Below are 57,671 nucleotides of genomic sequence, written 5' to 3'. Positions count from 1 at the left end.
CGGAAATACGGTCCCATTCAAATTCAACTTCGGCGCGCCAAGTTGTGTTCCTGCAACAACATTCGAAACCGCAGGTGCTACGCTTGATGCCGGTGAAGTAGAGCAGCTTTTACAACGGGATGATATCCGCTACCTGAGCGAAATGATGAACTTCCCTGGTGTTCTTTTTAAGGATGAAGAAGTGATGAAAAAGATCGAAGCAGCTCACCGGCTCGGTAAACCGGTTGACGGTCATGCACCGGGCCTGCGCGGAAAAGAAGCAAGGCAATATATAGACGCCGGGATCTCTACCGACCATGAATGCTTCACTGCTGAAGAAGCGTTGGATAAACTCCGGTACGGCATGAAGATCCTGATCCGTGAAGGCAGTGCAGCAAGAAACTTCGAAGCATTGATCGGCCTGCTGAACGATCATCCCGATCAGATCATGTTCTGCAGTGATGATAAGCATCCCGATAGTCTTGTACTGGGCCATATCAATCAGCTCTGCGAAAGGGCTGTGACAAAAGGCATTGACCTGTTCAAAGTACTGACAGCCGCTTGTGTAAATCCCGTAAAACATTACAAGCTCGATTGTGGACTTTTACAACCCGGCGATCATGCAGATTTCATAGTGACCAGCGATCTGCAAAAGTTTAACGTTTTGCAGACCTATATCAATGGACAACTGGTAGCTGAAAATGGCCGTTCTCTTATAGAGAGGCAGAACGCAGGAACGATCAATAATTTTTCCTGCGATCTGCTGAAACCCGAAGATTTTGCGATCCCCGTTGCTGATCACAGCGCACAAACGATACCTGTGATCGAAGCACTTGACGGCCAGTTGATCACCAACCGACTGGAATTAAAGGGAAAACAGCAGGACGGCTATTGGGTGAGTGATACAGTAAATGACATTCTGAAGATCGTAGTGGTGAACCGATATACAAATGCGCCGGTAGCCAAATCTTTCATTAAGAACATAGGATTAAAAACCGGTGCACTGGCTTCTTCCGTAGCGCATGACAGTCATAATATTGTTGCTGTTGGCACGGATGATGAAAGCCTTTGCAGGGCAGTGAATCTGGTTATTAAAGAGCAGGGAGGCGTAAGCGCTGCCGGTAATGGAAAAGAAATGATCCTCGCCCTGCCCGTTGCCGGATTAATGAGCACCAATGATGGATACGAGGTAGCCACCGCCTATACGGCCATAGATAAGCTGTCAAAAGAATTCGGCAGCACGCTAGGGTCTCCGTTCATGACGCTCTCATTTATGGCATTATTAGTGATACCTCATTTAAAACTCAGCGATAAAGGCTTATTTGATGGAGATAAATTCGCTTTCGTTGAAGCATAAATGAATGGTATGAAAAAGATCCTGCTCTATATTACTACGGCTTGCTTTCTTATCGCCTGTAACCAGGAGGGTAAAAACCAAAGCGATACAGACTCCGCTGGATTGAACCCACCTGTTATAATCGATACATCGGCAAAAGCAGGCCATGACTCAATTGCTGTTACTTCCGACACAGCCTTGCTGGATCTCTCCCGTATTATACTGACAGCATTGAAGCAACAGGATACCACCAGGCTTAACCAATATGTTAGTCCTGAATTCAGATTAAGATTCTCCCCTTATGCATTCATAGACACCAGCAGTAAAGCTTTTACACCCTACGAACTGATGGCAGCTTTCAGTAAGTCAACCATCTTTGAATGGGGTTCTTATGACGGCTCCGGCGAGCCGATAAAAATGAATATCCGCCAGTACTTCAACAAGTTCGTTTATAACAAAGATTATCTGTCTGCACCTAAAAGGAGTGTCAACACTTTTCTGGGCTCCGGTAATTCGCTGAATAATTTGAAGGAAGTATACCCCACTGATCACTTCACCGAATTCTATTTCCCAGGCTTCGATGCAAAATATGACGGTATGGACTGGCAAACCATTCGTCTTGTTTTCCGCCAGGCAAACGAAAAAACATATCTCATTGCGATAGTCCACGATCAATGGACTATCTAGGGCAACGAGTTGAAAGCAATGTCGTTTAGTTAAGGATTTTCCCGAAAGTTTATTCAATGACCGATGGCCGCTGGCCGAAAATACATATACCTACTTGTGTCGATACCCTATACCAATTGGCAGCAATAGCTTCCATCCAAATGCGGCACTCGGCCATCGGCCATCAGTCATCGCCCATCGAGCTACTGTAGGATGATCTCTTAACTAAACGACATTGATTTTAAATCAGTGGCGGCCACAACTACAACCCTCGGTTTCTGTCTCTGTTCCATCATGCCAGGGAAAGCTTTCGGAATTCTTATTGCTTTCCCAGAAGAATTTAGTACGGGGCCTGTTGGTGTTGCCTATTTCATTCATGGTTTCCGCATCATATAATCTTCCGTTGACCATTGTGTAACGGATGCTTTCTGTGTTGCGGATATTATCAAGCGGATTTTTGTCCAGTATAATAAGATCAGCAAGTTTGCCCGCTTCAAGTGAGCCAATGTGTTTATCGAGGCCGAGGCTTATTGCCGGGTTGATCGTGGCTGTTTGCAAAGCCTGGTGATTGGTCATGCCGCCTTGTTGCATCATCCAGATCTCCCAGTGTGCGCCGATCCCCTGGATTTGTCCGTGTGCGCCCATATTGACTTTTACGCCCCGGTCCATCAGGTCTTTTGCGCTGCGCGAAGTGGCTATGTGCCCGTTCTGATATTCTTCTTCCGGCAGCATGGTGCGATGACGGCTGCGCGTGTCGATCTGTGCCCGGGGAAAGAAACGAAGCAGCCGTTCATTCTCCCATACATTCGTGTGCTGGTACCAGTAATACTCACCGCTCATGCCCGCAAAGTTCACGATCAATGTTGGTGTGTAACCTGTTTGCGCATTCTTCCATAGCTCAAGCACATCTTTGAATAACGGGTTTACCGGAAGGTTATGTTCAATGGTTGTATGTCCATCGAGTATCATACTAAGATTATGGAAAAAGAATGACCCGCCTTCAGGCACTACTTCCATATTCAATTCCCTGGCAGCCTGAATGATCATCTGGCGCTGTTCACGCCTTGGCTGATTATAACTTTTCACAGAGAAAGCACCGAACGCTTTCGTTCTGCGCAAAGCACTTCTTGCGTCTTCTATCGAATTGATCACTGCTTTGGTATTGCTTTCAGCTCCATACAGCACAGTGCCTGTTGAAAACACACGCGGACCAGCCATCACACCAGCTTTGATCATTTCGCTTTGCGAAAACACGAGTTCGCTATTTGCAGAAGGATCATGCATGGTAGTTACGCCGAAGGAAAGATTTGTATAGTACGGCCAGTGTTTCTGGGGAGTGATCCCATTGCGGAAATGGCTTCCGTGTGCATGCGCGTCAATAAAGCCCGGCAATATTGTTTTGCCGTTGCAATCGATCGTTTTCGCACCGGCAGGTACCACCACGTCTCCAGTTCTGCCAATAGCTTTGATCTGGTTGCCATCTACGATGATCGTTCCATTCTCAATGATCTCGTTTGCCTTCATGGTAATGATACGCGCATTCGTAAAAGCGATCAGGCCTTTAGGCTTATCTGTTAACACTTCCAGTCCAACCTTTGATCCTTTTTCAGGGATCTTAAATAATGAATCAGGCTTGTTGGCAATAAAAGCGAAACGCTCGTCGAGGTTGATCGTAAAATATTCATCGCCTAAGGTATAATGAAGCTGCCGGCTATCGCTGCTGAAATGCAGATTGAACCCGGCATCCTTTGACACAAGCCTGACCGGGAAATCTGAGGTTCCGCTGCCTACATCAATCGTCTTGCCTGTTTTTGGCAAGGCTGCTATATAGGCTTTGTGCAGATCAATGAATGCAACCCAGTTCTCATCAGGCGAAATGGTGAATTGGTTTCCGTATCCACTTTTCAAGACAAGCTTTTCATCAGTTCCATCAGTATTGCAGCTGCCGAGCCCGCCAAATGATTGATAATACAGTCGGTTGCCGGTCTTGTTAAATTTCGGCTGATCACCCCGGCCTGTTACAAATTTTTCCTGTGATCCATCAGCGGCCATGATATAAACACCGGGTTGAGCGGTATAAGCTTCACCCAGCGCATCGCTTCCTCCTTCCTTGCGGAACACGATCCATTTTCCGTCAGGCGAGAAAGAAGGCTGGCGAAAAATTCCTTTTGTCTTGTTCAGCTTCACTGGTTTTGCATTTCCGGTAAGCGACAGTTTCCAGATGCCGCCTGAAGCGGTATCATTCCACGTAGTGTACACCAGGGTTTTTCCATCGGAGGAAAAAGCAGGTTCAAACTCGTAGCCTGTTTCGATCGGCGTACCAGTTACGCGTACTGGCTTTCCTGACGGCAGTTCTTTCTTCCATAAACTACCAACCGCGCTAAAGAACAACCATTTTCCATCAGGGGATGTAGTTGCCTGACGGATCACATGTGCTTCAAACTTATCAGGATTGATATCCTGTTGAAAACGGACAGCATCGTAAATACGTTGTGTTACTTTTACCGTAAAGGGGATCTGTGTTGCTTTATTCACCCCATTTACATCTACTTTCCAGATCTTGCCATTGCTCCAGATGATGATATGCTGATCATCGGGCGTCCAGGAATAGTGGGTATAAAGACCAAAGACTGTCCAGCCTTCCTGTTGATCCTTCGTCAGCTGATCATACACCGGCCATTCTTCACCGGTTTCAAGATTGCGGAGATAGAGAACCGACTTCGTTCTTACTCTTTTTATGAATGAAAGCAGTTTACCGTTATGCGAGATCGCCGGACGAACAGCACCTCCCGGTCCGCCGGTCACTGTTTCGTTTGTTCCTTTTTCCCTGTCGAATCGTTTGATGACAAAGATCTGGTTATTGGGATCCTTGTTATACTGGAACTGTCCGCCGGGGTACATATCCTCGCAGTAATAAACATAGCGGCCATCAGGGGAAAAGGCCGGTTCGTTCACATCCTGCTGATCGTTCTTTCGTTGAGTCAACTGTAAACCGCTTCCTCCGGTCGTATGATACATCCACATTTCACCGGCTCCTAATGACCGGCCCGAGGTAAAGTGTTTCCGGGCAACAATGTATTGTCCGTCTGGCGCCCAGGTAGCATTATTGAGTAATCTGAAATTTTCGCGGGTGACCTGTACCGGATTGCTGCCATCGCGATTCATCATCCAGATATTATCGCCGCCGCCAGCGTCAGAGGTGAACATTAACTTCTTCCCATCCGGGCTATAGGTTGGCTGAAGGTCCATCGAATGTCCACCCTTCAGTAATTTTGCTTCGCCGCCGTTTACCGGGATAGTATAAAGGTCTCCCAGCAGGTCAAAGACGATCTCTTTGCCATCTGGCGAAAGGTCGAGATTCATCCAGGTACCCTCATCAGTGGTAAAGGAAACGGTCTTATACGGCCCTTCAGGATTGGTGACATCCCATTTTTTTGTATCCCTGCGCTCCTGCGCGGAGAGGGAGAGTGCTACCGGCAGCAACAGCGCTGCTGCGATCAGTTTTTTACAAGACATGTGTTTGGTTTGTGTAGGCGCGGAAGGTAGGGAATTTGGGGATTCGTTGTTCGTTGACGGTGACCGTTGTCCGTTGTCCGTTGACCGTTGACCGTTGACCGTTGTCCGTTGACCGTTGTCCGTTGACCGTTGTCCGTTGACCGGAAGGGTTTGCGGCCGCCCGGCAAGGCAGCCTTGATTCCGGGCCCTTCCGGGCAACGGAGAACGGACAACCCTTCCGCTCACCGCCCTATTCCCGCTTTTCACCGATAAACCCTGTCAAGCGGCCCAATCCTACTTGCTATTTGGACGCCGGGGCCATAGTTTTACTTAAAATTTATAACGATGAACGGTAACAGAGATTTCAGAGAGGAAGCCCGTAACAGATGGGAAGCGAGGAGAGATCGCGGTGGGCATGGGCAGATCTGGACCGGCCTTTTCCTGCTGCTGATCGGTGGAATTGCATTGATAAAAAGCTTCGGAGTGCCGGTTCCGGCATGGCTGTTCAGCTGGCAAATGCTCCTGATCGCAATAGGCGTCTTCATTGGTTTGCGGAAAGGGTTCCGTGATGGCGGTTGGTTCGTACCGATCCTGATCGGCGGTATTTTTCTTGCAAATGAATACCTGATGAACGGGGAATTGCGTAAGCATATGTGGCCGCTGATCCTGATCGTGATCGGTCTCGTATTTGTACTGAGACCGAAAGGCAAGAAAAGCTGGGGCGATTGTCAAAAAAAAAACCTGGATATGAATGCTAATGCTGAACCCGTCAGAGCCTATAGCACGGAATCCTATTCACAGGATGACGTCATTGACACCACCTGTATTTTCAGCGGGTCAAAGAAAGTGATCCTGTCGAAGAACTTCAAAGGTGGGGACATCGTAAATATTTTCGGTGGATCGGAGGTCGACTTCATGCAGGCTGATATCAATGGTACTGCGGTACTGGAGATCACGGCCATCTTTGGCGGGGCTACGCTGATCGTTCCTTCCAACTGGGCGATCAAATCAGAAGCAGTGACCATCTTCGGCGGCATCGGCGATAAAAGAAAGTTCGCCGCGCTTGCAGAGCCCGCCACAAAGACACTCGTTCTCAAAGGGACGATGATCTTTGGCGGAATTGAGATCAAAAGCTATTGAGCACATCAAGTTTAAAGGTTCAAAGGTTTATTAGTTCAAAAGTTGCGTGCATAACCGGTAAACTGTAAAACAGTTAACCTTTTAAACTTCAAACGCTGTTCGCTAACCACATAACCTAACTACTATGAACTGGTATCTTGCAAAAATGGTATTCCGTATTGTTTGCGGCGAAGGTGACCACACTCCGCAGTTCGACGAACAACTGAGATTGGTTGCGGCTGACTCAAAAGAAGAGGCGTTCTCCAAAGCTCAGGCACTGGGAGATACTGAACAGGATACGTTTTATAATAGTAAACAGCAACTGGTACAGTGGAAGTTCATCAATGTCAGTGAACTCTACCGCTTAAGCGATCTCATTGATGGGGCAGAACTATATTCAAGAATTGAAGAGCGAGACAATGCAGAATCCTACATCTATACAGTTAACCAAAAAGCCGAAAACATTTTTTTCACCCATACACACCAGTTGCTTAAACTGGCCTGATAGCATGTCTGTATCACTCTTCACTGTCAGAAGGTTTCTTATCTCTTTCAGTATCGCCTGGGTGATACTGATGACAGATCATGCTATCCTGTTATGGTCGCTCGAATGGCCGATTGAACTCGCCATCATCGACAGCCTGATCAGCAACACACTCCTGCTCATGGCATGTTTGCTGGTGATGAATACGATCCGGTACTATACTCCCGAACTGAACCAGTACCTGAACGTGCTATGCATGTGTATCGTGCTGACCATTCTCTGGATGGTATTGAGCAAATGGCTGCTGGGGCTCGCATTGAACTCCTACGAAGGTTATCCGCTGTTTCTCCGCAGATCCATTATGGTAAGATCGAGCATAGGGTTTCTGATCATGGGGATTGTAACAATGATCGGGATCATCTGGTACAACTGGCAGGATCAGCAACGGAGTGAAGAGCGAAAATCTGATGCAGAAAAACTTACCCGCGATGCGGAACTGTTTAAACTACGTCAGCAACTACAGCCCCATTTTCTGTTCAACAGCCTCAATTCAATTAATGCATTAATAGGTGCAAGACCCGCAGAAGCGCGCAAAATGGTGCAACAGTTGTCTGACTTTCTCCGGGGCACCATAAAAAAAGAAGAAACACAATGGGTGTCTCTCCAGGAAGAAATGCAATACCTGCAACTATATCTTGATATCGAGAAAGTGAGATTTGGAAATCGCCTTACCACGATCGTTGAAACCGACGCCCAATCATTAACACTAAAACTTCCGGCATTATTACTGCAGCCAATTGTAGAGAATGCTATCAAGTTTGGGCTTTATGATACAATAGGCGAAACAGTGATCAGCATCAAAACATCAACAGGCATCAACAATGAATTACAGGTGATCGTGACAAACCCTTTTGATCCGGAAACATCATCGCCGAAACAGGGAACCGGCTTCGGATTAAAATCCGTTCAGCGGAGATTATACCTGCTTTTTGACAGAAATGACCTGGTAGTAACAGAAGCAAAAGAGGATCAGTTCACCACCCGTGTGAGAATACCACAGCTTCCAGACATGACCACCTAGGCAAAAAATGCAGAAACAGCCTGAGAACGATCGCTTTTTAAATTTTTACGTTTAACTTTTGATTCTAAAATAAAATGGCTAAAGTAATCATCATAGACGACGAACCACTTGCAAGAAGTATCGTCAAAGAATATCTGGCGAAGCATCCCCAACTGGAACTGCTCGCGGAATGCGGCGACGGATTTGAAGGTGTAAAGTCAATTCAGCAACATCAGCCAGACCTGATCTTCCTCGATATACAAATGCCGAAGATCAACGGATTTGAAATGCTGGAGCTGATAGAGCAACCACCGAACGTGATCTTTACAACCGCGTTTGACGAATATGCGATCAAAGCATTTGAAGCTCATGCGATCGACTACCTGCTCAAACCTTTTAACCAGGAACGGTTTGATAAAGCGGTAACGAAATGGCAGGAACAACAGCAGTCGCATGTTCCCGCAAAAACAGAAGAACTGCTTGAAACAGCAGCACAGTCACCCGCCCAGAATCAACGGGTTGTTGTGAAAAATGGCAGTAAGATCAAGATCATTCCTGTTCATGATATCTACTTCATGGAAGCCGCCGATGATTATGTGAAGATCCATACGCATGAAGGATATTTTCTGAAGAATAAAACGATGAGCCATTTTGAACAGGCCCTGGATGAACAGCAGTTCGTTCGATCACATCGCTCTTACATCGTAAATGTTCAGCAGATCACCAGGATTGATCCTTATGAAAAAGATAATCATATCGCGATCCTGAAATCCGGCATGAGAGTGCCCGTCAGCAGAGGAGGGTATGGTAAGTTAAAAGCAGTGCTGGGGTTGTAAATTCAAAAGTAAGAAGTAAAAATATCTTCCTGAAAATGGCAATATCTGCCGACACACGGGAAAATATTTTTACTTCTTACTTTTGAATTTTGAATTTAAAACTCCTGCCCCATCCACATTGCACCACCTACACTATCGCGGCGTGAGCCTGTTACGGAAGAGAGGACGTTGTTCTCTTCTCTCCAGCGCAACACACCGATCAGTGCCATGATCAATGCTTCTTTATACTGTATCAATTCTTTTCCAGGAACGACCACTTCAATGCCCAGGCCGGAAACCTGTTCTGTTATTCTTTCGACCAGGTAACCATTCAATGCACCGCCGCCTGTTACCAGCAACTTTGATTCTGCTGATGGATGATTGGGCAATGAAGTGATCGCATCACGGACCTGTGTAGCGATATGCTCGACGTATGTATGTAACGCATCAGGAACACTTAACCCTGCGGAAGTGATCAACGGATAAACCGTGTCGGTTCCAAAATCATTTGCTAGTGACTTAGGATAGGATTGCTGATAATAGGGAAGACCGTTCAGCTTGTCAAGCAGGGATTGATCGAGGTTTCCGGATGCAGCCAATGCCCCGTTCTCATCATACTCTTTTCCAACCTGTGCGGCCAGCATATTCAATACGCGGTTAGCTGCACAGATATCAAATGCAGTATAGTCGGCCGCGTTCATGGACACATTGGCAATGCCGCCAAGATTCAGAAAATAGTCATAACCCGGAAGCAGTAACTTTTCACCGATCGGAACGATCGGAGCGCCCTGTCCGCCGAAGGCGATATCCATAGAACGCAGATCGGTCACGACCGGTAATTGCGTTATTGCAGCGATCGCCGCTCCGTCTCCCAGTTGGGCTGTCATTTTTTGGGCTGGTATATGAAAAGTGGTATGACCGTGTGAAGCCACAACCGCCACTTTGAAGTGTAACCCGTGTTCTTCAATAAACTTCAATACCTGTTGACCTATATACTCACCATAACTGGTGTGTAGCAAGAGATAGTCTTTTGCTGTAAGAGAAGTTGCACCGGCCAGCCGTTTGGTCCAATCTTCGCTGTAAGGATAGCAATCGGCAGCAAGGATCTCATATGTCCATTTGCCTCCGTTTTCATGTAATTCCGTAAAAACAATATCCAGTCCATCCAACGAACTGCCACTCATTAGCCCGATTGCCCTGTAGATCATGAATTAGATTGTAAATTTTTAGATATTTGCCAGAAACGAAGGCAAAAGTAAAAAGTAAAAAGTAAAAAGTAGAGGTTAATAGTCAGTGAGGATGTATCCTGCCAGTAAATGAGTTTTGAATTTCTAGTTTTGAATTTTTAATTTGTTCCTGTTAAACAGTATAAAATGGTTGTCAACTTAAGCGAACAGCACAGTCTTGTCAGTAATTGGGTCAGTGAGCTCCGGGATATCGAGCTGCAGACGGACCGTATGCGTTTTAGACGGAACCTGGAAAGGATCGGTGAGGCAGCAGCTTACGAGATCAGTAAAGTGTTGCCCTTTGTGAACCGTGAAGTGCAAACACCCCTGGGTGTTGCCGCCGCTAAAGTTCTGGAACATCAGCCTGTTCTGGCAACAATTCTCCGCGCAGGATTACCACTGCATCAGGGTCTGCTTAATTACTTTGACAAGGCAGACAACGCATTTATCTCTGCCTACCGCAAGCATAACAAAGATGGCAGCTTTGATATCAGCCTTGACTATATCTCCTGCCCTGAACTGGAAGACCGCGTGCTGATCATCTCCGATCCAATGCTTGCAACGGGGGCTTCGCTGGTGAAAACGATCCAGTTCCTGAAAGAAGAGGGTCATCCCAAAGAGATCCATGTGGTGACCGCTGTAGCCTGTACCGTTGGAATAGAATATGTAAAAAGAGAAGATCCCACGGTAACTATCTGGTGTGGAGACATCGATGATGAGTTGACGGCCAAAGGCTATATCGTTCCGGGCCTTGGTGATGCAGGTGACCTGGCATTCGGCGTAAAGATTCAGATGTAAGTCGATCTGTTTTTATAACTAATTGAATTTCATATTTATAAAAAAATTCCCCGTAATCTTTTAGCAGTTCATCCTTACAATTTTTATAGGTCTCGGGATTGTTGTATTTTCCCATCCGCGTGAATACTTTTCAAGGCAATTTACCGGCAGCTTATGCGTTTATGGCTATGCTGGTAGCGTTGATCCGTATGAACCTGACCAGTGAAAAAACTTAATTGCTGAGATGAAAAAACTTCTTTCGACCCTGATCGGCTGCGTTGCGCTCGTTAGCGTTTCAACTGCACAGGATCCTAACTTTTCGCAATTTTTTGCCTCACCCATGACATTGAACCCAGCCCTTACCGGTAAGTTCGATGGTGTATACCGGTTTGCGGCAAACTATCGCAATCAGTGGCCGACTATCAGCAATGCCTATACGACGATGACCGCCTCATTTGATATGGCTATTCTGAAAGACCGTATCCCTGAAAATGACCAGTTTGGTATCGGGTTTATGGGCTACAGCGATAAAGCGGGTGATGGCGCACTGAACAGCACTTATTTCGGAGCTTCTCTGTCCTATCACAAAAGTCTTGACGAAAATGGCTTCCATTCGATCGGTGCGGGTTTTCAGGGAACTTACATGAACAAACGCCTGAACACTTCCAAACTGACTTTTGGAGATCAGCTGACTCCATTCGGATTTACTGGTGTTACTCAGGAAAGCTTTGCTTCCAGCCAGGTCAATCTTAATTACTTTGACGTGAACGCCGGTCTGATCTATACCGGTACGACCAATGGTTATAACAATTTCTACCTCGGCGCATCAATGTATCACCTGAACAGGCCGAAAGAAAGTTTCAATAAAGGCGACTATGTATTGAACATGCGCACGACCATCCAGGGAGGAGCCAAGATCCCTGTGGGAAGTTATAACTCATTCCACTTTGCCGCTAACCATAGCATGCAGGCAAAGGCAAAGAATACAATGGTAGGTGGTGCATTCTGCCTGAACGTAAATAATGACGAAGAAAACCCAACCAACTTCTATCTCGGAAGCTGGTATCGTTTCCAGGACGCATTGATCCCTTATATGGGTCTTGAATTTGGAGAATGGCATTTCGGTGCTTCTTATGATGTGAATACTTCTTCACTGAAAGCTGCGTCAAATTCGAGAGGCGGAGTAGAGATCTCCCTGATCTACATTAAGAAGCCGGTAGACCCTGGTGCTAAGAAATTGAACTGTCCTAAATTCTAGGCTAACAGGAAGGAGGATAAAAGAGATGGAGAGACTGCTGAAAGGCAGTCTCTTTTTTTGCCATGATGATAAGGAGGAAAAAGAGGAGGTTGCTGTTTTTCGACATACATTTAGGGCTTATGGGAAAGCTATTCAGGAATCTTACATTTTGGGTATTGGTGGCCATCACTGGCGGGATCCTGCTGGGACATTACCGGCCCGATCTCGCACAGATGCAGGTATTGGATCAACCTTTTCAGTTGAAAGTGATGGGGCAGGAACTTAGTGTGGGTAAAACGCTGAGTGAGTTTCTGAGTGGTATTTTTATCAGTCTGGTCAAACTGTTTATTAATCCGATCATATTTCTGACCATCACCCTCGGGATCGTGAGTATGGGTGATCTGAAAAAAGTAGGGCGGGTTGGAGCAAAATCATTACTGTACTTCGAAATCGTGACGACATTTGCCTTGGTGATAGGCATTCTAGCAGCGATGCTGATACAGCCGGGAAGCGGTGTAGATACTTCTGCGGTCAAAGGTGGTGATATTTCAAAGTACACAAAAGGAAGTGAAGAGTTCAGCTGGCTTAAATTCCTCAAAGATAACTTTACACTGCAGGTCCTGATCGTTGCCATTATAACTGGTGTCTCCCTGACATTCTATAAAGGCAAGGATAAAGTGGTCCAGTTTCTTCAGCCCTTATCAAAGTATATATTCAAAGGTTTGCATTGGGTAATGCTCCTGGCACCAGTTGGCGCGTTTGGTGGAATGGCTTTTACCATCAGCAAATATGGCATCAGCACTCTTTTGCCATTGGCAAAATTGATGGGGACCGTCTACATCACGATGGCCTTGTTCATATTCATTGTACTTTATTTTATTCTGCGAATGTATCGCGTAAGCATTTTCCGTTTTCTGAAGTATATCAGGGAAGAATTGCTGGTTGTTCTGGGCACATCCTCCTCAGAGGCGGCCCTTCCCACACTGATGGAAAAGCTGGAGAGAATGGGCTGTTCAAAGTCGGTAGTGGGCCTGGTCGTGCCTACCGGCTATTCCTTTAATCTTGATGGAACTACGATCTACCTTTCCATGTGCATGATCTTTCTTGCACAGGTGTTCAATGTGGATCTGAGCTTCGCACAGGTGTTAAGTATAATCGGCATCCTGATGCTGACATCAAAAGGTGCCGCAGGCGTTACAGGAAGCGGGTTTGTGGTGCTGGCATCAACGCTCACGGCGATCAAAGTAATTCCTGTCGAAGGACTTGCTTTGTTACTGGGTGTAGACCGGTTCATGTCAGAAGCAAGGGCTATTACCAATTTCATTGGGAATGGTGTGGCAACGATCTGGATCGCGAATAATGAAAAGGAATTTGACCGGAATAAGATGGAGCTGGCCTTCAACCGGGTTCATGAAACAGAGGATGTGGTGAAGGATAATATAGAAGGGGAGACGATTAATCACTAATCGCGTTCTTAACCTCTTATGAGTTTAACTGGCGTGGAAGTATCGCCATGAACGCAAAGAACCGCAACGGCCGCAAAGAGATCTTCTGTAGCAGGAAATTCATTGCGCTCTTTGCGGTTCTTTGCGTTCATGGCGATACTCCCACCTCTTTCAAAGCTTTAGTTACCGAACATGTTAAGACAAGCTCCGCCACTCAGCCGGTCAAACTTTACCACTTACATACGGATTCCCCTTTACATAAAACCTGTAAGGCAGCAATGCATCTTCACCGGCATAATCAACACCGATACGCGGAGACGCAATGATCTCACTTTTCTTATACCGGAAACCATCATCCGCCAGAAACATTTGCTTCCCGTTCAGTAATATCCCTGTTTGATCTTTAACAATCCCAAGTGCTTTTGCCATATTCCCCGGCCCCCGGGTAAGCGTATGATCGAGCTTCTTCTTACCCGTCCGAACCAACATCTCCGGGATTCCCGCCAGCGGTTCCAGGGAACGCAGCAGGATCGCATGCGGAGTATTTCTTCGATGTGTTACCACGTTGAACAAATGATGGATCCCATAACACAGGTACACGTACGAATATCCACCGTCAGCATACATGATCTCCGTACGACCGGTGCGCCTTCCTCCATATGAATGTGAAGCTTTATCCGTTACGCCGGCATACGCTTCCGTTTCAACGATACGGCCAGAGGTGGTCATACCATCCCATCTTGTGACCAGTATCATTCCGATCAGCTCACGGGCGATCTGCACCACGTCATCACGACGATAAAATGAAAGTGGTAATTTTTTTAAGGGCATTTTAATCAGGTTAGTGGGTATTACCTGCACGGGATGTCGTGCAGATACCATTCTGTTTCATATATTTACCACTCAAATTTACGTTTTGCTCAAAGAAATAGTCATATCCATCCAATCGTGGGGGGAAGCCCATCGCTTCATCATCCAGCATAAGCTGTGGAAGTGGGTATTGATCCCGGGATTGATCTATGCGGCGTTGTTTGTGACAGGTATGTACTTTTTTGGCAAGTCGGCCACAGTAGTGATCGAATACATCACACACTTTCTTCATTTGGGTGACTGGTCGCAAAAACTTCATAGCAATATTCTTAGTTTCCTTTTCACTACCTCCGGGGTTATCCTGTGGCTTACCCTGTTGCTGTTTTACTTTTCATTTTTCAAATACATCTGCCTCATTATCGGCTCTCCGATCTTTGCATACATCAGCCGTAAAACAGAATCGATCATTCATAGTAACGAAGTTGCGCCGGGCTGGTCAGATATCAAAAAAGAAGCAGGTCGCAGTATAACAATTGCCTTGCGTAATTGTGGATGGCAGACTGTGTATCTCGTTACGCTGATCCTGTTGTCGCTGATCCCCCTGATCGGCTGGATCACACCGTTGATCGCCTTGCTGATGGAGGCCTACTATTATGGCTTTTCCATGCTGGACTACAGTCTTGCCCGGAATAACAACAGCAAGTCGCAAAGCATTCACTTTATTGGCAGACACAAAGGGCTTGCCCTTGCAAACGGCATCCTGTTTTATATGATGCATCTGCTGATCGTCTTTGCTCCTGCATATGCGATCATTTCAGCGACACTTACCATAAATAAAGTAAAAGTCAAAACACCGGCTTAAATATGGAAAAAGGATCTGTATACCTGGTCCCTTCCCTGCTTGATGAAAATGGCATCAATGCCATACCTGTGTACGTAGCAGACGCGATTCAGAAATGCCAGGTGATGTTTGTAGAGAATGAACGTACGGCCCGTCGTTTCCTGAAACAATTCTGGCGCGAACGCCTTCCGGAAGGGAGCGAGATCATCATTGACAATTATGAATGGTTTACCATCCATAAGGCAGAAGAAACTGTGCGGAATAGTTTCCGGCAGAAATTGACCGAAGGAAAGAATATCGCGATCCTCAGTGAAGCCGGATGCCCCGGTGTGGCCGATCCCGGTCAACTGCTGGTAGCCGTAGCCCAGGAAATGAACGCAACCGTGGTCCCGCTGGTTGGCCCAAGCTCTATTCTGCTGGCATTGATGGCAAGCGGTATGAACGGGCAGCAATTCCGGTTCACAGGGTACCTGCCAATAGATAGTGCCCAACGCATCAAAGCAATAAAAGACCTGGAAGCAGATTCGATCAGGAATAATTGTACGCAGATCTTTATTGAAACACCGTATAGAAATAATCAGATGATCGAGGTGATATTGAAACAGGCCTCGCCATCATCCAGGCTTTGTATTGCCGTGGATCTTACGGGAGAGAAAGAATGGGTGAAAACGAAGACGGTTGCGGAGTGGAGGAAAGAAACAGTGGATATACATAAGCGACCGGCGATCTTTCTGCTGATGGCATAAGAGGAACGCGGCGGCCGCGGCGATACGCAGCGAAAACAGCCATCGAAAAGTATTGTATTGCGCGGCGCTCGCCGCGTATCGCTGCCGCCGCGTTCCCGATTGCGCTGGTCAAACCCACAGCTACCGTCCTCTAAGGCAACGGCCCCGCCCCCGGCTCATTCTTCCGCAGGGCGATCACACTGTCTACGATAAACTCACTCATGCCCCTCCACGGCACTGACCCCAGGTATTCCTTGTAATGAAGCTCAAAATACGCCCCGCTATTGGACATTAATATATTCGCCACTTTCTCATCCGTAACAGAGAACTGGAACTCATTCGATTGAATCCCGCCAGGCTGATTGCTTCGATACCCGGCAAGGATCATTCTGCCCTCCCAGGTTTTCCAGACATAGCCTTTTTTCACAATGAAGTTCAGTGTACCCGCTTTAGCTCCTCTTCCCAATACAAAGTAATAGCGTCCGGCAAAAAGGCCTACCAGGACCAGCACGGCTACAATAACGATCGTTAGGAGGATCTTCCGGAAACCGGACATCTTTTTCTTTTCAGGTGTTAGCGAATTCATATCGGTTTTATAACAAAAAATTTGTGGTGATAACCCGATTAATATTATACATTTGTAATCCAATTTACAATTTGTTTGCAAACGTGAGCAATATTTTGACACATACTAAACAATTCGCCTTCCATGCACCCATCACAAGTGGTGTGTATGCAGTAGGTTATGATGTGTTTACGTTTTCACGCCCCCGACGCCACCCTGAGTGCTGACAGGACGAACCCCTTACCCTGGTCCCTGTCAGTGAATACTTCCCGGAAAATAGTTCAGGACTGGTAATCCGCACAATATTCAACTCTTTCAAAATTGGACAATCAACATATAATTGTCAGGGTCGCGACCCAGGACGATAAGAAATTTTCCTCCATCATCGTGGATGAAATGGAATCTTCGGCAAAAGCCAGGGGTACAGGCATTGCTAAAAGAAGTCCCGATTATATCTCCCTTAAAATTGATGAAGGAAAAGCGGTAATTGCTGTTACCGACAAAGGTGAATGGGTAGGTTTTTGCTATATCGAAACATGGAGCCATGGTGAATATGTTGCAAATAGCGGCCTGATCGTCTCTCCTCAGTTCCGCAAAAGCGGTGTTGCAAAGACCATCAAACACAAGATCTTCAACCTCTCCCGGGAAAAATATCCGGAAGCAAAAATATTCGGGCTTACGACCGGTCTCGCTGTCATGAAAATTAACAGTGACCTCGGCTATGAACCCGTAACTTACTCTGAACTCACGCAGGACGAAGCTTTCTGGGCCGGCTGCAAAAGCTGTGTCAATTACGAGATCCTCATGAGTAAAGAAAGAAAGAACTGCATGTGCACTGCGATGCTCTACGATCCTAAAGATCACTATGAGCCTGAAGAAACCAAAGAATTCTTCGCAGATAATGCACCGATTTTTGAACGATTGCTGCGCTTTAAACAATGGAAACTGCTGAAACCTTTCCTTAAGAAAGATAAAGACAAGGATAAGGCTAAAAGCGGGGGTGTAAGACCCAAGTCCCTTTTGCATTATTTATTTCATCTATAAAACCAACAACGGTTTATCATGTCAAAGAAAGTTGTTTTGGGCTTCAGCGGTGGATTAGACACTACGTTCTGTGTAAAATACCTCAGCGAAGACCAGGGCTATGAAGTACATAGCATTATCGTAGACACTGGTGGTTTTTCTGCCGAAGAACTTGCAAGAATCGAAGCTCACGCCTACTCCCTCGGAGTAAAATCCCACAAGACCGTTAATGCTGTAAAAAGTTACTATGACAGCATCCTCAAATACCTCATCTACGGTAATGTTCTGAAAAATAATACCTATCCTCTCTCTGTTTCTGCAGAACGCCTCAGCCAGGCTCTTCACATTGCCGACCATGTACAGGAACTTAATGCTGACGCTGTAGCACATGGCAGCACCGGCGCTGGTAATGATCAGGTTCGCTTTGACATGATCTTTCATATCATGATCCCCGGCGTTGAGATCATCACACCCATTCGTGATCTGAAACTCAGCCGCGAAGCAGAGATCGAATACCTCAAAGGAAAAGGTGTGGACATGAACTTCGCAAAAGCCGCCTATTCAATAAATAAAGGCCTCTGGGGAACAAGCGTTGGCGGAAAGGAAACCCTGTCTTCTAAAGGTATCCTTCCTGAAGAAGCATGGCCAACTCAAATGACCAAAACTGGCAGCGAAGAAGTGAAACTCAGCTTCGAAAAAGGTGAACTGAGAAAAGTGAATGATCACGCTTTCTCTCACCCCTCTGAAGCTATTCAGTATTTACAAACACTTGCAGGTCCTTACGGGATCGGCCGCGATATACATGTTGGAGATACCATTATCGGGATCAAAGGCCGCGTAGGCTTCGAAGCCGCCGCTCCAATGGTGATCCTGAAAGCACACCACGCACTGGAAAAACATGTGCTCACGAAATGGCAACTGAACTGGAAAGATCAACTGGCACAGTTCTATGGCAACTGGCTGCATGAGGGTCAGATCCTTGATCCGGTAATGCGCGATATCGAATCCTACCTCGAAACCAGCCAGCGCAACGTAACTGGCGACGTTTTTGTACAGCTTCAACCTTATCGCTTCCAGATCATCGGCATCGAAAGCCAGTTTGACCTGATGAACAGCAAGTTTGGTAAATATGGCGAAATGAATACCGGCTTTACCGGCGAAGATGTTCGCGGCTTCAGCAGGATATTCGGTAACCAGACGATGATGTATCATCTCGTCAAAACTGATAATGAAACCAAATAAATTAAAAATTCACCCCGCTTACAATAAGTAAGTTGTTGCAAATTGTAGGCGGGGTTACTTTTTACTTCTTATGGCTAATCTGATTAATGCAGGCATCATCGGCGGAGCAGGATACACGGGTGGCGAATTAATTCGTTTATTGATACACCATCCGGGTGTTAATGTTTCTTTTATTCATAGCCGGAGCAACGCCGGCCAACCTGTGCACAAAGTGCACCAGGACCTGTTGGGTGACACGGATCTGTTGTTTTCCGGGGAACTGGATACAAGTGTAGACGTCCTGTTCCTTTGTCTCGGTCATGGCGAATCGAAGAAATTTCTCACCGAAAATGCTATTCCCGACAAGGTGAAGGTCATCGATCTGGCCAATGACTTCCGCCTGAAAGCAGGCTCTTCTATCGGCAACCGCAAGTTCGTATATGGATTGCCGGAACTCAACAAAAAAGAAATTCAATCGGCATCTGCGATCGCCAACCCCGGTTGCTTCGCCACCAGCATACAGCTTGGCCTGTTACCACTTGCCAAAGCAGGTTTGCTGAAAGATATCTATACAACCGGTATAACAGGCTCAACGGGTGCGGGTCAATCATTGAATGCTACTTCACACTTCAGCTGGAGAGCAAACAATATACAGGCTTATAAAACGCTCACACATCAGCATCTAGGCGAGATCGGTGAATCACTGATACACCTGCAGCCAGTGAATGATGTTGACCTTAGCTTTGTACCCTGGAGAGGCGATTTCACCAGAGGGATCTTTGTTAGCTCAACCCTCTCCTGTGATCTCAGCCTTGAAGAACTCTATACACTGTTCACCGATTATTATAAAGATCATCCATTCACACACGTAAGCAAAGACCCGATCTTTCTGAAACAGGTCGTGAATACGAACAAAGCGATGATACAACTCGAAAAAGCAGGCAGCAAAGTGGTGGTTCATTCTGCCATCGATAACCTGCTTAAAGGCGCCAGCGGCCAGGCCGTTCAGAATATGAACCTCGTCTTCGGACTGGAAGAAACAACAGGACTCAGGTTAAAGGCAAATTACTTTTAGCGCAAAGTGAAAGTTTAAAAGTTCTACAGTTTAATCGTTTAAAAGTTAAATCAACACTCAAAACACTTAAACTATTAAACATTTAAACTTTAAAACTTTCGGCAGACATTAACAACTATAGAAAAAACATTCATGTTATGAATTTATTCGACGTTTACCCGATCAACGATATCACCATCGTGAAAGCAAAGGGTTCTTATGTATGGGATGAAAAAGGTGATCAGTATCTTGATCTTTATGGTGGACATGCTGTGATCAGCATTGGTCATACGCATCCTCATTGGGTAAGCCGTATCGAAGAGCAATTGGAAAAAATAGCGTTCTATTCCAATTCTATCAGAATTCCTCTGCAGCAACAGCTCGCAGAAAAACTGGGCAAAGTATCCGGCAAGCCTGACTATCAGTTATTCCTTTGCAACAGCGGAGCTGAAGCGAACGAGAACGCATTGAAGCTCGCCTCCTTTCATAACGGCCGTAAAAAAGTAGTTGCGTTCAGCAAATCTTTCCATGGTCGTACTTCACTGGCAGTAGCTGTTACTGACAATAAAAACTACGTAGCTCCGGTAAATGAAACCGAAAACGTGATCTTTCTTCCATTTAATGACACCGCAGCGCTGACCACTTGTTTCAAACAACAGGGCGGTGAAATTTCTGCCGTTATCGTTGAAGGTATCCAGGGTGTTGGCGGTATCAATGTTGCAGACGAAAGCTTCCTGAAAAAGATCCGTTCGCTGTGTGATGACTACGGCGCTGTTTATATCGCTGACAGTGTGCAGTGCGGATATGGCAGAACCGGTAAATTCTTTAGTCATGACTTTGCAGGAGTAAGCGCAGATATTTACACTATGGCAAAAGGCATGGGCAATGGTTTCCCTGTGGCGGGCATCATTGTAGCTCCACATATTAAACCAAAGCATTTCCAGCTGGGGACTACCTTTGGCGGTAACCATCTGGCATGTGCTGCCGCATTGGCTGTGTTGGAAACAATTGAGGAGGAAAAGCTGATGGGTAATGCTGTAATGATCGGTAAGTATCTGAAAGACGAGCTGAATAATATTCCTGAGATCGAGAACGTAAGAGGTCGTGGTTTGATGATCGGCTTTGATGTCCCTGAAGAATTGAAAGACCTTAAGAAAAATCTTCTGTGGAATCAGCAGATCTTTACCGGCGAAGCAAAACCAAACGTGATCCGTCTGCTGCCTTCACTGGCGCTTAAGAAAAAAGATGCTGAACAATTTATCGATGCATTAAAAGAAGAGATAGAAAAACTCGTCCCCACTTCAACACCCGCAAATCAAGAATGAGAAATTTCATTTCCGCCGCTGACGCCCAGGATATAGACGGGCTCGTGCAAAAAGCACTCTCTTATAAAGCAGATCCGTTCAAAGACAGGTCTTTGGGAGCTGGTAAACGTATCGGCTGCTTATTTTTAAATCCAAGTATGCGTACGCGTTTAAGCACGCAGATCGCGGCACAGAATCTGGGAATGGAAGCCATCGTTTTCAATGTTGGTAGTGAAGGCTGGGCGCTGGAGTTTGAAGAAGAAGCTATCATGAGCGGAAATACTGTTGAGCATGTAAAGGATGCCGCGCCGATCTTCGGCAAATATTTCGATATACTTGCGATCAGAACATTTCCTTCATTGAAGAACAAGGAAGATGATTATAGCGAGCTTTATATAAAACAGTTCATCAAATACGCAGGTATCCCGGTGGTAAGCCTGGAAAGTGCAACACTTCATCCGCTCCAATCCCTTACTGACATCATTACGATCAGTGAGAATGAGCAAAAGAAAGCGGGCACAAAAAAACCAAAGATCGTTCTTACCTGGGCCCCGCACGTAAAGGCATTGCCACAGTGTGTCGCAAACAGCTTCTCTCAATGGGTCAACCAATGGGGTAAAGCAGATTTCGTGATCACCCATCCCGAAGACTACGAATTAAGCGAAGAGTTCACTGCAGGGGCTACCATTACGCATAACCAGGATGAAGCATTGAAAGACGCCGACTATGTATATGTAAAAAACTGGAGCACCTTCAAAGACTATGGTAAAGTATATGAAAGCGATCCGAAATGGATGCTTACAAATGATAAGCTGAAGCTTACCAACAACGCCAAAGTAATGCATTGCCTGCCAGTTCGCCGGAATGTTGAGCTGAGCGATGAGATCCTTGATGGCCCAAACAGCCTCGTTACCCAGGAAGCCAGCAACAGGGTGTGGGCGGCGCAAACGGTGCTGAGCGAGATATTGAGCGGTAAATGAGTTTAAAAGTTTTAAAGTTTAATGGTTTAAAAGTTATTAATTACCATCAAACTTTAGCAGAAGTCGGCTAAACTTTTAAACCATTAAACATTTAAACTTTTAAACTTACTTCTCCCTAATGACGCGTTTACTAGTTGTAAAGATCAGCGGAAATATTATTGACGACGAAGTCAAACTGTTTTCTTTCCTGAAAGAGTTCGCAGGAATTGATGCGCCAAAGATCCTCGTTCATGGTGGCGGTAAGCTTGCGACAAAGCTGGCTGAAACCATGGGCGTAAAGCAACAGCTTGTTGATGGCAGAAGAATTACGGATGCGGAGACACTGAAGATCGTTACAATGGTCTACGCTGGCTATATCAATAAAAATATTGTTGCCCGCCTGCAATCTCACCATTGTAATGCGCTCGGACTTTGCGGCGCCGATGGCGATTCGATCCTTGCACACAAACGAAAACATCCGGTCGTAGATTACGGATACGTAGGAGACGTTGACGCGATCAATACCACTCTTTTAAAGTCCTTACTCGACCAGAATATTACGATCGTCTTCGCCCCCATCACACACGACCAGCAGGGTCAATTGCTCAACACCAATGCAGATACCATTGCACAGGAAGTTGCGAAAGGACTGAGTCATCAATTTGATGTAAGCCTGGTCTACTCGTTTGAAAAATCCGGTGTCCTGCTTGACGCAGAAGATGACTCAACCGTGATTGCTGAACTAACACCTTCTTATTATAAACAGCTCAAGGAAAAAGAAAAGATCTTTGCAGGAATGATCCCAAAGCTTGACAATGCATTCACCGCCCTGAACAATGGCGTGAAGAAAGTTATCATCGGTAAAGCGGAAAATCTCAGGCAATTGATCGATGGAAGTTCAGGTACAACTATTATCAATGAATAATGCCAGCATACATACGATCCAGCAGGATGCTATTGATCTTTTAAAAGAGCTTATCGCTACTCCTTCCCTGAGTAAGGAAGAAGATCAGACAGCCGGAATACTCAGCCGTTTCTTTGACAAGCGTAATATAGCACACACAAGAGTTGGAAACAATGTGATCGCGCGGAATAGTCAGTTCGACGGTAAAAAGCCTACCATCCTGTTAAATTCACATCATGATACGGTAAAACCCAACCCTCAATACACCAAAGATCCCTTTGCACCTATAGAGGAAGACGGGAAATTGTTCGGCCTGGGAAGTAATGATGCGGGAGGATGTCTTGTATCATTGATAGCTGTATTTACTCATTTCTATGATCAGAAAGATCTCAGTCATAATATCGTTATCGCAGCAACCGCGGAAGAAGAGATCTCAGGAGTCGGCGGTATCGAACTTACTATCCCGCATCTGCCCGCGATCAGCTTTGCCATCGTAGGCGAACCCACTCAAATGCAAATGGCTGTCGCAGAAAGAGGCCTGATGGTGCTGGATTGCATCAGTCATGGTAAAGCCGGCCACGCCGCACGTAATGAGGGCGAAAACGCTATCTATAAAGCATTAAAAGATATTGAATGGTTCAGCACATTTCAACTGGAAAAGGTTTCCGACCTGCTCGGCCCGTCCAAAATGAGTGTGACTGTTATCGAAACCGAAAACAAGGCGCATAATGTTGTGCCCGCCATTTGCCGCTTTGTTGTGGATACAAGAATAAACGAACTCTATTCGTTCGAAGAAGTGGTTGATATCATTAAGGCCAACGTCGCATCCGAAGTAAAACCGCGAAGCACACGCCTGCGTTCTACCTCTATCGCTTTAGACCATCCGGTCGTGCAGGCTGGCATCGCCCTTAACAGAACTTACTACGGATCTCCCACCACATCTGACAAGGCTCTCATGCCGTTCCCCGCCCTTAAAATGGGGCCCGGCGATTCAGCGCGAAGCCACACCGCTGACGAATATATCTATCTCTCCGAGATCCGCGAAGGGATAGACCTCTATATTCAACTCCTGAACCACGTTTTGTATCATAAAGAATAACCTGATTAAATAAAGCCTTGTCCATTCCCTGTCCGCCGAAGCTTTGCGCAGGCGATCACCTTCAAACTCTTAGCTCATGAAACTCTGGCAAAAAAACATCGCCTCCCTGGCAGAAGTAGAAACCTTCACCGTTGGCAAAGACCGTGAAATGGATCTCTACCTCGCTCCTTTTGATGTGCTTGGTTCGCTGGCGCATATACAGATGCTGGAGTCTGTTGGTTTACTGACAAAAACCGAATTGACTTCTCTGCAGGAAGAACTGAAACGGATCTACGCTGTTATAGAAAAAGGTGAATTCAAACTACAGGATGATGTCGAAGACATCCATTCACAGGTTGAGTTGCTATTGACGCAGGCATTGGGAGATACCGGCAAAAAGATCCACAGCGCCCGCAGCCGGAATGACCAGGTTTTAGTGGATGTGAAACTCTTTCTCCGCGGCGAACTTGAATCACTTGTCGCCAGTGTTCATTCGTTATTTGAACTCTTGCAAACACAAAGCGAAAAATACAAAGACCATCTTTTCCCCGGCTATACGCATCTTCAACTTGCCATGCCATCCTCATTTGGCCTTTGGTTTGGAGCGTATGCAGAAAGTCTGGTGGATGACCTGAACACGGTAAAAGCAGCTTACGAGGTTGTAAATAAAAACCCGCTCGGCTCCGCCGCAGGTTATGGCTCTTCATTCCCGATCAACCGGACACTGACAACGCAGCTGCTGGGTTTCCGTGACCTGAATTATAATGTTGTTTATGCGCAGATGGGACGTGGCAAAGCCGAACGTATCGTGGCGCAAAGCATGGCAAACATTGCCGATACGCTTGCTAAATTGAGTATGGACGCATGCCTGTACCTCAATCAGAATTTTGATTTCATCAGCTTTCCCGCAGAACTGACCACCGGCAGCAGCATCATGCCACATAAGAAAAACCCTGATGTGTTTGAACTCATCCGTTCTCATTGCAACAGGATCAAAGCGCTGCCAAATGAGATCACTATGATGACCACAAATCTTCCATCAGGTTATCATCGCGATCTTCAATTGCTGAAAGAACATCTTTTCCCTGCTTTCAAAACACTGAAAGATTGTATTGAGATGGCCGGGCTGATGCTATCCAACATTGAAGTGAAGAAAGACATTGTAAAAGATGAAAAATATAAATTCATCTTTAGTGTAGAGGAAGTGAACAAACTGGTGCTGCAGGGCGTTCCATTCAGGGATGCTTATAAACAGATCGGGTTAGACATAGAAGCAGGTAAGTTCACGTACGATACAAATATCCAACACACACATGAAGGAAGTATCGGTAACCTTGGAACGGAACAGGTGAGACGTCAGATCAATGAAGTGATCAGTTCTTTTGACTTCGAAAAAGTACACACCGCAATTGCTGCGTTAACCCGTTTGTAATTTATACTGGCGTACGAGTATCGCAGAGAGGACAAAGTCTTCGCGTTCTCTGCGTTCCTTCGCGCTCTCTGCGATACTTCTACGCCCGGATAAACTAATACGTCGCGCGATCCTGTCGCTGCATAAATCTTTTTGTTTGTTCTTCCCCAAAACGGGTCCATCCGAATTGCTCGTAAAGTGTGTGAGCATCGCGTGTGCCGAGCAGCCATCTGCGCAGGCCCTGCAACTCCGGATGTGCATGTATCACCTCCATCAACCACTTTGATAATCCTTTGCCGCGAAAGGCATCAAGAATAAAAACATCGCCGAGATAAGCAATAGTTGCTTTATCAGTGATCACCCTGGCGAAACCGATCTGTTGTTGACCGTGATAGACACCAAAACATTCAGCGCCCGCAATAGATCTTTCTACCACTTCCCTGGGAATATTCATAGACCAGTAAGACTCCCGGGACAGATAAGAATGGATCACATCAATATCGAGCAATGCTTTATCCGTAGAGATGATAAAGCCGTCTTTCTCTGCTGTATAAGGATTCATCTTACAAACCGTATTTATCGATCAGGTAAATCAATGCCGCCATATTTACAGCACCGAGCTCCAGCTCTCTTTTGTTTACATTTTCAAACACATCGTTGCGCGAGTGATGAATATCGAAGTAACGCTGAGAGTCGGGGAACAGGCCGGCCAGCGGGGTTTTAAAAGTACGATTCAATGGACCTATGTCAGCGCCGCCACCTCCTCGTGCAATTTCGCCTGTTCCGTAGTGAGCCAGCAATGGCTTCCAGTTCAACATTTTTTGATATTGCTCATCTGTACCGGTCATATTGAAGCCGCGTGGAGTAAAGCCGCCTTCATCGCTTTCCAGTGCGAAAATATGTTTCTCATTTTTCAACTTTGCTTCAGCAGCATATTTCTGTCCGCCGCGTGTGCCGTTCTCTTCATTGGCAAACAATACAAAGCGGATCGTACGCTGAGGTTTGTAGCCGATCGCCACAAAACTGCGAAGTACCTCCATTGTCTGCACGCAGCCGGCGCCGTCATCATGAGCTCCCTCGCAGTTGTCCCAGCTATCAAGGTGGCCTCCAATGGTAATGATCTCGTCAGGATATTTGGAACCGGTCAACTCACCGATCACATTGTGGCCGATCGTATCCGGTAAGAAATGGCCATTCGTCTTCAGAAAAACAGTAGCAGGTTTTGTTTTTAGTATCTCACTCAGTTCATCTGCATCTCTCAGCCCGATCGCTACAGCGGGAATGACGGGGTAAGCAGAATCATAACGCGTCCCGCCGGTATGAGGATTGTTATCTGTACTATGGCTCATACTGCGGACGATCACACCTACAGCTCCGTGCTGGGATGCGGCACTGGGACCGCGGCCGCGATATTTATTAGCATCGCTGTAAGCCTCGAATGTGTTTACAAACGTCGGGTTGAACTTATAATTATAGAACACGATCTTTCCTTTCACCTGGGCTTTCTTCTGTTCAAGATCATCAAAAGATGTCACTTCAATTACCTGTGCTTTCAAGCCTTTTGCGCCGGTTCCGGCAGAATTACCGAGCGCTACTATGTCAAGTTTCTTTCTCACTGCTTTGGTAGAAGTATAATCCGCATAAGCTTCATCAACACCACCTCTCACCCAGTGTGGCACCATACACTCCTGCATCCAGGTCTTTTCTGCGCCGGACGCCTTCATTGTCTTCTCTCCCCATGCTTCAGCCTTTACCATTCCGGAGGAACCCGCCAGCCTGGGGCCGATCTGCTTGGTGAGCACGCGAAGGTTGTCGTAAGCTTTGCCATTCTGTAGAATTTCATTAGCGATCTTCCGGATCATAGCCGAATCTTCCTGTGCCGGCAAAACGGTACCGGCTAATAAAAAAATGAGTAAAAAAGCGGCAGATTTCATTTGCAGTTAAGTTTTGCTAAAGATAAAAGTTAGCAACCAGTGTCAAAAGAATTAATCTGACCGGCCAACCTTCCTGCGGCAAAACTGTTACCTTAGGACCCGCTACGCGCCGATGGAGATGACCGATGGCCGTTGGCCGGGGCGATCTCAAACCCGAAGCGGTTTTACGTGAAGCGATGACTTCGGTCATCTGCCATCGAACTACCAGCGGATTGAATTTATAAGAAATGCGTATTGGAATAGTATGTTATCCCACCTTCGGTGGAAGTGGAGTTCTTGCCACTGAATTAGGAAAGGCACTTGCCCAGAAAGGGCATCTGGTGCACTTTATTACATATCAGCAGCCCGTTCGTTTGAATGGCTTTATCCCGAATATTTTTTATCACGAAGTGCAGGTGCCAACTTACCCGCTTTTTGATTATCCCCCTTATGAAACGGCTTTGGCCAGTGCCATGGTGGACGTGATCAAAAACAATAACCTGGAGTTGCTGCATGTACACTATGCCATTCCCCATGCCTCTGCCGCATTCATGGCGAAGCAGATCCTGGCAAAAGAAGGCAAGCACATTCCTGTGATCACAACATTGCATGGTACAGATATTACGCTGGTCGGAAGAGATAAGACCTATGCTCCTGTGGTCGCCTTTTCGATCAACCAGAGTGATGGCATTACAGCTGTGTCAAAAAACCTGCGTGACGAAACCTTCAAGACTTTCTCGATTGAAAAAGAAATTGAAGTCATTTACAATTTTGTGGATGTGCAGCGCTTTTCCCGCAAACCGATTGATGCATTCAGAAAAGTGATCGCACCGAATGGCGAACGGATCCTGCTTCATGCATCCAACTTCAGAAAGATCAAACGTGTGCAGGATGTGGTGAAAGTTTTCAACGAAGTACAAAAACAAATTCCGGCCAAGCTGCTGTTTGTTGGCGACGGACCAGAGCGTTCCACAGCCGAAGACCTGGCCCGTGAACTCAATATCAGCAATGAGATCCGCTTTGTTGGAAAACAGGAGCAGATGGAAGACATCCTCGCTATTGCCGATCTTTTCCTTCTTACCTCCGATTATGAAAGTTTTGGCCTGGCCGCCCTTGAAGCAATGGCTTCCGGTGTGCCTGTCGTATCCACCAATGCCGGAGGTTTACTGGAGATCAATATCAATGGCGAGACCGGCTATACTGCCAACGTTGGTGATATAATGACCATGAGCCAGCAATCTCTTTCCATCCTGAAAGATGAAAAGATCCTCAAAACTTTCAAAGAGAATGCGGCGAACCATGCAAAACAGTTTGATATAAATAATATCATCCCTCAGTATGAAGAGCTATATGAACGGATATTGAGGAATTCGCAGGAACGGTGATCGGTGATCGTTGTCCGTTGACCGTTGTCCGTTGTCCGCCTTTTGCAGAGGCCATCTGGATTACAGATGCCGGATCAAATCAATAAAAAAACAGAGGCCTTCCATTCAGGAAGGCCTCTGTTTTTTTATCAGGTATTTATCTGTTGAAGATCCGGTCAACGGAAAACGGACAACGGTCAACGGACAACGGTCAACGACACTATCGCCGCAACCACTGCTGCGGATTCACATTCTTCGATTCGATCATCAGCATAAAGTCAACGCGACCGTTGGATCCATCATCTGAATCACCGGCTTTTCCTATCGTCTGGCCTCTTTTCACAGTAGCACCTTTCGATACGTTCACGCCCGAAAGATTCGCATAAGAGGTATAGTACTTACCATGACGGATAATGATCGCTGCACCGTCACCATAATTATGAACGGCTGAAACAACGCCGTCAAATACAGCTTTAACAACAGCACCGGAACGTGTGCCGATCGTCAAACCCGGGTTATCATCGCGCAGGTTGGTTCCTTCGATCGTGTAAGGACCGAAAGGAATGCTCACGAATCCATTATCGACCGGCCATGGAAGTTTACCCCTGTTATTTCCGAAATCAGTACCCAGCTCTACATCCTTTTCATTTAATTCAAGATAGCTGGTAGACTTTCTCTCAGTAGAAGGTCCTGCACTTGCCGTAGAAGTATTATTATTTGCAGCAGGCTTGTTAGGAGTTGGTGTAGCCGTAACAGGTTTTGCCTTTTCTTCCGCAGCCGCTTTTTTTGCAGCCGCGATACGTGCCGCTTCTTCTTTTTTAGCTGCCTCTATTTCGCGGCGAATGATCGCGGCGATCGCATTCTGTATATCCCTGTCACGTTTTTTCTTATTGGCGATCTGTGTTTGAAGAACCTTTTCCTTAGACTTGAAACCAGCCACCACTTCATCTTTTTCTTTCCGTTGCTCAACAAGTTCTGTACGCTCCTGCGTCTGTGCTTTCAGCGTTTCATTCTTCTGCTGTTTTCTAACCAGCTGTTGCTGCTGGCGCTTTTCGATCAGTTCCTGCGTTTCATTGATCGTAACCACCTGTCTTTCCCTGTATGCACGATAGCTTTTCAGGTAAGAGATCCGGCGAACCGCATCATTGAAACTTGTAGCGGAGAAAATGAAATTCACATAGTTGAAACTGCTACGGTTTTTATACGCGTAAACAACAGTCTTTGCATATTGCGACTTCAATGTATCCAGTTGCTTTTGCAGCCTGTAGATCTCCAGGTTGCTCAGATACATATCGTCATCAATGGCCCTGAGTTCTTTGTTACTCGTGCTGATCAATCGCTCCTGGAGGATCATCTTGCGCTTTACCATGTTCAGCTGCGCGAGGGACTGATTACCTTCTTTCTTAACACGGTTGTATGCATCCTGGATCTCTTTCAGTTCGCTTTGGATGTCCTTCCTTTCCCGTTCCAGTTCTTCTTTGCTTGTTTGCGCAACAGCAAAGCCGATCGATGCGAAAAAGAATAATGTCGTGAGCAGGTTTCTTTTTTTCATGGCAGGAATGGATACTTTAAAAATTGGGTGTTTTTTTATAACGACGCCAGACCTTTTAAATTTTACGGCCTAATCCTTTTTATAGTTTTTTGGTACGCTAAACGGGAAGCTTAACGTTTCATTAAACTCGTACGACTTGAAATCCAGCTTAATATCAAGCTTTCCCTTCTCTGCTACCGTGATCCGGCGTTTTGTTGAAAATTCCACCCCTTTCTTGTTCTCATAATCTGTATAGCTGAGATTACAGGTTCTGCTGCGGGTGATATCCATATCATCCAGCTTGCTGTTATCTATCTTATAGTTGCTGTTCAGCGTCAGCAGTCCTTTGAACCAGTCGCCCAGGCTCAGTAAAGAGATCTTATCCCCGGCTTTTGAGTAGGAGATCACGTTACTGTCTACAAACACAGGGTTTCCGATCAGGATTTCCTGCAATGAATGCAGGTCAAGCGGCAATTTGGTCATTTCCTGCAGGTAAGCCACGCTGCGGGCAGTGTAGACCTTATCCTGCTTATTGAGCACCTTTACGGAATCTTTGGTAATATAGGCCCTTAAGCCTTCGATTCCAAAGATCGCGGTGATAGAGATCCAGATCGCACTGTCTTTATACATCCGCAGATTGGCGTTTACATCATATTTTTTACCGTCAGCACCCTGATAGTCGACATTGATCTTTGCGGAAAATGTATTGAAACTGATCTCCGCAGCCTTCATACCGGCAAGCGACTGGCGGATGAAAGCCAGCGTATCTTCTTTTGAATTATCTACAACAGGTTTTACTACCGTAACAGTATCCCTTTTGGCGATCACTGTCTGAATTTTCCGGGTAGACCGGCAGGAAGCCATCAGTGCGATGACTGCTACTAAAAAAAGCGTTATCCTCATTCTTGAATTTATCTTTTATTGCTTGCCTGTATGACCGAAGCCACCAGCACTTCTTACTGTATCAGCGATCTCTTCAACCTGTATCCACTGGATCTGTTCAACTGACTGAATGACCAGCTGCGCGATCCTGTCGCCGGGTTGTATGACTTGCTCTTCCTGGGAAAGGTTTATTAAGATCACCTTAATTTCTCCCCTGTAATCCGCATCAATCGTGCCGGGAGTGTTTAAACAGGTGATCCCCTGTTTGATGGCAAGACCGCTGCGCGGACGGACCTGCGCTTCAAAACCCTGCGGAAGTTCTATAAAAAGACCCGTAGGAAGCAGTGCACGCTCCAGCGGCTTCAAAGTTTGCGGAGCTTCGATGCTGGTGCGGATATCCATTCCGGAAGAACCGGTCGTGGCATATTCAGGCAATGCATTCGAAGATTTGTTGATGATCTTAACTTGGAGTGTTGGCATGGCGGCAAAGATAGGCGAAGAGGGGAAAAGAGGAAAAAGGATATGAGATGGTATCTGCCTCTGCCCACCCCGGCCAAAGCTTCGGCGGACAGAGACAGCATATACTATATCCGGTTGTCTACAAGGAGGGCAGAGGCATACGCCATCAGGCCTTCTTCACGGCCAACAAAACCCATTTGTTCAGTAGTGGTTGCTTTAATGGAAACGTCTCTTATGGTGATGCCCACTATAGAGGCGATCGCTTCCTGCATTTGCGGAACATAAGGCTTGATCTTTGGCGCCTGGAGGCATAAAGTACTGTCTATGTTTACCACTTTGTAGCCCTCTTTCTGGATAAGTTCAACTGTTTTTTTCAACAAAATTTTACTGTCAATTCCTTTATACGTTGCATCTGTATCAGGAAAATGGACACCGATATCTCCAAGGGCAAGCGCGCCCAGCAACGCATCACAGATGGCATGCAGCAATACGTCCGCATCACTATGCCCCACTGCTCCTTTTGTATGCGGCACCTTAATACCCCCTATCCAAAGTTCCCGGCCTTCTGCTAATTGATGAAAGTCTACTCCTGATCCGATTCTGTACGACATAATAGAAGATTAAGTAGCGAAGATACGGGAAGGGAGGGAGGGAGAGGAGGTTTGGGAGGTTCCATAGGTTCCAAACCTTCTCCCCCAAAAAAAGAAGCGCCCCGTTGTTCACGGGGCGCTTCTTTTTCAATCCGCTAAAACTTATTCATTGCTTCCGCCACCATCGAGATCAAACAATACAGAGAAACGCATGGTGTTTGACAGTGGGTTTTGTGTAACGCCACTTCCTGAAGGAGCGAGGTAAGAAAAGTTCAGACCAAATACATTGTATTTAAGACCAACGCCCGCAGTGAAATAACGGCGGTTACCGCGTGATTTATCTTCATAATAATAACCGGCACGAAGTGCAAACTGGTTGTTATACCAGTATTCCGCACCAATTGAAAAGTTTGCCTGACCAGGGAAATCACTGAACGATTTGCCCCAACCCGCTACCGGACCTTGTGAACGATAATCATCGATCTGCTGCTGCGTGGGAGGATTTCCTTCCAGGCCTGGAACCAGCAGTTTGTTCAGATCAAGACCGATCATCACTTTGTTCTGCTCATCGATTGCCTTATTCCAGGTCACACCCAGGCCAAGGTTAGCAGGGATGAAATCTTTTTGATCAGCATTACTTGTATAAGAGATCTTTGAACCGAGGTTTGACAGGGCAGCACCAAAAGTGAAACCATCGCCTTCCTCTGTTTTGTTGTCATAATAAAGACCGATATCACCAGCTACAGCACTACCCGCTTTGTAGCTTGTAGAACCCGTTGTCGGAACACCATTCGTCAGATCAGAATTGATATAACGCAGTGCGATACCGAGGCCAAGTTTGTCAGACAGCTTACGGGAATAACCTGCATCCAGGCTGAACTCTCTTGGCTTACCATTACCCCATGAGTTACCCGCTCCATCAGTGAACTGGATATTACCGAGGCTGAAATAACGCAGGCCTACAGTGATCGCCTGGTCTTCTGCAAATTTATAATAACCGGAAAGAGATGCGAGATATACATCATTCACCAACTGTTTCAACCACGGAGTGTAAGTTGCCGCGATACCGCCTTGTGACTGATTGAATGCAACCTTACCCATGTTCCAAAAACTTGAAGAAGCATCCGGGGAAGTTGCAATACCGAGATCGCCCATACCGCCAGCGCGGGCATCCGGAGATATACGTAAGAATGGAACCGCAGTTGTGACCACATTAATCCTTTCCTGCGCCTTTGCTGCAGAAATCATTCCGCCAAAAAGCAACAACGAAGCAATCAGTTTTGAAGCAGTTGGTCTCATTGATAGTTTGTTTTGTAATTAAATGTAAATAAAAGTAACCCGTTTTACCTAAAGCCGGGCTAAAATATCGCTTTTTTGACCGGGCATGGCGCTAAAAAATCACCAGCTTCTCGATCTTTTCCTTTCTTGATTTACCGGGAACCGTCACGGAAAGTTTGTAAAGATAAACGCCTCTTCCGATTTTCTGTCCGTATTGATCCAACCCATCCCAAGTCAGTTCAATTGAACGATTTCCGGTTGTGTTTATTGTTCGCTCCATCATTTTTATTATACGTCCGGCAACAGTGAAAATCTGCACTCTTACCACCAGGTCCTGCCCCGGTTTATTATGCTCGAACCAGAACTGTGTATTCGTGGTAAAAGGATTGGGATAATTGAGCACATGACTTATCTCCAGTTCTTCGTCTTTCGCAACAATAAAGTCCAGCATTGCCTCATTTGAGTTATTCAAAACATCCCATGCTTTTATTTTCAGGGTATGCCTTCCCGGCTCAAGACCGGTCAGCTGAAAACGAACAGTTCCCTTCTGATAACTATCCTGCTCGCTCTGATAAAAATCATTCAGCACAAAGTACCGGCTGTTATCATCGTCGAGCGTAGCCACAATATCGTGCCCAATTCCTGTTCCTGCTGTATTTATACCGGAACTATCTGCCAGTTTCAGCAATAAAACAGGGTTTTCATTCGTGATGCCGCCATTTACAAAACGTTCATCATTCAGGTAAGCCTTGATGCCCGGCCCTTCTTTATCATCGTTCAGCCCATTGGCACTGCCTCCTACGAGAAAACCCGTAAAAGAACCGGTGCCGTCGCGAGTGCCATTTTCCGCATAGAGGGAAATTTTTCCATTCCCGTACTGGTAGTTTATGTCTTTGGGAACGGTAAAACTAAAGGAGAACCGGCCATTCGCTACGGTTGCTTTTCCCCGGAACAGCTGATTGGTTTGCGAGGAGAAACTAACAGGTGGGCTTGACGGATCATTTCCCAATGTGGTCACCTGTCTCGGCTTGTCAAACACGGTGGGATAAACTGTTCCATTAAAACCAGGCAGGAAGTTTCCCTGCAGATCGGTGATCTCGCCCTCTATCGTGACCTTTTCAGTGGCTTGCAGGGTATCCGTTTGCGTGACAGGAATGCCATTGATCCGGACGGGTTTTGCCTGTATTGCAGGAAATGCCAGTGTCAATGCCGGATCGCCAAGCAATGTGAATTTGCGGTTATTGGTAATATCCCCCGAAGTCTGATAAGTAAAATTCTTTGCATCGCGAACAGCATCACCCAGGCTGCGGTATCGACCATTCGCATCCGGCTGCAAAGCAAACCGCAGGTAATTATCATTCATGATCCGGTTACTGTAGGCAAATACAACCCTTGTCGTTGTCATCAACGCAATCGCTCCCGTATTTTGCCTGAGCAGGATATTTTCTCCGAGAGAATTTATGTATGGATTATCATAGGGTGCAAAGTCGCAGGTAGCCGTAATAAATAAAGGAAGACGGTTTGCATTGTTCCATGCATTAACCATTTCCTGATCAAGAATAGTCTCATCAGTAAGTCGTACAGGACCTCCATGTCCATTGAAATTCCAAATAAGAACACCGTTATAGACATGGTTGCTGATCGCCTGGTTCACCTGCGGATAGCGGCTTCCTCCCGATCCGCTCTCCTGCTGAAACGCATCAAGGTAGATCTTTTGAAGATCGAATACGGGAGCGGTGGAACTCACCGTTGCTGTGACCGTTTCCGCATCCTGGAGATGCAGATTCTGGTCTTCATCATCGGCGATGAACAGCAGGTTGTTTCGCCATGGACCAAAGCTCTGCACGGAGGAATAAGATTCAATTTTATCTACAAAATTTTTCGCTTCTGTATGATTTTTTGCCGGCACTCTTCCTATCCCGACATCAAGTGTATTGATTACGATGGATGAATTGATGTCTTCATTATCTTCCAGGAACCCAAAAAAATCATCTGATGCATACGTGTTGAGCACATCAAGGGAGATCGGGTTTTCATACGCGGGAACAAAGTTTGTATTGCCGGTCAGGCGATCGCGGTAGTCAAAGGATGCATCACCGAAAAGAAGTAGGAATCTTGGCCGGTTCGCTGGGTCATTTCCATATTTATCAAAATACATTTTTACAAAATTCCTTATGGCCACGGGATCCTTGCTGCCACTTCCAAATTCATTGAACACCTGTTCTGTTGTGGCCACTACAACGCGGAAAGAGTTTCGTTGCCGGTGATATTGGGCCAGTCGCTGTGCCTGGTCCAGAAATTCGGGGTATACGACAATAATGTAATCTGCAGGAGATGCGCCATGAAGGTTTTGATTGGGTATGCGGCCGACCGGCACCGGCGTCATAAAACCCTGTGCGTCGAAGGCGACGTACTCGCGGAGCCGGCTGCAATCATTAACGAACCGTAGTGAATTCCCATCCTGGCGCGTCAACAGGGCCCGCGGGTTCAGAGGGTCCGTAACCTCCCAGACCTGCACACCCTGGCCTGCGGAAGCAAGTGCAAACTCAGCGTTATAATTACCGATCGAAAGCCAGTCGCGGAACAGTAACTGGTTCACCCCGCTCATTGTCAGCTGCTGGCGGCCAAAAACGTCCAGAGAATTGAGCCACCCCTGTGCATTCACGCTACCCGGACTGAAAAGGTAGGTGATCGTGTTGGAGGTTCCGGTGACCGTTGCGTTATTGAACGCGATGGCTTCGCGGGCGAAGGGCTCATATTGCCCGGCGCCAACAGGCGGTATATTTATCTGGCCCGCCGCAACGTTATTGACGGCGATGGAAAAACTGCTCCCGGCTCCTGCTGAACGCCCAACGCAATGTGTGCGTACCTGGAGAAGTGACCCCGGTACGAGATTCGGCATATTAAATGAAAAATTGCGTGTCAACGACCTGCCGGGTAGTTGTGAGAATTCCTCCCCATACCATTCCCGCCCGCTGCTTAAAAAATTGACCGTATCCAATTCATGAAAGAACCGGCCGGAGAAACTGTTGACCGTCAGGGCCGGATTTGACAGTTGGGGGATGTCAGCCACCCTTTTACCTGTGCCGCCGACGGATAGGAAATAATAGGAATAGCCTGAATAAACGTTTTTCTGATGGGAAAAGCGCTGATTGGCTGAATCTTTGACCCATTGATCCGGGCCATTAGAGAAAAAAAGCAGGTAATCAGCCCCGTTCATTACCCCGTCATTTCCGTCCACCACGCGGATGGAGTTTTCCTGAAGGTCGTCCAGCCAGACGGAATTATTGGATTCTGCGAGCATCCCTCCCCCGTTACCAAACAGGCGGATGGATGCCGAGGGCAGGTTGGCGGTATTGATGCCGAGGGATGCGAGAAAAGGCAGGTCGATCCTGTATACCCCGGCCGCCGGAACGGCGATCTTATAGAAATTCCCGGCGCTCAGGACGGACGCCGGTGAATAAACGCGCTGGGACCGGGCAATAGTAAAACTGCCCGCCAGGCTAATTAAAAGCAGTAGTCTTTGAAACAGCAACATATCAATAACCCCTTGATTGTATTGGGGATCAACGAACTAAAAAAAGGCATCCTGCTAATAAGCATTTTACCCAAAGTATATATATTCGCAATCCCGGTGGTAAAATTTGGCTTTCAGACAATAATTCTACCTCATACCGCGTTAAATTTATCCAATTCATAGGTTTATGCAAAAAACAATGAAAGTGAAAAACTTAGTAATCCTGTTATCCTGTGCTGTGCTCATGTCCTCGTGCGGCCTTTTTAAGAAAAAATCGTCAAAGTCGGACATGACCGGCTGGAACTACAATGACAAAAATTCGGGTGGCTACCAGGTGGCCAAGGCGAAAGATCAGGCGACTGGTCCGGGCCTTGTCTTCGTTCAGGGTGGTACCTTTACCATGGGTCAGACAGATGAGGACGTTATGTCCGAGTGGAATAATATTCCGCGCCGTGTGTCTGTTCCTTCATTCTACATCGACCGTACGGAGGTGGCGAACGTGCACTATCGCGAGTACCTGTACTGGTTGAACAAAACATTTGACCCTTCAGACCCTATCAACCAACCGATCATTGACGGCGCAATGCCTGATACCCTGGTTTGGCGTAGTGAGCTGAGCTATAACGAGCCAATGGTGGAATACTACTTCCGTCACCCCGGCTTTAACTACTATCCTGTTGTGGGTGTGTCCTGGAAACAGGCGACTGACTTCTGCTTATGGAGAAGTGATCGCGTGAACGAAGGCATCCTGATCGAAAAAGGATATGTAAACAAGCAAAGCCTGATGGGTCAGCAGGGAAGCAACAACTTTACAACCAAGTCATATTTGCTGGATCTGTATCAGACAGCTCCTGGCAAAACGGCTACCTCTAAAAAGAATGAGCTGAAAACCCCACAGGGTCAGCCTCGTACAAAGGTCACCATGGAAGATGGTTTCCTGATGCCTGACTACCGTCTGCCTTTCGAAGCAGAGTGGGAATACGCAGCTTATGGTCTGATCGATCAGAACCCACGCCCGACTAAAAAAGAAGGTAAACGTGGTGAGGAGCTGCAATCAAACAAACAGATCTACCCTTGGTCAACAAACGTGAACGGCCTGCGTGATACTCGTCACGGCAGCTGGCAGGGTCAGTTCATGGCGAACTTCAAACGTGGATCAGGTGATAACGCCGGTGTGGCTGGTGGTCTGAATGACCGCGCATTCTACACTGCGGAAGTAACTTCTTTCATGCCAAACGGGTTCGGTCTTTATAATATGGCCGGTAACGTGAGCGAATGGGTTCAGGACGTATACAGACCAATGTCATCCCTTGACTTTGATGATATGCCTGCTCCTTTCCGTGGTAATAAATTCTCCAAGATCTACAAAAATGCAGATGGCGAAGCAGAGATCAACGACACAACCGGCCGCGTAAGAATGGTTGACGTTACAGATGCAGAAAGCAAGAACCGCCGTAACTATCAGCGTGGTAACGTGATCAACTTTATGGATGGTGACTCTATCTCCCAGGCAAACTATGGTTATGGCCAGACAACACTGGTGAGCGATAAATCACGCGTGTACAAAGGTGGTAGCTGGAACGACCGTGCATACTGGCTGAGCCCGGGCACACGCCGCTTCCTTGAAGAAGATCAGGCATTGAGTACTCTTGGTTTCCGTTGCGCAATGGATCGTATGGGAAGCCCTGAAGGCAATGGCCGCAAAGTAGGTCAGCAATTCCCTACAAAAAGACAAAAAAGATAATCTTATTATTTGCATAAGCTTCAAAAGAAAAGCCCTCCGCGATCCGGAGGGCTTTTCTTTTGAATTAAAAATTAAAAAGTAAAAATATGAGGCGCTAAAACAGAGCAACTCTTCATTCCATCATAGATGATATTTTTAATTTTTACTTTTGAATTTTGACTTACTTTGCTTCATGTCCATCAAACAACTCTACCAACTATACCAGCAACACCCCTTGGTTCAAACAGATACCCGGAAACTTAGATCCGGTGATATCTTTTTCGCACTCAAAGGAGAAAACTTCAACGGCAATGCCTTTGCCGCGAAAGCACTGGAAGCCGGCGCGGCCTACGCTGTGATTGACGAAAAAGAGTTTGAGATCGAAGGAAGAACAGTACTGGTGCCAGATGTATTGACCGCACTGCAACAACTTGCAAAACATCATCGTGAACAGTTCAATAATCTTCCCGATGGCCGTAGTGTCCCATTTATCGCCATTACTGGCAGTAATGGAAAAACAACAACCAAAGAACTGATACATGCAGTGCTTTCGTCCACCTACAAAACATATACAACAGAAGGCAATCTCAATAATCATATCGGCATCCCGCTGACGATCCTTAAAATAAAAATGGACGCGGAAATTGCCGTGATAGAAATGGGCGCCAATCACCAAAAGGAAATTGCGGGTTATTGCGAATATGCACAACCTACACATGGATTGATCAACAACGCCGGCAAAGCACATCTGGAAGGATTTGGCGGCGTGGAAGGTGTGAAAAAAGGCAAAGGCGAGTTATTTGATTACCTCCGCACGCAACCACACGGATTTGCACTGGTGAACTGGGATTACGACTATCTCCGGGAAATGAGCAAAGGCATCAGTGGCATTATCAAATATGGAACGCATGGCGATGCACATGTGATCGGGAACATTCATCAAAGTGATCCGTTCCTGCAGGTGTCCATTGAACAGGGGATCAATGAAAAACTGATCACCACACAGCTTGTTGGCGACTACAATCTGCCGAATGTGCTTGCGGCTGTGACGGCTGGAAAACTTTTTAAAGTACCTGATGCTACCATAAAAAAAGCAATTGAAGGCTATACGCCGTCCAACAGTCGCTCGCAATTGGTAGAACGCGGATCTAACAAGATCATTCTTGACGCATATAATGCAAACCCAAGCAGCATGCGTCTTGCGATCGAGAACTTTGCAAGATTGCAGGCAGACAATAAAGTCCTGATGCTGGGTGCGATGGCGGAATTAGGTGACGAAAGCCTGCAGGAACATATATCTATAGTGGATCTTATTGCGCAACACCAGTGGCAGGCCGTCGCATTGGTTGGAGGCGATTTTATGAAAATACAACATCCGTTCCTTCGCTTTGAAAATGCGGAACAAGCCCGGCATTGGTGGCAGCAACAACAGTTTGAGCAAACACACTTTCTGATCAAAGGCAGCCGGAGTATGCAAATGGAAAAAATACTTTCCTGATAAATATCGTCTGATGGAAATTCTTGGATATCTCGCTGCCGTTCTGATCGGCGTATCGCTTGGCATGGTAGGAAGTGGCGGATCCATTCTTACAGTTCCCGTATTGGTATACCTGATGTCAGTAAATCCAATGCTGGCTACAACAAGTTCCTTATTCATCGTTGGCTCTACCAGCCTGATCGGTGGATTAAGAGCGTATGGGAAAAAACAGGTGAACTTCAAAGCCGTTACAGAGTTTGGTATACCTTCTATCTTTTCGATCTTTATAGCACGTCATTATATTCTTCCGGAATTGCCGGATCGTCTATTTTCTATTGGGAATATCCAGGTGTACAAGCCGATGTTCCTGATGGTCGTGTTTGCAATCCTCATGCTTGCCGCATCATTGTCCATGATCTTCAGTAATAAAAGGGATGCACTGGCGGCATCGCTGCAGGACAATAAATACCAGGCGCTGCCACTTGTGCTGTTGGGCCTTGGTGTTGGTATGATCACCGGCCTGCTCGGCGCAGGCGGCGGATTCCTGATCATCCCAAGTCTCGTGATCTTTCTTCGTTTACCGATGAAAACGGCAGTAGGTACTTCTTTGCTGATCATTGCTATCAACTCATTGTTTGGATTTCTGTTCAGTTTAAAACAGTTTCAATATGACTGGTCCCTGCTCCTGTCATTTAGCGTACTTGCCATCGCGGGCCTGTTCCTCGGCAGTAAGTTCGCTGAAAAAATACCAGGCAATTCCCTCAAAAAGGGATTCGGCTGGTTTGTATTGGTGATGGGTGTTTATATAATTCTCAAAGAAGTTTTCCGGTTTTAGACTGCTGCGGGAGCCTTCTTTTATAATCGTGCTATTTTTCTCTTCCCCCTCTTTCAACACTTAGCTTACCTTTGCGAAAATCACCTTCCTTATAATGCCAGAAAACAAAGCCAGCCGGGGTTATCTTTCTTCTTCACTTGGATGCCGCTGCCCGAGATGCAGGCAGGGTAAACTTTTCAAATATCCCGTCAGCATCAAGCCCGGCAGGAATATGGCAATGAATCCAACCTGTCCGCAATGTGGTCAGCCTACAGAGATCGAAGTTGGCTTTTATTATGGCACGAGCTATGTCAGCTATGCATTGACGGTTGCGATCAGCGTGGCCAGCCTTGTTGCCTGGTGGGTGCTGATCGGTCTTTCGGTCAATGACAACCGATTTTTTTACTGGATGGGTATCAATGCGGCGCTGCTGATCTGTCTTCAGCCCTGGCTTATGCGTTTAAGCCGAAGCCTGTGGATCTCGTGGTTTGTTAAATATGATCCGGATTGGAAAACAAACAAACCGGAAGACGCTTCTGAAAGACTTAATGCTGATCATGGAGGAAATTGGTAATGGCTGATTCACGCCAATATACTCCAATTACTATCGAATTTTTTCGCTAACACTTGTTCCTGTTAGGGCTTCTGCCTGACTTCCCTCCTGGTTTCATACGGGTATCTTTGTCTTTTATGCATGATACGGGGTGTTTCATAATTGCAGAAAATACTGAAAACCGTACTGCCGGTTGCGGGATTTTACCACACATTTTCCCCGGAAATAATAGAATTACATATTTAAACGCATTGTTTACAAACCATTGGTGACGATGCCCGGATAAGCACTTTTCTTTTTTGCTTTAGGCCTTGTGATACACGTAGATTCCATATAGTTTAGTAGCGTATTTGTCCTAATCCAATCCTTAGAAAACAAGATGAAGCAATTAATTACTGTTGCATTCAGCCAGTTGATCCTGACTCAGTTCTCCTTTGCGCAACCCGTAACGACAGACTGTTCAGGATTCAGTGCAACGTATTCCACGAAAGAATCCCGCTGCGCAAGTACGGGGTCCATCACTATCACTCCTTCTGGTGGTTCTGGTAACTACAGCTATAAGATCCTTGCTCCGGTGTCCCTGCCGATTACCTCTACATCCACGATCACTGGTCTTGCTCCCGGCACCTATACAGTGCAGGTAAAAGATATGGAGTCTGGTTGTACGCTGGTAAAAGAGAACCTTGTCGTATCCGGATCATACAGCGATCCAAGATTTCAGTTGCAAAAAACAGATCTGAGCTGTATCAATTCCACTGACGGAACGATCACCGCCTTCGATCTTCAAAACGGAAGAAGTCCCTTCACCTACAGGATCATTTCTCCCTCGCCTTCAGGCGTTGGAACAAGTAATGCTTCAGGAGCGTTCAATACACTTCCGGCAGGCGACTACTACATTCAGTTACTTGATTCCTGCGGAGGTATTCAAACACGAACAGTTGCGATACAGGACTATAACTGGTATATAACGAGCCATACTGTTACGAGTGTGAATTGTAACACCGTGTACATATCAATGCTGCTGACTGATAACAAAGGCAATACTAACCAGGCAAGTACTGCATTCAGCGGTTTCCGCTATGGGGTTGTAAACTCTCCGGGCGATACGACCTGGAATACAACAGCTGCATTTAATTACACCCGCACACCCATACGCAGTATCAACATCGTGGTGAAAGACCGGTGCGGCATTGTAAAGAACGTGACCTGGAAAAATCCTGCGCCTTCTATCGATGCAAACGTTACGACCAGCAATAGCGGTTGCAGTTCGTTTGATGTGAAAGTGACCAATCCTCAAAATTTCTCCGCCTCTGCGGTCGCATACCTGAAGCAGGGCTCTACCGTCATCCGGACGAACACTTCAGGTGAATTTACCGCTGTTCCTTACGGCTCCTACTGTATAGAAGTCAGAGATAATTGTTACGATACCCTGATCACGCGTTGCTTTACACAGAAACGCCCTGTCCCTTCAGTCAATGCAAACGTAGATACGTCCAACTCGCAGTGCAGCACGTTCAACGTAAGGATAGGTGGACAGACAAACCTGTTCAACGCAACTTATAATCTGTACAACAGCGCTAATGCCCTGGTTGGAACCAATGCGACCGGCACATTCACAGGCCTTGCATATGGGTCATACTGCATGCGCATAGTATCGACAACACCTTGTTATGACACAACGATCAACCGTTGTTTTACGATCAATCAGCCGAAGCCTGTTGTTGCTGCTCCGACCTTAACGAATGTAAACTGTACCAACTATACCGCCGCCATCACCTCTGCACAGTATTTATATAACGCGACCTATTGCCTTTATCAGAATAATGTACTGATCTCCTGTTCGCCGGACGGAAGTTTTCCTGGTTTGGCCTATGGCATTCAATATTGTATCCGGATCAGATCTTCCAGCCCATGCTATGACACAACGATCCAGCATTGCTTTAACCGTTCAAAGCCCACGCCAACGGCCGGAAATCCGTCGATTACAAACAGGACCTGCGCTACCTTTACCGTCAGGATCCCTTCGGTAACATACATACCAGACCCGAATTATTGCCTGTATACCTCTGCAAACGTATTGATCGCTTGCAATGACAATGGCACTTTTGACAATGTCCCCTATGGTAATTACTATATTAATGTGGTAACCACAAGTACTACGACTGACTGCCCGAATACAACAGTTAAAAAAACCTTCAGCGTAACAAGAAATGTTGCCACTGTAGGTAATACCATTAACATAAGTAACAAGAATTGTTACACGTTCAGCGCAGGTCTTACCAGTTCAAACTTCATCGGTCCAAAATTCGAACTGTACAATTCTGCCAATGTCCTGGTGGGAACAAGTACCAACGCAAACCCGACCTTCAATAACCTTCCTTATGGAAGCTATAAAGTGGTCATCACTTCGAGTTGCCTTGATACGATCGTTCGCACTTTTTCGGAACAAACAGCATTGACCGCATTTTCATTACAGGCAATTGAATCATGCACGATCGGGTCAACGGATGTGAAAGTGACCTTTACAACCGGTCAGTTTCCCTTCACCGTTAAAGTTCTTAACCCGCTGAACTCAACGATTGCTTCGCAAAATATCACAAGTACAGCAGCCTATACGTTCACCGGATTGCCCGCACTTCCTGCAGGCATGCAATATCGTGTGGCCGTTAGTTCCAATTGCGGAAAAAACGATACACTGGCGGTAACGCCAAAAACAAGTTTGTTCAACAGAACAAACACTGTCCAAACAAAATGCCCAAGCGCGCTGTCAGGTAACGGCTCAGGAGATATCACGGTTGATCTCAATTCAAATATTGGCTTTAACTCTCCAAAGATCATCAAGCGGAATACATCCAATGTTTCAATTTCGCCTACACTGACCCTCCCTCTTGGAGCAAACCTCGCAAGATATATTTTCCTTGAACTAACACCTGCTACTTACGTCCTGGAATATGATGTATCTGCCTGCGCAAGAAAAGTGTATGATACGTTAACTGTTGCAGCATACAAATTCCCGGATCTTAAGAACTCCGCGGCATATCAGTGTGACAACAACAACTTCAGCGTAAGCGCCGTTGCGGCAGGTGGTGTATCACCCTTCAACTATGAGATCATCGGCAGTAACCCTTCCGGGATCCTGTCCATGATACAATCAACCAGCGTATTTGACATTCTGACCAATACCCCTTATTCCCTTGTGCGTATGAGAGCCGTTGATGCCTGCGGAAACGGTACACTGAATGACGTGAGTGTTCTTCCATTAGGGCAATTGACCATTCATATCGATAACGTAGATTGTTATTCCAACGCAGTAAAACTGGCTGTAGACACCGTTCCCAATGCCACCTATACCTGGTATTTCAAGAAAAAGGCAACATCAACTGACAGTACGCTGGTCACAACGAACCAGATATACAGCATTCCTTATCTCCTGCCCAGCGACACCGGTATTTATGTTTGTAAAACATCTGTAAACAATGGTTGTCTTCAGCGGCTTTCCTATTTCAATCTGAAAGGCGATTGCAGTATTCTGCTCCCTGTGAAGATGACGGGGTTCACCGGTAGATTAGCGGGGAACGATGTACAGCTGAACTGGAAAGTGGAGCAGGAAGATAAAGTGAGAGAGTACCAGGTAGAGCGTAGTATCGGCCATGCAGGTTTTGAATACATCGGTACTGTCCGCGCAACAAACGCTCCTGGTGCACACCAGTATAATTATACCGACGTGAATGCTCCGGGCGGTAAACTGAGATACCGGTTAAAAGTGATCAGTGAAGATGGAAGACATTCCTATAGCAAACTCGTGGAGATCACGCACGATGCGGTGTTTATAACAGCGGCCCCAAATCCTGTAAAACAGGAGCTGTCTGTCAGCATCAGCGCTAAGTCGGACGCCGCATACAATATCAAGCTGTATAATCTCAGCGGGCAGATCATTCATCAGCAGACGACGAGCCGCATTCGCTCGGGCCTGTTCCGCATTGCACGAACTCCGCATATGTCTCCGGGATTCTATCTGATCAAAGTAGAGAACCTGGAGGGCGGCGAAGTATTTACCCAAAAACTGGTATTCGAATAGACTCAACTTTCTCAGGATAAATAAAGACAAATACAAATCGACGAAGGGCACCGGGAGGTGTCCTTTGTTTTTTGGCGCTTTGGTAAAGTTGGGGGCGTAGGGCCCCTCTAAATCTCCCTTTCAGGCTACCGTGTACCCATAAGTATTTGAATGGCGTAGGGGACCGCGGCGGACGCGGCGATACGCGACGTACGCAGCGAAAACAACCATGGCAGACTTTGTATTCGCCGCGTACGTCGCGTATCGCCGCCGCGTTCCCCTACGCCATCAGACTATCAAGAAATTATTCGGTCATATAAAAAGAAAAATGTGATGCTGCTTTCGGAAGGCAGAGCCGGGGTCGCTCTGAATGCCAGAACCTGACAAATGTCTTAAATCTCCGATACTCCCCGCCTGGTAAACGACCCATTCGCGCTCATTCGCGTCCATTTGCGCCCATTCGTATTAATAGCTCATTTCATCAAGCTTCACCTTCCCCTTAAATGTCCAGAAAACAAAGCTGGTATAAATAGCAACAAGCGGCGTCCCTATCACCGCGATCGTCAGTAATATTTTCATCGTTTTCGGAGACGAAGCTGCATTATGGATCGTGATACTGTTCGCTGCATTGTTTGTGGCATACAAAAGATTAGGAAATACTTCAATTGCCACAAGTATCAGCAAAGATGCGATCGTGATACAGGAGCTCGCAAAAGCATGACGGTATTTTCCTTTATTCAACAGCCTGGGTATATTCGCAATAGCAAGCATCATGATCAATGGAAAAACAAAGAAAGGCGGATTAGACCTTACGCGGTCGCTCAGATGCGGAACATACAACAATGTATACACGGTAGTGATCACAAAGCTCACCACGAAAAAGACCGTAAACTTCTTCGCCAGTATCGTCAGCTTTGTATATAAGCGATTCTCCGTTTTCATCGCCAGGTAGATCGCTCCATGCATCATAAAAAGCGCGAGTGTTGTAATGGCAACAAGTATGGAAAAAGGATTGAAGAAACTCAGCCAGTTACCGGTAAATTCTTTTTCCGGATTAAGCGGAAGACCCAGCGCAACATTTCCAAGCATCAAACCAAGGGACAGCGCAATGACGATACAGGCAAATGAATACACAAAGTCCCAGGTAAGCCGCCAGATCTTTCCCGGCTCTTTACTTCTGAACTCAATAGCAACCGCCCGCCAGATCAATCCGATCAGGAATATAAAAAAGGGGATATAGAATGCTGAAAAGATAGCAGCATAGGCTACAGGAAAACCTGCGAACAACGCTCCTCCTCCGATCACCAGCCATACTTCATTACCATCCCAGATCGGACCGATCGCATTCAAAGCGATCCTTCTGCTTTGCTCTTTCTTCAGGAACAAATGCAACGCGCCGGCGCCTAAATCAAATCCGTCCAGAATAGCGTATCCAGAAATGACTCCCCCAAAAACAAGGAACCACCAAACATTATAGTCTAACCCTAAAAATGTTTCCATACAAATATTAATATACGTATTGATTAATCATGCTGCAAGATCGGGTTGTCCCGTTTACTCGATTCATCTATATGCTCCGGAGTATTGTAATCCACCGGTCCATGTTTTATTTTCTTATTCAATAAATAGAGAAACAAAACAAACAATGTGGAATAGACCAGCGTGAAGAGTATCAGGGAAAACATCACCTGTTCAGCCTTTACATTCTTGGACAGGCCATCGGATGTTCTGAGCAGACCATATACGATCCATGGCTGACGTCCCATCTCAGCGGTAAACCACCCCACCTGGTTACCAATTTGCGGAAGCAGAACAGCCCACGCGAAAACCAGCATCAGCCATCGCTTATCAAATAGCTTTCCCTTCCACCAAAGCCATGATGCATATACCGTAAGTGCGATCAGCGCCATTCCTATTGCGATCATGATATGATAAAACTGAAACACGGCATTCACCTGGCCAGGCCTGTCTTCCGGTTTAAACGCATTCAATCCTGTAACAGGAGCTTTGAAATCCTGGTGAACAAGGAACGATAATCCACCGGGTATCGCCAACCCTGTTGTTTTCTGTTCTTTCTTATCCACCCACCCAAACAGGTACATACTTGCAGCACCACTGCTATCAAAATGTCCTTCCATGGCCGCCAGCTTTGCAGGCTGATATTTGGCAACACCATCCGCACTGCTGTGCCCAGACAATAACTGGCAAAGAGAGCTTACCAGTGCAATTGATAAGGCGATCTTGAAAGCGGGCTTCGCGATCTCCAGATGTTTCTTCTTCAATATGTAATAAGCATTCACACTAAGCACAAGGAATGAACCCGCCAGAAATGCGCCCAGCCATGTATGCGTAAGGCGGTCAACACTCGAAGGGTTGAACACCATCGCCCAGAAATCAGTGATCTCGGCCCTTGCATTCATGCCATCTCCAACTATATGATAGCCCGTCGGTGTTTGCTGCCAGCTATTTGCTACAACGATCCATACGGCACTGAACATCGATCCAAGAAATACCATCACCGTTGAAAAGAAATGCACCTTCGGTCCCACCCTGTTCCAGCCAAACAAAAGTATCCCCAGAAATCCGCTCTCCAGTGCAAACGCAAATATGCCTTCTGCAGCTAATGCGCTTCCGAAAATATCTCCGACGTACTTTGAATAAACCGCCCAGTTCGTACCAAACTCGAATTCCATAATGATACCCGTTGCCACGCCAATTCCAAAGATCAATGCAAAGATCCTGATCCAGAAACGGGTCATCTTCTCATACACAGGATTACCCGTTCTCAGGTACCTTCCCTCCATGATCACCAACGCAAGCCCTAACCCAATACTCAATGGCGGATAGATGTAATGGAAAGAAATAGTAAAAGCGAATTGGATACGGGACAGAATTTCAACATCCATAACCGTTATTTTTTGACATAAAAAAAGCGAACAAATTGTTCGCCTTTTTTATTATTTGATGATATGATAGAAGTCGTTGCTCATACGTTCCGCAAAGATAAGACGGAAGCAAATAACTGCACAAAAAAATAAGTTTGTTTGTCTTATAAAAATAACCGGGCCGGTTCGAACTGTCAACCAGCGCCGGTTGTATTAAATTTACTCCCTGATAAGTTTGATCTGTTGATACAGTCCATTATTCCGGTAAATAAGTACATAGGCACCGGCCGGAAGATCATCCAGGTTTATACTCATCATGGTATCGGACGTATTTAATTGCTTCACCATTTTGCCATCAAGTGATACCAGCTGGACGATTCCATTTGGTTGAATTCCTTTGACCGTAACAACATGTTTGGCGGGGTTAGGATACACTTGCAACACAGTAGATGCGCTGACCACCAGTTCTCTTACCGGCGAATAGGTGAAACTTCCATCGATATCGACCATTTTCAGGCGATAGTAGTTGGTTCCTGACTGCGGCATTTGATGTACAAACTGATAGCTGAAGACACCAACCGTATTATGGGTTGACAAACGACCGACCTCGCTGAACTGCCGGCCATTCAGGCTATGCTGGATCTCAAAGTGGCTGCTATTCACTTCATCGCTTGTTTTCCATTTCAGCAATGATCTGTCTCCCTGCAGAACAGCTTCAAAAGAGAGCAGTTCAACCGGAAGGGCAACACCGGTTCCACTGGTCACAATAAATGGCGAGAATCCATTATAGCCATTGTGGAAGCGACTGAATCTTCCTGCTGAATCCTGCGATGGAGACCCCATTGCTCCAGGCAACCATGCGTTCGATACATAATGCCCAAGCCGTGATGTCATCGGTGCAAAACCAGGCTGCTCATCGGGTTGATACCAGAATAGTTCCAGCGTTACGTCGCTGCCCCCGGTTACAGCTTCGTTGATCAGCCAGGTGCGGTTCACGTTACCGGTTCTTACGGTATCGCCGGTTGTGCCGTTCAACAAAACAAATGGAACAACGCGCATACTGAAATGATCCGAAGTACCGGTATTGGTCAGCTTCGCAAAGTTGCTGCTGAATTCCGAAGGTCCGACAGGGAATACATTGACCGTATTATTATTTGCAAGGCGTAAGCGGCCCAGTCCGTCAGTGATCACGAAATGTGTGCTGTCAAAATTCACTACCACACCATTCACTTCAAGATCAAAATCTCCCAGGATCAGCTTACCTCCGATCCATTCCGGCAATTCTTCCGTAATGCCTTTCTTCATATCGAGATCGCCATTTACTGTCAGGTTTCGGGTAAGCATCACCACATTGCTGAAGGCAAGCGTGTCGGTATTATTGGTAAGATCATATTCGATCGGCTCACAGTTCACGATGCGGGCAATGATGCTTCCCCTGTTCACGTCTACCTTCATCATTTTACTGATCACGGTATCGCGGCCTTTTCCCAGTGAGAACCGGACACTGTCCATTCCGATCACTCCATTTAACTGATCAAGCACCATAAATCGGACCCAGGCCTTTCCTTCAAGTGAACCATTGTTGATGATGGCATAATGTATCAGCACACTGTCACCTGCCCTGAACCCTGACTCAAAACGGATCGCATTCAGCGGCTTTTTAGCGAGATCAGGGGCGTCACCAACGATAAGTGTGCGCGTTGCTTCATTATTATCTTCCCGTTCCTCGGTCACTGTCTGTGCGGGATCAACGACGATCTTCATCAATTTCACGCCGGGGAAAACGGAGGAGTATGTGGCAGTAGCTGCAACCGTTGTGTCCTGTCCAGGTAATAACGCATTTACATTCACATCATCACCTAACTGAACTTCATCTACCATAAAGCGGAGTACACTTCCCGGAGTTGGTTTAAGCCCAGCATTCCTTACAGTACCGACCAGTGTAACCGACTGACCGGGTTGCGGATTCAGACTGCCCGGTGAAATATACTGTGATAAAACTTCAAGGTCAGGGTTGCTATCGACCACTTTGATATGATAGGTGCCTTCATTGTTTGATTCACTGATCTCACAAACAGCATTTGCTGTATCTGCAATCACCTGCACTACATAATTTCCCGGGTTTGTAAAGGACTGAGTAAATGAGGCAGGAGCGAAGAATGCCTGGCCCGCTTTAAGAAGACCAATACTATCCCTGCCGATCGTTGTCCCGTTATACACAAATTTCAGATCAATACCCGTTACATCCCTTGTGCCGGTGTTCCTGATCAATGGATAGAAAGTTTTCGGGGAGCTTACGCGCACAACGATCGGGTTCGATGCAGACCCAACTTCGCCTGGCAGCATCAGCGGAACGATATCAGCACCAAACAACACAGATGATGCATTATTGTTCTCAGCAGATTCAGTGACCTGTCCGTCAACATCCGCCATAACATTGATCACTACCGGACAATCCTTATCCAGCGTTGTAACGGTATACGCATCGGATGTAACCGGAATCGAATCTCTCTCGCCTACACCCGGCACCACGATCTTACTTCCGACAGGTGTTCCGTTTGCCATGAATATTACCCGGAATGTCCCGGCCTGCGTTCCTGAATTCTTAATATTCGCAGTGAATTTCACCTGGGAGCCGATGCCCGCGTTGGAGATATCCGGTTTGATCACGCCGACAGTAAGATCCGGGCGGGGTATAAAGATCGAAGTAACGAACTGGTTATTGCTTTCGCTTTTTTCAGCAATGGCGGTTTCTTCATCGGTAATGATCTTAATAAAATGCTCTCCGAATGCCAGTGCCGATCCGTCGAAGCCGAAGCTGCGGGAATCCAGTGCGCCAAGAGAAGCAACGATGTCCTCTTTGAGCAATATCCATGATCCGGATCCCGGGATAGAATCGTATACCCGAACGGTATGCTGCCCCGCGTCTTCGCAGGCGATATTCGCATTCCTGTATACGAATGTTCTGAAGCTGGTCTGGCGGAAATCCTGTATCGTCAGATCAGGCAGTTTCGGTTCGGCCATCAATGTAGTGGTTCCCTGACCAGACATCGGGATCATCAACCCTTTATAGAATGCACCAGGGATCTCGTAGAACTCATTATAGATATAGGTCTGTCTTGCTTCGATCACATTCGGACCGCTTGCATTGAGTGTAATGTTTACCGGGAAGGTTTTAACAGCACCCGGACTCGTTGTGCCATCAGCACTGGTGTATGTTTGAATAAGTACACCATTGTGATAGATCTTCACCGTGTCTTTCAGGATCTGATCCCAGTTGCACCAGAAGTTAGCCAGGTTTCTTGGGCGATAAGTAACCACCACGTTTACGCCACCTGTGCTGCCAACCGTTTGCGCACAGGGTTGTGAGCTGAACGCTGAAGTCACATTGATGCCTGGTTGTACCACAGGTACACAGTCATTTGCACCGGGACATGCAACGGCAACATTTCCGGATCGCGGCTGACTGGTAAATGTAAAGTCGGTCACTGTTGCCTGGAAAGAAAGCGTACCACCGCATGCCGGATTATTCAACAGGTAGCTGAACGTACCATCCGCATTCGTCGTTGTTGTATAGATCTGCGACCCTGTATTGATCTTCACTTCCGCACCAGCCACTGGGGTAGGATTTGCTATACCGTAGTAATCAGCCCTGCCGGTTATCACCACCCTCAACGGACATTTCTGCACTGTAGCCGAAAGCCCATTGACATTAATGCCTCCCGGAAGCGTTACCGTTCCTACCACGATCGGCCTGATCGCATAGTTGTTCAGGACATTTGACTCGCTAAGCGTACGCGCACTATCGATCCATACCTTTACCGGATAAAAACCATCCGTTGCAAAGCTTATCGCCTTGGTAATGGTTGTCCTGCTGAATGGAGCAACAACCGGAATAACCGCACTATCGAACAGGATCGTATCCCTGTAAAATTTCACCGGAACATTCGTTGCAGTATACGCAGAGCTGTTAGTGATATTTGCAGACAGAGTGAATACATCGCCGGGCAAAGGATTAGCGGCACTGAACGAAATATCATTTGCAAAGATCTTAAGATCGAGCAGTTGATAGGTGATGACTGGCCCGGCCTTATAGGCGACGTCGACGGTCGTGGCAGCATTGCCCAGATCATCATTTGCGAAGAAGCGGTAGCCAAGCGTGCTGGTATATTGAGCGTGCTCCACTGTATAGGCATACGTAACGCCGGTTATATAATCCGTGTTGTTTCCCTCTTTGCTCATCTGGAACTGCCCTTCATCCAGATCATTGAAGTCGCCATCTCCATTTCTGTCAATTCCAACTTTAGGGAAGCCAGCGCCCGGCGCACGGTTGTTTGCCGACCGGTAAACGATCTTGTATGTATACAATCCGGTTTGGCCCGCTTCAGCGTTCACGCCGCTGACAGAATGATAAGGAGGTGCGGAAGGGAAACGCAGTACAGGAGGAGCGCCGGGAGTATATCCGGTTCCACTCAATGATGCCGTAACGGAATCGAGCCCTGTTGTTGAGGAATTGATCTTCAATTGCGCTGTATAAGAAGCAACAGCCGTTGGCGTAAATGTTACCGGCAATGTGATGCCTGCATTGGACGCAATGCTGGTGCCGGGAGTAAATACCGGTACAAAGGCGGCATCATTGCTTGTAACGGATGAAAGAATGACGGGAACGTTGCCTGTATTCCGGATCGTGAAATTATATACGGAAGATGTACCCGTTGCTACGGCACCATAATCATGTCCTGTGGCAGGATCTATGCTCCAGGATAATGCCTGTGAAATACCGGCTCCGGACAGTAACACCTCAAAGTTTCCTGCAGAAGTTTGGAGGGTCATGGTCTCTTCATATAACTGCGCGGCGGTTGGAGTGAAGATCACGTTGATCGTATCCGACCCGCCCGCAGGGATGGTCACGGTTCCAGCACCATCTGTAGTAAATGGAGAAGCCACCGCGATCCCGGTTATGGTCTGGATAGTATTGCTTTCATTTTTTATTACCAGTTGCTTTACGTTAGCAATATTGACCGGCGTGTTGCTAAACAGTATCGTATCTTCCGATAAGGTGATCAGACTGGTTACAAAAGATGCGTGTTGAGTGATACTCCAGCGTCCCTCCTGGTTGCGCGTCCGGATAAACAAATGATGTGTTCCTGCGGACAAACCAGCCGTATTTACAGCAACCGGAATATTCTGCACGTCCGTACCCGCCGTTAATGCAATAGCAGTTCCATTGCCGGCTCCGGGATCTGTATTGATAAAATATTCTGCGGCGATGACGTTTTGCGCAGCAGGCGGAGCGACGGGATAAGCTACTTCACTGTCTACTATAAATTCTTTTACGCTTACCAGCGACCAGCTGCCTTCATTATTCCGGAGCCGGATATACAGCCGATGGGTGCCTAAGGCCAGCGATGCAGTATTGATCGCAGTCGTTTGACTGGCGATATCCGTACCAGGAGTAATGGCGATCTGTGTACCATTACCAAAACCCGGATCTGTATCAATAAAATATTCTGCGGCAGTAAGGTTCTGCGCAGCCGGGGGAGGCGAAGGATAGTTGAAATCAAAATCAACTACGAAGTCTTTCACGCTTGTTAAGCTCCATGAGCCTTCCGCATTCTTAACGCGTATATACAGGCGATGTACACCTGTTGTCAATGATCCTGTATTTACTGCTACCGGAACGTCAGCCATAGAGACTCCCGGGGCAATTGCAATGGCTGTACCATTCCCGTTTCCGGGATCGGTGTCAATGAAATATTCGGCCGCAATAATGTTCTGTGCGGCCGGAGGAGCTGCATGATAAACAACATCAGCATCGTAAAGAAAATCTTTTACGGATGTAATACTCCATTTACCTTCCGCACTGCGGGTCCGGATATACAAACGATGCAGGCCATTGGCAAGCCCCGATATATTGATAGAAGCCGCAAGGTTATTGATATTAACACCGGGCGTTAAAGGTATTACCGTTGCGTTGCCTGATCCCGGGTCGGAATCAATAAAATATTCCGCAGCCGTGATCTGTAATACCGCAGCAGGTGCTGATGGATACGCCGGGTCCTGCGCCTGCAACACCCCAACGGAACAGGTTAGCAGAAGAAGTATGTATAGATATTTCATCACTGAAGATTTACGCGAATGAATGCGAATGACAAATGCACACAAGTATTCCGGCAGCTATTTACTGCACGGATACCTGCTGCCGCTCAGAAGGCTGAACCTTAGTTATTGTTTCTCGTACTGAATGTCACATTCATTGTGGCGGTACCGGATGGAATTGACGTCGGTACTGTTAGTGTATAGATCGTGGGAATATTCGGGATCCCTGAGAGTTTGTAGGGGTCGGGGCCACCATAAGCACCACAGTTGGGGGATACAACTGAACCAACGGTAAGACCAGCACCGATTGCCGGGGAACCTGCTTTCAGCGCGAGACGTGAATCAAAACTACCGGTTGTTCCGGCTACAAAAACAGCCGTCATATCCTGGCTGACCACATTGTTGGTTGCAGTGCCCGAGAGAGGCTGATTCATCTGGAAGAAATTATTCTTCACCGTTGAATTTGTGAGCACAGACGCACCGTAAGTACCGAAGATATTATTGGCGATGTAAGTGTTCACCAGCACAAAACCATTCCCACCGTTCAGGGCACTATTGTTCCGGAAAATATTGCCCGTACCGGAAAGTCTGTCGAGGGAAATATGTCCATTGTTGTAGAAAATATTATTCTCACAAACAAAATTTGTTATGGTAACGGAAGACGAATTACCAACTGCGTTTCCGTAAAAGAAATTCTTGCGGAACGTGACATTATTAACAGTTCCGGCTTCGAAATGCACATATCCTCCAAAAATGTTTCTTTCAAATACAATATCAGCCGTTGCATTAAGGTATACACCGCCCACTATCGACAAACCGAGGATCTTTGAACCTTCACCGCCTGCGTCGATTCTGAAGAAACCCAGACGCACGTCGGCTGTAGCAACCTGTAAATTTGGGTTTCCCGGGGAAAATGTATTCGAAGGGTCGAGGAAATATCCAGGTCCGATCATCACCAGGCGTTTGGAAACGGAGATCGAGTTGGTCTGGTAGTCTGTCGTGCTTGGTTCAAAATACAATGTATCGCCAGCTACAACACTACTGGAATTGACAGCTTCATGAAAGGTGGTAAAATCAGCGTTGATCCCAATGTTATTGTTGATCCTCCAGATTCTTGCATCAGCAGTTGAAGTGATGAAGACAAGGGCGAGAAGGAAGCTTAGATATTTCATACTGTTTTGGTTTAGGCAATAAAAGTATCTGACAATACAACACTGCCGCATCCCCTGAAAACAGTATATTTAAAAACTATGTTCTATATCTTTTCGTGATATTCTGCTTCTTTTTGTTTCCCGAAAATCTTCTGTAAGAATTATCGATCAACGCTTTGAACGAATAATCCGGCTTAAAATGCGTATGCTTTCCTCCAACTCCTCCGGCGTCGAAGATGCGAAACCAAGTCTAAGCGCGTTTTTATCAAATGCGGAATATTTGAAAGCTTTGCCATCAGAAATGAACAATCCCCGTTCACGTGCCAACAAGGAAAGCCTCTCCAGGTCGATCTTCTTTGCAAACTGCACCCACACAGACATTCCTCCCTCAGGAATGCTAAACTTTACAACGTCACTTAAATGGTCATGGAGGGATTGGCAAAACGCATCGCGTCTCCCGCGATAAACAGCGATCGCTTTTCTAAGATAACGCTGGATCGTACCATCCTTCAACAGGTCGCCCATTGCATTATCAAGGATATGATCTCCCTGTCTGTCGATCAGCATTCGCACCCGCCCGAGATGCTCTATTACATTTTCCGCCGCCACCAGGTATCCCATCCGGAAAGCAGGTGAAAAACTTTTACTGAATGACCCGCAATAGATCACCATTCCGTGATCATCCGTTGCGGCAAGCGGAAGCAGCGGCTTATGCGCATAATGAAAATCAAAATCATAGTCATCTTCCAGGATGACAAATCCGTACTCTTTCGCCAGCGCAAGTAATTTCAACCTTCTGTCGATCTTCAGCGATACGGTGGTTGGATAATGATGATGCGCTGTTACATAAACCAGTCTGACCTTCTTCTTACGGCAGATCTTTTCCAATGCGTCAACGACGATTCCATTTTCATCAACCGGGATCCCGATATGTTTCGCTCCCGCATGAAGGAAGTTCTTTTCCGCACGTCCCCAACCGGGTATACCAGATACAACGATATCCCCCGGATTGATCAATGCACTGCAAACAAGATTCAACCCCATAACGGTACCGTTGACAGACAGGACATTTGCCCCTGTCGTCTTCATTCCTCTTGTTTCATTAAGATACTTTGACAACGCTTCGCGATAGTATAGGGACCCAAACGGAGAACTGTATGCGCCAAACCTTGAGTACAGACTTCCTCTGCTTAACTGTGCGCGGTAACTTCTGTACAATTCTTTCAGTGGAGCAAGCTTTACATCCGGGAAGCCATCGTCCAGGTGAAGCGGGCAATCTACCAGCGTGATCTTTTTATCCAGATAATCTTTTTCCGCTATCGGAAAACCAGCTTTCTTTAATGCAGTTCCAACCGTTGACTTATGCTGCAATTTCAAATTATTCCCGGGAAGATGCGCGGTCACAAATGTCCCTTTTCCTGTAAAGCTCTCCAACCAGCCCTGCATCTGCAACTCCTCATACGCTTTTGAGACAGTCACACGATTCAACTGAAGATAGCCCGCCAGTTCCCGAGTTGGCGGCAGCCGTTGCCCGCTACTTAGACGACCATTTCTGATCAGCACCAGGATATTGTCCGCAAGCTGTAGATAAACAGCACGATCATTGCCGCTACTGCGCTTTAAACCGGACAGGATAAGGGCTAAAATTGGACTACTCATTGTTTAATAATTGGACTACAAAGGTAATCCAATAGTATAATACATTTGAGAATCAAAATTGACAATGCATATACCTCATTCATTCCGCTTTGAAGATCAACAGGAGAAGATCGGGTTTCTAAAGCAGCACAGCTTTGCCAGCATGATCACCAACATCGATGGCATCCCTTCAGCGACACTTCTTC

General features: G+C 46.5%; 43 protein-coding genes (2 of these 43 cut by a window edge). 26 read left to right on the top strand and 17 right to left on the bottom strand.

Going from position 1 to position 57,671, the window contains the following annotated elements; genetic code table 11:
- Window positions 1-1,336, top strand: partial view of an adenine deaminase gene (gene ade, locus LZZ85_RS10415; protein ID WP_237871364.1) — the 3' portion only. It extends 305 nt beyond the left edge of the window; 1,336 of the gene's 1,641 nt are visible here — the last part of the coding sequence; its start codon lies beyond the left edge, outside the window; it ends in the stop codon at window positions 1,334-1,336.
- Window positions 1,337-1,345: 9 nt separating this feature from the next.
- Complete coding sequence (locus tag LZZ85_RS10410; protein ID WP_237871362.1) at window positions 1,346-2,002, top strand: hypothetical protein; 657 nt, start codon at window positions 1,346-1,348, stop codon at window positions 2,000-2,002.
- 225 nt (window positions 2,003-2,227) lie between these two features.
- Here the strand turns inward: LZZ85_RS10410 and LZZ85_RS10405 are convergent, their stop codons facing one another.
- Window positions 2,228-5,497, bottom strand: a complete 3,270-nt coding sequence (locus LZZ85_RS10405) for an amidohydrolase family protein (protein WP_237871360.1) — start codon at window positions 5,495-5,497, stop codon at window positions 2,228-2,230.
- Window positions 5,498-5,821: 324 nt separating this feature from the next.
- Here LZZ85_RS10405 and LZZ85_RS10400 point away from each other — a divergent pair, with 324 nt between their 5' ends.
- From LZZ85_RS10400 to LZZ85_RS10385, 4 genes are all read left to right on the top strand, one after another.
- The gene (locus LZZ85_RS10400) at window positions 5,822-6,616 is read left to right on the top strand and encodes a LiaF transmembrane domain-containing protein (protein ID WP_237871357.1); all 795 of its coding nucleotides are present in this window, start codon (window positions 5,822-5,824) and stop codon (window positions 6,614-6,616) included.
- Between the two features lie 124 nt (window positions 6,617-6,740).
- Entirely contained in the window at window positions 6,741-7,100 is a 360-nt protein-coding gene (locus tag LZZ85_RS10395) for a DUF4288 domain-containing protein (RefSeq protein WP_237871355.1), read from the top strand.
- Window positions 7,101-7,104: 4 nt separating this feature from the next.
- Entirely contained in the window at window positions 7,105-8,160 is a 1,056-nt protein-coding gene (locus LZZ85_RS10390) for a sensor histidine kinase (RefSeq protein ID WP_237871353.1), read from the top strand.
- A 74-nt stretch (window positions 8,161-8,234) separates the two neighbouring features.
- On the top strand, window positions 8,235-8,975 hold the full coding sequence (locus LZZ85_RS10385) for a LytR/AlgR family response regulator transcription factor (protein ID WP_237871351.1): 741 nt from the start codon (window positions 8,235-8,237) through the stop codon (window positions 8,973-8,975).
- 95 nt (window positions 8,976-9,070) lie between these two features.
- Here LZZ85_RS10385 and LZZ85_RS10380 read toward each other — a convergent pair whose 3' ends face one another.
- Window positions 9,071-10,162, bottom strand: coding sequence for an anhydro-N-acetylmuramic acid kinase (locus tag LZZ85_RS10380; RefSeq protein WP_237871349.1), 1,092 nt, complete (start codon window positions 10,160-10,162; stop codon window positions 9,071-9,073).
- A 165-nt stretch (window positions 10,163-10,327) separates the two neighbouring features.
- Here LZZ85_RS10380 and upp point away from each other — a divergent pair, with 165 nt between their 5' ends.
- From upp to LZZ85_RS10365, 3 genes are all read left to right on the top strand, one after another.
- Window positions 10,328-10,978 (top strand): uracil phosphoribosyltransferase, encoded by a 651-nt coding sequence (upp, locus tag LZZ85_RS10375; protein WP_237871347.1) that lies wholly within the window; start codon window positions 10,328-10,330, stop codon window positions 10,976-10,978.
- Window positions 10,979-11,201: 223 nt separating this feature from the next.
- Complete coding sequence (locus LZZ85_RS10370) at window positions 11,202-12,215, top strand: PorP/SprF family type IX secretion system membrane protein (protein ID WP_237871345.1); 1,014 nt, start codon at window positions 11,202-11,204, stop codon at window positions 12,213-12,215.
- A 119-nt stretch (window positions 12,216-12,334) separates the two neighbouring features.
- Window positions 12,335-13,660, top strand: a complete 1,326-nt coding sequence (locus tag LZZ85_RS10365) for a cation:dicarboxylate symporter family transporter (protein ID WP_237871343.1) — start codon at window positions 12,335-12,337, stop codon at window positions 13,658-13,660.
- A gap of 201 nt (window positions 13,661-13,861) precedes the next feature.
- Here the strand turns inward: LZZ85_RS10365 and LZZ85_RS10360 are convergent, their stop codons facing one another.
- Complete coding sequence (locus LZZ85_RS10360; RefSeq protein WP_237871341.1) at window positions 13,862-14,470, bottom strand: DNA-3-methyladenine glycosylase; 609 nt, start codon at window positions 14,468-14,470, stop codon at window positions 13,862-13,864.
- Window positions 14,471-14,555: 85 nt separating this feature from the next.
- On the opposite strand from LZZ85_RS10360, the gene LZZ85_RS10355 reads away from it, so the two are divergent.
- Together LZZ85_RS10355 and LZZ85_RS10350 are read left to right on the top strand one after the other, a co-directional pair.
- The gene (locus tag LZZ85_RS10355; RefSeq protein ID WP_237871339.1) at window positions 14,556-15,311 is read left to right on the top strand and encodes an EI24 domain-containing protein; all 756 of its coding nucleotides are present in this window, start codon (window positions 14,556-14,558) and stop codon (window positions 15,309-15,311) included.
- Window positions 15,312-15,313: 2 nt separating this feature from the next.
- Window positions 15,314-16,036 carry an SAM-dependent methyltransferase gene (locus LZZ85_RS10350; protein WP_237871337.1) on the top strand — a complete coding sequence of 241 codons (723 nt, stop codon included), beginning with the start codon at window positions 15,314-15,316 and terminating at the stop codon, window positions 16,034-16,036.
- Between the two features lie 130 nt (window positions 16,037-16,166).
- On the opposite strand, the gene LZZ85_RS10345 is transcribed toward LZZ85_RS10350, so the two are convergent.
- The gene (locus LZZ85_RS10345) at window positions 16,167-16,601 is read right to left on the bottom strand and encodes a hypothetical protein (RefSeq protein WP_237871335.1); all 435 of its coding nucleotides are present in this window, start codon (window positions 16,599-16,601) and stop codon (window positions 16,167-16,169) included.
- Window positions 16,602-16,901: 300 nt separating this feature from the next.
- Here LZZ85_RS10345 and LZZ85_RS10340 point away from each other — a divergent pair, with 300 nt between their 5' ends.
- From LZZ85_RS10340 to argH, 8 genes are all read left to right on the top strand, one after another.
- Window positions 16,902-17,624 (top strand): GNAT family N-acetyltransferase, encoded by a 723-nt coding sequence (locus tag LZZ85_RS10340; RefSeq protein WP_237871333.1) that lies wholly within the window; start codon window positions 16,902-16,904, stop codon window positions 17,622-17,624.
- Window positions 17,625-17,642: 18 nt separating this feature from the next.
- On the top strand, window positions 17,643-18,845 hold the full coding sequence (locus LZZ85_RS10335) for an argininosuccinate synthase (RefSeq protein ID WP_237871331.1): 1,203 nt from the start codon (window positions 17,643-17,645) through the stop codon (window positions 18,843-18,845).
- A 70-nt stretch (window positions 18,846-18,915) separates the two neighbouring features.
- Entirely contained in the window at window positions 18,916-19,899 is a 984-nt protein-coding gene (argC, locus tag LZZ85_RS10330) for an N-acetyl-gamma-glutamyl-phosphate reductase (RefSeq protein WP_237871329.1), read from the top strand.
- 137 nt (window positions 19,900-20,036) lie between these two features.
- A complete protein-coding gene (locus LZZ85_RS10325; protein WP_237871327.1) occupies window positions 20,037-21,203 on the top strand; it encodes an aspartate aminotransferase family protein in 1,167 nt (388 codons plus the stop codon).
- Entirely contained in the window at window positions 21,200-22,162 is a 963-nt protein-coding gene (locus LZZ85_RS10320) for a Rossmann-fold NAD(P)-binding domain-containing protein (protein WP_237871325.1), read from the top strand. The genes LZZ85_RS10325 and LZZ85_RS10320 overlap by 4 nt, the downstream gene beginning before the upstream one ends.
- Before the next feature lie 118 nt (window positions 22,163-22,280).
- A complete protein-coding gene (argB, locus tag LZZ85_RS10315; RefSeq protein ID WP_237871323.1) occupies window positions 22,281-23,066 on the top strand; it encodes an acetylglutamate kinase in 786 nt (261 codons plus the stop codon).
- Window positions 23,059-24,144 (top strand): M20 family metallo-hydrolase, encoded by a 1,086-nt coding sequence (locus LZZ85_RS10310; RefSeq protein ID WP_237871321.1) that lies wholly within the window; start codon window positions 23,059-23,061, stop codon window positions 24,142-24,144. The genes argB and LZZ85_RS10310 overlap by 8 nt, the downstream gene beginning before the upstream one ends.
- Before the next feature lie 76 nt (window positions 24,145-24,220).
- Window positions 24,221-25,555: an argininosuccinate lyase gene (gene argH, locus LZZ85_RS10305; RefSeq protein WP_237871319.1), complete on the top strand. Its 1,335-nt coding sequence runs from the start codon at window positions 24,221-24,223 to the stop codon at window positions 25,553-25,555.
- A gap of 94 nt (window positions 25,556-25,649) precedes the next feature.
- Here argH and LZZ85_RS10300 read toward each other — a convergent pair whose 3' ends face one another.
- Complete coding sequence (locus LZZ85_RS10300) at window positions 25,650-26,096, bottom strand: GNAT family N-acetyltransferase (RefSeq protein WP_237871317.1); 447 nt, start codon at window positions 26,094-26,096, stop codon at window positions 25,650-25,652.
- 1 nt (window position 26,097) lies between these two features.
- Window positions 26,098-27,468: a M20/M25/M40 family metallo-hydrolase gene (locus LZZ85_RS10295; RefSeq protein WP_237871315.1), complete on the bottom strand. Its 1,371-nt coding sequence runs from the start codon at window positions 27,466-27,468 to the stop codon at window positions 26,098-26,100.
- 227 nt (window positions 27,469-27,695) lie between these two features.
- Between LZZ85_RS10295 and bshA the strand changes: the two genes are divergently transcribed.
- On the top strand, window positions 27,696-28,832 hold the full coding sequence (bshA, locus tag LZZ85_RS10290; RefSeq protein WP_237871313.1) for an N-acetyl-alpha-D-glucosaminyl L-malate synthase BshA: 1,137 nt from the start codon (window positions 27,696-27,698) through the stop codon (window positions 28,830-28,832).
- 199 nt (window positions 28,833-29,031) lie between these two features.
- On the opposite strand, the gene LZZ85_RS10285 is transcribed toward bshA, so the two are convergent.
- The 6 genes from LZZ85_RS10285 to porU form a co-directional block, all read right to left on the bottom strand.
- A complete protein-coding gene (locus LZZ85_RS10285; protein WP_237871311.1) occupies window positions 29,032-30,363 on the bottom strand; it encodes a murein hydrolase activator EnvC family protein in 1,332 nt (443 codons plus the stop codon).
- Between the two features lie 69 nt (window positions 30,364-30,432).
- Window positions 30,433-31,245 carry a lipoprotein insertase outer membrane protein LolB1 gene (gene lolB1, locus LZZ85_RS10280; protein WP_237871309.1) on the bottom strand — a complete coding sequence of 271 codons (813 nt, stop codon included), beginning with the start codon at window positions 31,243-31,245 and terminating at the stop codon, window positions 30,433-30,435.
- Between the two features lie 15 nt (window positions 31,246-31,260).
- Window positions 31,261-31,704, bottom strand: coding sequence for a dUTP diphosphatase (dut, locus tag LZZ85_RS10275; protein WP_237871307.1), 444 nt, complete (start codon window positions 31,702-31,704; stop codon window positions 31,261-31,263).
- A 104-nt stretch (window positions 31,705-31,808) separates the two neighbouring features.
- Window positions 31,809-32,294: a 2-C-methyl-D-erythritol 2,4-cyclodiphosphate synthase gene (gene ispF, locus LZZ85_RS10270; protein WP_237871305.1), complete on the bottom strand. Its 486-nt coding sequence runs from the start codon at window positions 32,292-32,294 to the stop codon at window positions 31,809-31,811.
- 141 nt (window positions 32,295-32,435) lie between these two features.
- On the bottom strand, window positions 32,436-33,572 hold the full coding sequence (gene porV / locus LZZ85_RS10265; RefSeq protein ID WP_237871303.1) for a type IX secretion system outer membrane channel protein PorV: 1,137 nt from the start codon (window positions 33,570-33,572) through the stop codon (window positions 32,436-32,438).
- A gap of 91 nt (window positions 33,573-33,663) precedes the next feature.
- The gene (porU, locus tag LZZ85_RS10260; RefSeq protein WP_237871300.1) at window positions 33,664-37,089 is read right to left on the bottom strand and encodes a type IX secretion system sortase PorU; all 3,426 of its coding nucleotides are present in this window, start codon (window positions 37,087-37,089) and stop codon (window positions 33,664-33,666) included.
- Between the two features lie 178 nt (window positions 37,090-37,267).
- Between porU and LZZ85_RS10255 the strand changes: the two genes are divergently transcribed.
- From LZZ85_RS10255 to LZZ85_RS10235, 5 genes are all read left to right on the top strand, one after another.
- Window positions 37,268-38,812, top strand: a complete 1,545-nt coding sequence (locus LZZ85_RS10255; RefSeq protein WP_237871408.1) for an SUMF1/EgtB/PvdO family nonheme iron enzyme — start codon at window positions 37,268-37,270, stop codon at window positions 38,810-38,812.
- 172 nt (window positions 38,813-38,984) lie between these two features.
- Window positions 38,985-40,289 (top strand): UDP-N-acetylmuramoyl-tripeptide--D-alanyl-D-alanine ligase, encoded by a 1,305-nt coding sequence (locus LZZ85_RS10250; RefSeq protein ID WP_237871298.1) that lies wholly within the window; start codon window positions 38,985-38,987, stop codon window positions 40,287-40,289.
- A 13-nt stretch (window positions 40,290-40,302) separates the two neighbouring features.
- Complete coding sequence (locus LZZ85_RS10245; RefSeq protein ID WP_237871296.1) at window positions 40,303-41,103, top strand: sulfite exporter TauE/SafE family protein; 801 nt, start codon at window positions 40,303-40,305, stop codon at window positions 41,101-41,103.
- Between the two features lie 94 nt (window positions 41,104-41,197).
- Window positions 41,198-41,656, top strand: a complete 459-nt coding sequence (locus tag LZZ85_RS10240; protein WP_237871294.1) for a DUF983 domain-containing protein — start codon at window positions 41,198-41,200, stop codon at window positions 41,654-41,656.
- Between the two features lie 358 nt (window positions 41,657-42,014).
- Complete coding sequence (locus LZZ85_RS10235) at window positions 42,015-45,713, top strand: T9SS type A sorting domain-containing protein (RefSeq protein WP_237871292.1); 3,699 nt, start codon at window positions 42,015-42,017, stop codon at window positions 45,711-45,713.
- A gap of 444 nt (window positions 45,714-46,157) precedes the next feature.
- On the opposite strand, the gene cydB is transcribed toward LZZ85_RS10235, so the two are convergent.
- The 5 genes from cydB to LZZ85_RS10210 form a co-directional block, all read right to left on the bottom strand.
- Window positions 46,158-47,192: a cytochrome d ubiquinol oxidase subunit II gene (cydB, locus tag LZZ85_RS10230; RefSeq protein ID WP_237871290.1), complete on the bottom strand. Its 1,035-nt coding sequence runs from the start codon at window positions 47,190-47,192 to the stop codon at window positions 46,158-46,160.
- Between the two features lie 23 nt (window positions 47,193-47,215).
- Entirely contained in the window at window positions 47,216-48,598 is a 1,383-nt protein-coding gene (locus LZZ85_RS10225; protein WP_237871288.1) for a cytochrome ubiquinol oxidase subunit I, read from the bottom strand.
- A 198-nt stretch (window positions 48,599-48,796) separates the two neighbouring features.
- Complete coding sequence (locus LZZ85_RS10220; protein WP_237871286.1) at window positions 48,797-54,697, bottom strand: CARDB domain-containing protein; 5,901 nt, start codon at window positions 54,695-54,697, stop codon at window positions 48,797-48,799.
- A gap of 101 nt (window positions 54,698-54,798) precedes the next feature.
- On the bottom strand, window positions 54,799-55,848 hold the full coding sequence (locus tag LZZ85_RS10215; RefSeq protein WP_237871284.1) for a right-handed parallel beta-helix repeat-containing protein: 1,050 nt from the start codon (window positions 55,846-55,848) through the stop codon (window positions 54,799-54,801).
- 147 nt (window positions 55,849-55,995) lie between these two features.
- On the bottom strand, window positions 55,996-57,486 hold the full coding sequence (locus LZZ85_RS10210; protein ID WP_237871282.1) for an aminotransferase-like domain-containing protein: 1,491 nt from the start codon (window positions 57,484-57,486) through the stop codon (window positions 55,996-55,998).
- A gap of 64 nt (window positions 57,487-57,550) precedes the next feature.
- On the opposite strand from LZZ85_RS10210, the gene LZZ85_RS10205 reads away from it, so the two are divergent.
- Window positions 57,551-57,671: the start of an FMN-binding negative transcriptional regulator gene (locus LZZ85_RS10205; RefSeq protein WP_237871280.1), read on the top strand. Its footprint extends 488 nt past the window's final position; 121 of the gene's 609 nt are visible here — the first part of the coding sequence; its start codon is at window positions 57,551-57,553; its stop codon lies off the right edge, out of view.

The organism is Terrimonas ginsenosidimutans, assembly GCF_022012415.1.
GTDB classification, from domain to species: domain Bacteria; phylum Bacteroidota; class Bacteroidia; order Chitinophagales; family Chitinophagaceae; genus Terrimonas_A; species Terrimonas_A ginsenosidimutans.
Note: the sequence above shows the minus strand (reverse complement) of the source record. Positions and strands in the feature narration are given on the sequence as shown.

Coding starts and splice junctions, on each gene's coding strand:
- argC (WP_237871329.1), top strand. CDS start 18,916: ATGGCTAATCTGATTAATGCAGGCATCATCGGCGGAGCAGGATACACG.
- LZZ85_RS10250 (WP_237871298.1), top strand. CDS start 38,985: ATGTCCATCAAACAACTCTACCAACTATACCAGCAACACCCCTTGGTT.
- upp (WP_237871347.1), top strand. CDS start 10,328: ATGGTTGTCAACTTAAGCGAACAGCACAGTCTTGTCAGTAATTGGGTC.
- LZZ85_RS10400 (WP_237871357.1), top strand. CDS start 5,822: ATGAACGGTAACAGAGATTTCAGAGAGGAAGCCCGTAACAGATGGGAA.
- LZZ85_RS10240 (WP_237871294.1), top strand. CDS start 41,198: ATGCCAGAAAACAAAGCCAGCCGGGGTTATCTTTCTTCTTCACTTGGA.
- LZZ85_RS10295 (WP_237871315.1), bottom strand. CDS start 27,468: ATGAAATCTGCCGCTTTTTTACTCATTTTTTTATTAGCCGGTACCGTT.
- LZZ85_RS10380 (WP_237871349.1), bottom strand. CDS start 10,162: ATGATCTACAGGGCAATCGGGCTAATGAGTGGCAGTTCGTTGGATGGA.
- LZZ85_RS10210 (WP_237871282.1), bottom strand. CDS start 57,486: ATGAGTAGTCCAATTTTAGCCCTTATCCTGTCCGGTTTAAAGCGCAGT.
- LZZ85_RS10300 (WP_237871317.1), bottom strand. CDS start 26,096: ATGAATCCTTATACAGCAGAGAAAGACGGCTTTATCATCTCTACGGAT.
- LZZ85_RS10385 (WP_237871351.1), top strand. CDS start 8,235: ATGGCTAAAGTAATCATCATAGACGACGAACCACTTGCAAGAAGTATC.
- porV (WP_237871303.1), bottom strand. CDS start 33,572: ATGAGACCAACTGCTTCAAAACTGATTGCTTCGTTGTTGCTTTTTGGC.
- LZZ85_RS10360 (WP_237871341.1), bottom strand. CDS start 14,470: ATGCCCTTAAAAAAATTACCACTTTCATTTTATCGTCGTGATGACGTG.
- LZZ85_RS10215 (WP_237871284.1), bottom strand. CDS start 55,848: ATGAAATATCTAAGCTTCCTTCTCGCCCTTGTCTTCATCACTTCAACT.
- LZZ85_RS10225 (WP_237871288.1), bottom strand. CDS start 48,598: ATGGATGTTGAAATTCTGTCCCGTATCCAATTCGCTTTTACTATTTCT.
- argH (WP_237871319.1), top strand. CDS start 24,221: ATGAAACTCTGGCAAAAAAACATCGCCTCCCTGGCAGAAGTAGAAACC.
- bshA (WP_237871313.1), top strand. CDS start 27,696: ATGCGTATTGGAATAGTATGTTATCCCACCTTCGGTGGAAGTGGAGTT.
- LZZ85_RS10390 (WP_237871353.1), top strand. CDS start 7,105: ATGTCTGTATCACTCTTCACTGTCAGAAGGTTTCTTATCTCTTTCAGT.
- LZZ85_RS10245 (WP_237871296.1), top strand. CDS start 40,303: ATGGAAATTCTTGGATATCTCGCTGCCGTTCTGATCGGCGTATCGCTT.
- ispF (WP_237871305.1), bottom strand. CDS start 32,294: ATGTCGTACAGAATCGGATCAGGAGTAGACTTTCATCAATTAGCAGAA.
- porU (WP_237871300.1), bottom strand. CDS start 37,089: ATGTTGCTGTTTCAAAGACTACTGCTTTTAATTAGCCTGGCGGGCAGT.
- LZZ85_RS10235 (WP_237871292.1), top strand. CDS start 42,015: ATGAAGCAATTAATTACTGTTGCATTCAGCCAGTTGATCCTGACTCAG.
- LZZ85_RS10395 (WP_237871355.1), top strand. CDS start 6,741: ATGAACTGGTATCTTGCAAAAATGGTATTCCGTATTGTTTGCGGCGAA.
- LZZ85_RS10335 (WP_237871331.1), top strand. CDS start 17,643: ATGTCAAAGAAAGTTGTTTTGGGCTTCAGCGGTGGATTAGACACTACG.
- LZZ85_RS10345 (WP_237871335.1), bottom strand. CDS start 16,601: ATGAATTCGCTAACACCTGAAAAGAAAAAGATGTCCGGTTTCCGGAAG.
- argB (WP_237871323.1), top strand. CDS start 22,281: ATGACGCGTTTACTAGTTGTAAAGATCAGCGGAAATATTATTGACGAC.
- lolB1 (WP_237871309.1), bottom strand. CDS start 31,245: ATGAGGATAACGCTTTTTTTAGTAGCAGTCATCGCACTGATGGCTTCC.
- LZZ85_RS10350 (WP_237871337.1), top strand. CDS start 15,314: ATGGAAAAAGGATCTGTATACCTGGTCCCTTCCCTGCTTGATGAAAAT.
- LZZ85_RS10325 (WP_237871327.1), top strand. CDS start 20,037: ATGAATTTATTCGACGTTTACCCGATCAACGATATCACCATCGTGAAA.
- LZZ85_RS10370 (WP_237871345.1), top strand. CDS start 11,202: ATGAAAAAACTTCTTTCGACCCTGATCGGCTGCGTTGCGCTCGTTAGC.
- LZZ85_RS10410 (WP_237871362.1), top strand. CDS start 1,346: ATGAAAAAGATCCTGCTCTATATTACTACGGCTTGCTTTCTTATCGCC.
- LZZ85_RS10405 (WP_237871360.1), bottom strand. CDS start 5,497: ATGTCTTGTAAAAAACTGATCGCAGCAGCGCTGTTGCTGCCGGTAGCA.
- LZZ85_RS10320 (WP_237871325.1), top strand. CDS start 21,200: ATGAGAAATTTCATTTCCGCCGCTGACGCCCAGGATATAGACGGGCTC.
- LZZ85_RS10365 (WP_237871343.1), top strand. CDS start 12,335: ATGGGAAAGCTATTCAGGAATCTTACATTTTGGGTATTGGTGGCCATC.
- cydB (WP_237871290.1), bottom strand. CDS start 47,192: ATGGAAACATTTTTAGGGTTAGACTATAATGTTTGGTGGTTCCTTGTT.
- LZZ85_RS10285 (WP_237871311.1), bottom strand. CDS start 30,363: ATGAAAAAAAGAAACCTGCTCACGACATTATTCTTTTTCGCATCGATC.
- LZZ85_RS10255 (WP_237871408.1), top strand. CDS start 37,268: ATGAAAGTGAAAAACTTAGTAATCCTGTTATCCTGTGCTGTGCTCATG.
- LZZ85_RS10220 (WP_237871286.1), bottom strand. CDS start 54,697: ATGAAATATCTATACATACTTCTTCTGCTAACCTGTTCCGTTGGGGTG.
- dut (WP_237871307.1), bottom strand. CDS start 31,704: ATGCCAACACTCCAAGTTAAGATCATCAACAAATCTTCGAATGCATTG.
- LZZ85_RS10310 (WP_237871321.1), top strand. CDS start 23,059: ATGAATAATGCCAGCATACATACGATCCAGCAGGATGCTATTGATCTT.